A 54961-nucleotide genomic window follows, 5' to 3' on the forward strand; every position below is an offset into this window, starting at 1 on the left:
TTGCATGCTCTCTCTTCCCTCTTCCGAAAAAGTTCCGTCCCGTCGGGGACGGTCAAGGTGGCTACCCCAGGGCCCGCTCGAGGAAATCCAGCACCACGCTCGCGTAGCCTTCAGGATCGGTCTCCAGCCCGAGCAGATGCTCGGCTCCCGGCAGGACGTGCGTCTCGGCTTGGGCATAGCGTTCGGCCAGCGCGTCCACCGAGGAGGGCGGCACGATCGCATCGTGCTCGCCCGACATGAACAACAGGGGGATCTTGGCGAACTTGCCCGTCGCGGGCGGTGGCCACTGGGCCCGGAGCATGGCCGGTCCCACCGCGCACAGCGTCCGCGCCACCACCGAACGGGCGGGTTCGCCCTTCAGCACGGCGGGCAGCGGCAGCGCCTCCGCCTCCAGGAACTTGCGCAGCAGCGGCGGTACGTCGTGCCCCGGCCCGCTGTCGCACACCAGCGCGTCAAGTTCGAATCCGTCGTGCGTCAGCGCCCACATGGACGAGAAGCACGAGAACGAGAAGCCGTAGAAGGCTATCCGTGCCGTGCCGTACCCACGCCGGCCGCGCAGATGGGACACCACGGCGGTGACATCGCTCGCGAACCGGTCGCCGAGCCCGAACAGCGCCCGGTCGTCGCTGCTGGCCCCGTGGTTGCGGTGGTCGAACAGACAGACGGTGTACCCGGCGTCGTGCAGGAACTTGGCGTGGCGGAGGCTGTGGTCCTTCGCCGTCGCCATGCTGTGCCCGAGCACCACCACCTTCTCGGGGGACCCCGGGCACAGCCAGGCGTCGAGGTGCTTCCGCGCCCCGAAGGGGACCTTCAGCTCGGTGCAGGGCAGCCCGTGGTCCCGGGGGTGCTCCCGCTGTTCCCGGCGCCGCGGATGGAAGGCCAGATACGCCAGCGAGACCCCGAACAGCGGGGCGATCGGCAGGGCCGCGGCCGAGAGGGCGCGGGCTCCCAGGGAAGGAGGCCGCGCCGACGTCTGGCGTGGCTCGGGCATCTGCGTCCTCCAGGAGGGGGAGTGTCCGTCGGCGGTCAGGGCGTTCTCGTCTCGGTCGGGACGGGCGGCTGGGCGGGCGGGCGACAACGTGTGAACGAGCGGGCGGGCGAAGAGTCAGCCACAGCCTCCGGCATGGCCCGGATCGGCCGACCGGGCGGCGGCGAAGTCCGCGTCCGACAGCTCGGCGACGTCCGGGTCCGCCGCCCCGGCGAGGGGCGTGTCCCGGGACCTGGAGCCGGACCGCGAGCCGGCCCCGGAACCCGAACCGGCCCCAGGACCGGAATCGGACCCGGAGCGGACCGACGCGACGAAGGCCGCCAGCCGGTCCACGCCCCAGAACTTGTCATAGCCGTGAGTGAAGAACGGCACCCCGAACGCCCCGGCGTCGCCGAGCGCGAGCAGGGCCTGGAGCCCCCGGCCACCGCGCAGCTCCTCGTCATCGGCGGCCGCTGCCGCCCGATCGGCCGGCAGCCCCAGCTCCCCGGCGATCTCCGCGACGGTCGTACGGTCGCAGATGTCGCGGCCCTCCTGCCAGCGCGCCCGGTAGACGCGCTCGATCCAGGCGGGGCCGAGCCCCGCGTCGAGCGCGAGGAAGTACGGCAGATGGGGCACCTCCCAGACCGGGTCGTGATCCACCGGCCAGCTGACCGCGAGCCCGCGGTCGGTCGTCAGTCGGCGCACATCCTGGAGGATATAGAGATGCTTCTCCCGGGACATCGCCGAATAGGGGAAGTGATGGCCGTGTTCGGCCATACGGCGCTCCCCGTCCGCGTCCGGCTCCCACCACAGGCGCCATTCCACCGCCTGTGCGACATCCGGATAGCGGTCCATCAGATCACGGTAGGCGATCCAGCTGTACGGGCTGCGGAAATTGAAATAGAACCGCGGTACTTTGCTGCGCTTGGCTGCCACGTCCGTACCCCCTCGCTCGTCCGTCTCCTGCGTAACGCTCGTTCAGCGAGCGATCACATCGTGCGCACCGCCCGCACAGCGGTGCGGCGCTGCCCGTCAGAGGACGATGCCGCCGTCCACCTGGAACACCGCGCCGGTCACATACTCCGCTCCGACCAGGTACGCGACCATGTCGGCGACCTCCTCCGGACGGCCGAAGCGGCGCAGCGGGATGCTCCGCTCCGCCTCCTCGCGCATCCGGTCGGAGAGCCCGGCCGTCATATCGGTCTCGATGAAGCCGGGTGCCACCACATTGGCTCGAACGCCGTACCGGCCGACCTCCTTGGCGAGCGACTTGGTGAAGCCGATGATCCCCGCTTTGGAGGCCGCGTAATTGCTCTGGGTCGCATTGCCGTGGACACCGGCCACGGACGAGATGTTGATGACGCATCCGGACTTGCGTTTCATCATTCCGAACACCACCGAACGACAAAGGTGATAGGTGCCGTCCAGGTTGACCTCCAGGACGCCGCGCCACTCCTCGTCCGTCATCAGCAGCAGCGGATTGTCCCGGGTGACCCCGGCGGAGGTGACCGCGACCTCGACCGGGCCGAGCGACTCCTCGGTGAAGGCGACCAGCTCGCGCACCGCGCCCGCGTCGCGGACGTCCGTCTGTCGGCCGAGCACCCGCCCGCCACCGAGCCGGGCCGCCTCCTCCTCCAGCTCACGGGCGGCGTCGGGGCTGGAGCGATGGCAGAACGCCACATCGAAACCGTCCCGGGCCAGCCGGAGCACGGTGGCCCGGCCTATGCCGCGGGAGCCGCCGGAGACCAGCGCGACGCGCGGCGTCGGCTCCTCGTCGGGCGTCGGCGGCTCGTCAGACGTCCGCGGCTCGTCAGGCGTCGGCTCCTCGTCACCGGATGCGCGGCCCGTGTCGTCGGATATTCGGTCGGACATACGGTGAGGTCCTTCTCCCGGGGGTGGTCTGCGATCAGAGCGGGTCGGGCACGGGCGGGTCGGTCGCGGGCTGAGCGGTCGCGGGCTGAGCGGTCGCGGGCGGGGTGGCCAGGTCGGAGGCCGGGCGCATGGTCATCGTCAGCCGCCCTATGGTGAGGGCGGTCTCCTTGCCGACCAGGCTCTCCCCCTCGAAGACATAGGTCTCGCCGACCTGGCGGGCCAGCCGCACATGATGCTCCACCACATCTCCGGGCACCACCGGCCGGTGGAACTCGGCATCGGCGATGCCGCCGAGCAGCATCGCCTTGCCCGAGCGCACATCGGGGTTGGGCCGGTCCCAGGTGACCAGCACCCCGGCCACATGGCACCAGGACTCGATGAGCACCGTCCACGGATAGTGGTAGTCCTCCTCGGTCGCGGTGTCCGGCATCCCCTCGTACCAGGGCTCATTGCAGGTGACCGCCTTCAGCCCGCTCGCCCGCTCGCCCGGCACCAGCTCGGTGACCCGGTCGACCAGCAGCATGGGGTAGCGGTGCGGCAGCCTCCGCTTGATCTCGTCGACGGTGATCATCCGGCGTCCGCTCCTCGGGCGCGTACGTCTTGGTCGCTCCGCTCCCCCGCCCCGGCCGCCGCGCCGTCCGCGTCCCGGTTCTCGAAGCGCAGCCTTATCTGCGCGGCGGGCCCGCGCCCGGTGGCCGCCGAGGCCCGGCAGCGCCAGCCGCCGTCCTTGCGCGACCAGACGTATTCGCTGGTCAGTTCGTCACCGGGGTAGACCGGGCTGAGGAAGCGGGAGGACTCGACGGCCGCCAGGACCCAGCGCCCGCCCGGTTCGCGCTCCGGCATGGTGGCGAGGGCACCGCGCTGGACGTACTCCACGACACACACTCCGGGGAAGATGGCGAACCCCGGGAAGTGCCCGGCGAACACCTTCTCCGACGCGCCGACCACGGCCACGCACCGGGCGGGCCGCTCACCGGGGACGCCCGGGTCCACGACCTCCACGGTGCCGTCCACCGGCCCGCACGCGGCCGTCGTCATCTCACTTCCCCATCTTCGAGGCGAGCAGGTCGTGCACCTTCCGGAGCGTGGTGATGTCCTTCATCTCCCGCTCCTCCAGCTTCACCGAGTACTTCTTCTCCAGGACGACCATGACCTCGAGGGCCATCAGGGAGTCCACGCCGAGGGTCTTGACGAAGTCGGCGTCGTCGGTGACGTCCTCCTCGTCCACGTCGAGCACATCCGCGACGAAGGTGCGCAGCTCGTCCATGTCCAGGGCGGCGGTGGCGTCGGCCATGCGGGGTCTCCTTCCGCTCTCAGAGCGTGGCTCAGGGTTCGGGGGTGGTGAGCTTGGCGAGGGCGGCGGCCGACTCGACCGGGACGGTGAGCGCGCCGTCCGCGATCCGGCGGATCATGCCGGTCAGCTGGCGCCCGGGGCCCAGCTCCACGAACCGGACGCAGCCCAGCTCGCCGGCGAGCGTGCGGACGCTCTCCTCCCAGCGCACCGGGCTGGTGAGCTGGTTCAGTTCCAGGTCCCGCCAGTGCTCGCCGCTCGCGTACGGGCGGGCGTCCACATTGGCGACGACCGGGGTGTGCCCGGGGGCGAAGTCCACGGCGGCCAGGGCCGCGCGCAGCTCGTCGGCGGCCGCGGCCATCAGCGGGCTGTGGAAGGCGCCGCCGACGGCGAGCCGGATCACCTTGCCCTCGCTCTCCACGGCCAGTTCGGCGAGCCGGTCCACGGCCTCGGCGGTGCCCGAGAGCACGATGGCGCCGGGCGCGTTCACATTGGCGATCCAGACCCGGCCGCCCTCCCCCCGGCCGCCCTCCTCCTGGACCCGGGCCACCAGCGTCTCCACGGTCTCCGGGCCGAGCCGCACCACGGCGGCCATGGTGCCGGGCGACCGCTCGGCGCAGGCGCGCATGGCCCGGCCGCGGGCGGCGACGAGACGGGCGGTGTCGGCGAGCGGTACGGCCCCGGCGGCGTGCAGCGCGGTGTACTCGCCCAGGCTGTGCCCGGCGCAGGCCACCACCCCGCCCAGCAGCCCGGCGGCCGCCGCCTCGCGGTGGGCGAGCACCTCGACGGTGAAGACGGCGATCTGGGCGAGGTCGGTGCGGCGCAGCGTCTCGTCGTCGGCCTTCAGCAGGAGTTCCTCGACGTCGATACCGGTGTACTCGGAGATCTCCGCCACCACCGCCCACGACGCGGCGTCCCGCCACGCCTCGCCCATGCCCGCCTTCTGGGCGCCCTGCCCGGGGAAGACCAGCGCCGTACGGGGCGCCGCGTCGCCGGGGGCCGCGGGGGGCGTGGCCGTCGTCTCTCGGTCCGTCATCTCATCCAGCTCCTTCAGTTCAGGGGGCGGCGGCCCGTCACCGGATCCGCAGCAGGGCCGCGCCGACCACGCCGTCCCGGTCCACGGTGGTGACCAGGGCGGTTCCGCCGGAGGGGATCTCCTTGCGCTCGGCCATCGCGAGCACGGCGGCGATCTGGAAGGCCGCCGCGGCGGCGCAGGTGTCCCCGATGGTGTCGGCGGCCGTGATCCGCGGCGGCTCCTGGCCGCCGAGGGCGTCGGCGAGGGCGTCGCGCTCGGCCTCGCCCTCGGCGCCGGGGGCACCGGAGTCGGCGACGGCGCTCAGTTCGCCGGGGGTAACCCCGGTGCGGTCCAGCAGCCGGACGATCGTCTCGGCGAGCACCGTACGGGCGGCCTTCGCGTCCGCGGCGCAGCCGAACTCCAGGCCCACCACCTCGGCGAGCCCCTCGCGGCCGTGTTCGCGCGCCGAGGCGTCGGGCTCCAGCAGCCATACGGCCGCGCCCTCGCCGAGCACGGCGGCGCTGTTCTCGTCCGCGCGGGCGTGCCACTCCAGCCAGGCGCGGGCGGAGGAGAACTCCTCGACCGCCCCGCACAGCACGGCGCCGGCCCGTCCGGCCCGCTGGAGCCGCACCGCGTACCGCAGGGCGAGCAGTCCGGTGGCGCGGCCGCCCGCGATGGTGGTGTTGGGGCCCCTGAGCCCGTGCCAGATGGCGGACTGGCCGGCCGCGCAGTTCATCACGGTGTTGGGGAACCGGGCCGGGTCCACGTAGAAGGGCTTCTCGCCCACCAGCGAGTCCCGGGTGAAGTCCATGATGCTCTGGGCGGAGCCGGTGCTGGTGCCGAGCGCGAGACCGGTCTCCTCGCCCACCCCAGGCAGCCGCTCGCCCTCGCCGTACTCCCGCTCCCCGGTCAGCAGTTGGCGTATCGCGGTGACGGCGAGGCCGGTGGCCCGGTCCATGGAGCGGGTGCCCTTGCGGCCGAGGATCTGCCGGATGTGGAAGTCGGGCACGAGGCTCGCCTCGCGGAACGGCGCCGACCACTCCTCGGGGTCCAGCGGCCGGGCGGCCGAGCGGCCGGACCGCAGGGCCGCGGTGAAGTCGGAACCGCGCAGCCCCAGGGGCGATACGGCGGTCCAGGCCGAGATGACCGGGGCTGCCCCGGAGGGGGCGTTGACCATGGGTTCGGGTACTCCTTCGGTAGAGGCCAAGGGGCCGTGGGAGGGGCGGGTCACAGGAACCACACCTGTTCGTACGAGGGCCAGCGGGCCGCGAGGTCGTCGCCCCCGATGACGCGTACGCCGGGCAGCAGCCGCTCGGCGGCGGTGCGGCCGAGCGCGGCCAGGCCGTCCTCCTCGACCAGCACGGTCACCCCGGTGGCCAGCAGCTTCGCCACGGAGGTGGGCGGATGGGGCAGGGTGTCCAGGGTGCGGCCGCCGAGCCGCAGCGAGGGCCGGGAGCCGGTGTCGAGGGCGTAGCCGGCGGCGGGGCCGCGCAGCGCCAGATCGCAGCCGCCGCTCTGCCGGTGCAGATCGGGCACGCAGTACAGCACGTCGGCGTACTGGGTCTCGATCGAGCCCCGGTACGCCTTCTCCACGATCAGCAGCCAGCGCGCCTGGTCGCCCATGGCTCAGCACACCCCCATGAGCAGGCTCTTGTCCGCCGCGTTCACATGCTCGGCGAAGACGAACGGCGCCCGCGTGCGCACCTGCGGGATCTGCTCTGCGGCGCCCCGCTCCTCGGCGCAGAAGCGGCACACGTACCAGTACAGCCGGTCGGGGTGGTCCTCGATCAGCTCGCGGACAACCCGGGCGGTGGAGGGGTGCTCGCGCCCGAGGTCGGTGTAGTCGCGCGGTTTGGTGTCGCCGAGGGCGGCGCCGGTCAGCCGGGTGGCGTCGCCGCAGGTCCAGATCTGCACCCGGGCACCCCGGCCGAGCAGCGCGGCCGCCAGCCGCAGCGCCGAGGTGACCAGGTCGGTCTGGTGGGGCGCGCCGAAGAGGTTGAGCAGCACATCGGTACGGGGGACGGGCCTGGGCATCAGTGCCACACCGCCCTGATCCGCGGCTCCAGCAGCTTGGCGGCCACGTCGTCCATCTCCACCAGCCGCGCCCGGGGCGTCAGATCGGCGGCGTGCACGGCGCGCTGGGCGGCGGAGAAGGTGTCCACCCACAGCTCGCCGCCGTCGCTCAGGAACGTCTCGATGCCCGGGGCGGTGCCGGGGACGGCGGCGGTCACACCGTTCTCCACGAGGAACAGCACCACCTGGTGACCGTCCCTGGCCAGCCGCGCGGCATCGCCGAGGAACCGCGCACAGGCGGGCCCGGTCTGCGGCCCGCCGCTCTCGATCAGCAGATGGGCCGTCATGTCAGCAGCTCACCGCCGTCCACGCCGATCACATTGCCGGTGATCCAGGAGGAGTCGGTGCGCGAGAGCAGCGAGACCGCCTCGGCGACGTCCTCGGGCCGGGTCAGCCGCCGGTGCGGATTGAGGTCCCGGGCGTGCGCGGCGAGCCGGTCGCTGCCGGGGATGCGCTCCATGGACGGGGTCGGGGTGACCCCGGCGCGCAGCGCGTTGACGGCGATACCGGAGGGTGCGAGCTCCAGGGCGAGCTGGCGCACATGGGACTCCAGGGCGGCCTTGGCGGCGGAGACGGCGCCGTAGTGGGGCATCACCCTGGTGCCCCCGGCGCTGGTCATCGCGTACACCTTGGCGCCCTGGCGCAGCAGCCCGGCGGTGAACAGGTCCTGGGTCCAGTAGACGAGCGAGTGCGCCATCACGTCGAGCGTCATGTTCATCTGGCGGGCGGTCAGACTGTCCTCGCCCTCGGCGCCGACGTACGGCAGCAGCGTGCCGAAGGCGAGGGAGTGCACCACGATCCGGATGCCCGTGCCGCCGGTCAGCTCCTCGAAGCGGGGCAGCAGCTCCTCGCGGGTGCGGGCGGAGGCGGCGTTGGCGTTGAAGAAGTGGGCCTCGACGCCGTGGCCGCGCATCTCCTCCCGGGCGACGGCGGCCTTCTCCTGGCCGTCGGTGGTGTCGAAGTGGACGCCGAGGATGTGGACGCCCTCGCGGGCCAGTTCATGGGCGATGGCCAGGCCCATACCGCTGGAGGCGCCCAGGACCAGGCACCAGGAACCTTCGAGTCGGGTGATCATCGGTCGCTCCCCCTTCGTCGTCCGCTCATCGGCTGCTCGCTTCCGGCGCTCGCGTCGGCACCGGCGGGCGCTTCCGGTATGGCGGGCGCTTCCGCTACGGCGCTCGCGTCGGCACCGGCGGGCGCGTCCAGCCGGGCGCCCGGGGTGATCAGGCAGACGGCGGCGTTCCCCTCGGCCGCCGCGGTGACCACGGCGTGGGGGTGGCCCTCCGGTGCGCCGAGGGCGGCGGCCACACGCGCCACCGGCTCCAGGGCGCCCGCGCCCGCCGGGACCCGCTCGGGCTGCCCCACCAGGGCCCGTCCGCCCAGGGCCCGTCCGCCCAGCGCCTTCTCGTCCAGCGCCGCCGCCATGGCCGCGCCGACCGGGGAGCCGTCCAGGACGGCGGTGACGGCCAGCGGCCGGTCCGGCCGGTGGCCGAGGGCGTCCAGCGCGTCCCGCAGCAGGGCAGCGGCGTGCTCGGCCCCCTCGGCGGAGGCGGCCGCCTTCGGCGGCAGGAAGAACGAGCGGACGCCCACCCGGCCCAGCGCCGCCGCCCCCCGGCTCCGGGCCGCCGGTTCGGGCTCCAGCACCAGCGCGACGGCCCCGGCCTCCGAGAGGCCCGCCCCCGGCTCGCCCTCGGGCAGCGCCTCCTCGGTGGCCCCGGCCAGCAGCCGCCTGGCCCGGCCGGAGGCGAGGGCGCGCTGGCCGGTCTGGAGCGCCTCCAGGCCCGCGACCCGGGGGCTGGTGAGGGTGAGGTTGAAGCCCTTGAGGTCGTGTTCGGTGGCCAGCCGGCTGCCGAAGAGGTTGATGGAGAAGTAGGGCGCGGTGACCGGCGACAGATCGCCCGCCCCGGTTTCGGTGACCGTACGGTCCATCCGGTGGTGCAGGGCGACGGCCGCGCTGTTGGTGCCCACCGCCGCGCCCCGCTGCTCGGGCCCGACCGCCTCCAGGGCGTCCGGGCCCGCCTGGGCCAGCGCGCGTTTGGCCGCGGCGAGGAAGTACTGGGAGGCGGCGGGCAGGTACTTGTAGCCGTGGCGGCCGAGCGCCGTGCGGAAGTCGAAGCCGTCCGCGTCCACGGTGCCGATGCCCGTCACCACCAGGCCGACGACCGGTTCGCTGTTCACGCGGCGGCCTCCCCGAATCCGTTGCTCACGCGGCGGCCTCCCCGAAGACGAGCGAGATGTTGTTGCCGCCGAAGGCGTAGGCGTTGACCAGCCCGTACGCCCCGGTCATGGGCGCGGAGCCGGACGGCAGCGGCACCGCGCACTCCGGGTCCGGCTCGCCGACCGGCACGTTCGGCGGCAGCGTCCTGTGGTGCAGCACCAGACCGGCGGCCAGCGCGGCGAACGCGCCCGCAGCGCCGCCGGTGTGCCCGATGAGCGCCTTGACGCTGTAGAGGGGCGTACCGGGGGTCAACGCGTCCAGCACCCGGCTCTCCACCACGTCGTTGAGCGCGGTGCCGGTGCCGTGCGGGATCACGAACCCCAGCCCGCCGGAGCCGGATTCGCCCCCCGATTCGGCCTCCGCCCCCGCCTCCCGGAGCGCCTCGCGCATCGCCCGCTCGATCTGCTCGCCGGAGGGCTCGGGGGCGGTCGCGTGGTAGGCGTCGCAGCTCCAGCCGGTGCCCGCCAGACGGCCGTAGACGGTGCGCACGCCGCGTGCGCGGGCGTGCGCGGCGGACTCCAGGACGAGCACGGCGGCACCCTCGCCGAAGACGGTGCCCCGCCGCTCGACGGCGAACGGGCGGCAGCGCTCGGGGTCGATGGCCCCCAGCCGGTTGAAGCAGGCGAGGGCGACCCGGGAGTACGCCTCGGCGCCGCCCGCGATGACCACGTCGGCCTCGCCGGAGCGGATCAGGTCGGCGCCCACCGAGAGCGCGTAGCCGCTGGCGGCGCACGCGTTGCTGACACAGGTGTTGACGCCCTGGGCGCCGAACCACCCGCCGACCACCGAGGCCAGCGGGAAGGGGGGCGCCCAGCGGCCGGACGCGGGCGCCTCGCCGGTCCACCAGCCCTCGTGCAGATCCGTGTCGCCCATACCGGAGCTGAGGGCGACGGCCACCCGGCGCGGATCGGGGCCCCCGGCCTCCGGCCGCTCGCCCGGCCCCGGCACCACGGTCAGCCCCGCGTCGGCGACCGCCTCGCGGGCCGCCGCGAGCGCGAACCGCGAGCCACGCCCCAGCGGCAGCCCGTCCTGCTCCTCGGGGCCGTCCGGAACGTCGGCCTCCGGCACCAGGTACATCAGCGGATGGTCCATCCGGGCGAGCGGATCGGGGACCCGCGTCGGCGCGGTGTCCGCCTTGTGCATCCCGCGCCAGAAGGCGTCGACGCCCGCGCCCAGCGGGGACAGCGCGCCGAGGCCGGTGACCAGTACGTCGTCCATCAAGTACCGCTCTGCTCTCCGCCGAGCGCGTCCAGCACCCGCCGGTCGAAGGGGACCAGCCGCCAGTCGCTGCGGCTGTCGATCACCGCGTAGCCGTGGGTGATCCGGCCGGTGGCGGTGAGGGTGAGCGCTCCGTCGCGGACCACGAAGCAGTCCATCCGGGCGGTGTAGGTGAGGTCCTTGAAGATCTCCTCGACCGTGTAGACGGAGTAGAGGTCCTCCTCCATCACCGCCTCGTCGATGACGCGCACCGAGGACTGGGGGACGACCGGTATCCATTTGCGGTCGTCCAGCAGGGTCTTGATGGAGATGCCGCGGTCGAGGACGAAGCGGTCCTTGGCCTCCTCCATCAGCCGCAGATAGCCGGACATCTGGAGCCGCTCGGTGAAGTGACAGTAGGGGTACGGAATGTTCCACTTCCAGGCGTAGGCGTTGCGGCCCACGGTCAGCGACGCCAGGGCGGCGGCCTCGTCCCCGTCCGGCAGCGGCATCCTTACCGGCGCCGGCTCGCCCGTGCGCGCCTCGGCCCCCAGCCGGTCCACCACGAAAGGCGCGAACTCGGCCGGGGGTTCGCCCGCCTCCGGCAGATAGGTGTCGGCGCGCAGCGAGACCCGCACCTTGGCGGCCACGGCCTTGAGGACCGAGCCGTCGCGCTCCACCCGGAGGGTCACCCGGAAGCCGAGGGTGCGGTCGTCGTCCTCGGTGTCCGGCGCCACCTCGGCCTCGGCCACGTCGTCCATGTGGAAGGCGTGCAGGATGCGGGTCTCCAGGGCAACGATGTCCAACCCGAGACCGTGCTCCTCGTACAGCCGCCGGGCGGGCGCGCCGGAGTCCGCGAAGTGCACCAGCACGGCTTCCTCGACGAGGTAGTTGACGTGTTTGAAGCCGATCCAGGTGCAGATGTTCGACCCCTCGTAGCGCGGGCGCAGCCGGACGGTGGTGACGTCCGTCAGCAGGGCTTTGGTCGACATCGGCGGGGCGGCGGCGGTCATCGGGAACACTCCATGGAGATAAGGGCGGCACGTGCGGGGGGCGGGGGGCACCGGTCGGGCGTGGGCAGCAACAGCAGTCCGGCCACGGCGTCCGCGGTGTCGTCCCCGCTGGTGATCAGCGCCTGACGGGACGCGGGCACCGGGTCCGGCACGGCCCCGGGACCGGCCTCGAAGGCGGCGCTCCCGACTCCCGCCTCCGGATCGGCTCCGGCTCCGGCTCCGGCCCCGGCGCGGGCCAGCCAGCCGACGGCCGCCGCGCACTGGAGCACCCCGAGGGCCCCGGACGCCCGGCCCACCGCACCGGTGACGTCGTAGCGCGGCACGGTCCCCGGCACCGGTACGGCCCCGGCGGGCCCCTCGGCGTAACGCTCGGGGGTGAACCAGACGCCGGGGGCGGCACCGTCGGGCAGCAGGGCCTCGACACAGCCGCCGAGCCCGGCCCGCCGCTCGTACGGCCCGAGGGCGGCGACGGCTCGCGCCCCCCGGGCCTCGGCCCAGCGGGCACCCTCGACGACGAGGGCGGCGGCGCCGTCCAGCAGCTCACCGCCGGACCGGCCGAGCAGATCCTCCACGACGGCGTTGTGCGTCTCCACGCCGATCACCACCGCGCGCCGGACCCGGCCCGCGGCGACCAGCGCGGCGCCCCAGTGCACGGCGTCCAGCCCGGAGGTCGCCCCGTTGCACAGCATCAGATTGGGGCCGCGCAGCCCGTGGCGGATGGCCACCCAGGAGGCGATCACATTGCTGGAGGCGTTCGGCAGGCTCATGGGGCTGAGGTCCACGGCCGACCGCTCGGCGATGGCGGCGGCGGTGAGGCAGGCGGTGTCGAGGTTGCCCAGGTTGGAGCTGGCGACCACGCCCACGGTGTCGCCGGGCACCGTCACCTCCTCGCCCTCGGGGGGGATCAGACCGGCGTTCCGCAGCGCCTCCAGCGCGGCGCACAGCGCCAGCCGGGTCGCCCGGTCCTTGTAGCGGTGGCCCCGGCGGCCGATCCGGGCGGCGGTGTCGAACGGTTCCGGGGCCGGCCCGGTGACGGGGCAGGCGGTGCGGCGCAGCAGCGCCTCGGGGGTGCCGGCACCGGGGACGGCCAGGCCCACGCCGGTGACGACGACTTCGCCGGGGCCATGCGTCATCGGGCGGCCCTCTCGACGATGGCGACCGCGTTGACCCCGCCGAAGCCGAACGCGTCGATCTGCGCGACCCGCAGATCCCCGCCCTCCCGCGCCTCCTCCCGGACGAAGCGGAACGCCTCGGCCTCGGGCAGCGGTTCGGCCAGGCCCAGGGTGGGCGGCACCCGGCCGGAGGCCAGGGACTCCAGCGCGACGATGAGGCTGAGCAGCCCGGAGCCGCCCGAGGTGTGGCCGGTCATGCACTTGATGGCGGTCATCAGGGGCCCGCTGACCTCGCGGCCGAAGACCTCGGCTATGGCGGCCGCCTCGGCGGCGTCGTTCAGCTGGGTGCCGGTCCCGTGCAGCAGCACCAGGTCGATGTCGCCGGGTTTGACGCCCGCCCGCCACTGGGCCTCGTGCACCGCCCGCGCGATGCCCTGCGGGTCGGGGGCGGTCACATGGTTGGCGTCGCAGTTCATGCTGACGGCGCGCACCCGGCCGAGCGCGCGGCTCTCCGCGCCGGGGTCCTCCCGGCGCAGCACCACGGCGGCCGCGCCGTCGCCCATCAGCACCCCGCGGCGGTCCCGGTCGAACGGCCGGACGCGGTCGGGGGGTTCGCTGTTGACGCGGTCGAGCAGCCCGTACATCGACTCGGTGAGGGTGTCGACTCCGGCCACCACGACGGTGTCCTCGGCCCCCGTGGTCAGCAGGTCGGCGGCGAGTGCGAGCGCGTAGAGGGAGGCCGAGCAGGCCCCGGAGAAGGTGTGGGTGCGGACCGCGCCGAAACGTGTCCGCAGCGCGGTGCCGAAGTGCAGCCGGCCGATGTCGAAGGGGGTGCCGTCGCGCCAGGCGAGCTCGGCCGAGCGCAGCTCCCGCAGTCCGGTGCCGATGAGGACGGGCACCTCGCTCAGGTCCTCGCCGAGCCCCGCCTGGGCCGCGGCCTCGCCGACCGCGCGCAGCAGCCAGTCGGTGGCGCGGCCCGGGAGGTCGGTGCCGGGCGCGGGGCGGTCGTCGATCTCGTAGGCGTGGCGGGTCCGGTACCGCTCCCGGTCGAAACCGCGCAGTTCGCCGAGTCCGCTGGTGCCCGCGCACAGGGCCCGGAAGACCTCGTCGACGCCCTCGCCCACGCTCGCCACCGCGCCCGCGCCCGTCACCAGCTGACTCATGACCAGTCCGCTCGGGCCTTGCCGAAGATGACGACGGCGTTGTTGCCGCCGAAGGCCAGCCCGTTGTTCTGGACCACCTTCAGGTCCGCTGCCACGGCCTGGTTGGGCACACAGTCCAGCCCGCACTCGGGGTCGGTGTGCTCATGGTTGATGGTCGGCGGGATGAAGCCCTCGGTGAGCGCGAGGGAGCAGGCGATCGAGGCCAGGGCCCCGGCGGCGCCCATGGAGTGGCCGATCATCGACTTGATGGAGACCGTGCGCGGCGGGGCGGTGTCCCCGAAGACCTGGCGGATGGCGCGGGCCTCGGTGATGTCGTTGGCCTTGGTGCCGGTGCCGTGCGCGGAGATGAAGTCGACCTCGTCCGGCTTGACCCGGGCGTTCTCCAGGGCGAGCCGCATACAGCGGACCACGCTGTCCTGGTTGGGGGCCACGGGGTGGTCCGCGTCGCAGTTGAGGCCGTAGCCGAGCACCTCGGCGTAGATACGGGCGCCCCGGGCCAGCGCCGACTCCAGGCTCTCCAGGACCAGGATGCCCGCGCCCTCGCCGGTCAGGATGCCCTTGCGGTCCTTGTCGAAGGGCTGACAGCGCTCGGGGGCGATGGTGCCCAGGCGGTAGAAGCCGGTGAAGGTCTTGCGGCACAGCGCGTCGGCCCCGCCGCACAGCGCCACGTCCACGTCCCCGCCACGGATGGCGTCGTAGCCGTAGCCGACCGCGTAGTTCCCGGCGGCGCACGCGGTGGGAAGGGTGACCGCCTCGGCGCGGGTGAGGCCGAACTCCTGGGCGATCGCGCTGGACAGCCGTCCGGCGGGCACCCGCCGGGCGACCGTGGGATCCATCCGCTCGGGCCCCAGGTCCACTTCCTCCTCGACCAGATGGTCCAGGTCCCTGGACTCGCCGTCGGTCGTGCCGACGGAGATCAGACAGGGGATGTCGCGCAACGCGCTCTCCGGCTCGGGGAATCCGGCGTCGGCCACCGCCATACGGGATGCCGCGACCGAGAACCGGCTCGCCCGGCCCAGCGTCCGCACATCGAGATTTCGAATCCACCGGTCCGGCTCGAAATCCTTGACCTCACACGCCGTAGAGCGGTCGAAGCCCTCCGTGTCGAACGCGGTGATGGGCCCCGCCGCGCTCTTCCCGGCGCGCAGTCCGGCGAGGAATTCCGCCGCGCCGATGCCGATGCCGGACACCGCCCCGAGGCCGGTGACAACGACCCTACGACCCGGCTCACCACGCATTTCGCCCTGCCTTCCGAGGAGTCCGCCAGGATCCGGCGGTCACCAGCCCGCCGCGTCGGAGACAACCTCATAGACGCCCCGGAGGTTCACCATCCGGCTGAGTTCGGACTGGTCTATGACAATATTGAAGGTCTTCTCCAATGCCGCGAGTATTTCAATGGCACGCAGTGAATCCGCGTCATGCTCTTCTTTGAAGAGACTGGTCTCGGTGACCTCGTCGGGGTCGATCTCAAGAATATCGGTGACGATTTCCTTGATGGTTTCACGACGCTCTTCGACGATGGCGGTCATTACCGCGCACCTCCATTTTCGGGCATGGGCAAAGCGACGAAGCTTCCGCTGACGCTAGGCGCCGGTCCGGGAGGGGACAACCCCAGAGTCCACTAGCTGTCACGCACCCGATGAACACCAGCGTTCGACTAGTCGGCATGTCATAAAGCTGCAGATGACAGCCGGTTACCCCACGGTCAGAAGATGGAATCTGCAGGAAGCTGCCAGGTCGCCGGCGGACAGAAGCGTGCCAATAACGTTCAAACCGCCAATAACCCGACGGCCGCCCCCGGTGCGACGGTCCGGCCGCCGTCCTGGTGCGCCGACCCACCCCTACTCGGGGTCGGACTCCATCAGCCCGGCGCGCACGGCGCGCACTCCGGCCTGGAACCGCGATTCGACCCGCAGGTCCCGCATGATGTCGGCCACATAGCGACGGTAGGTACGCACCGAAAGGCCGAGCTTGCGCGCCGCGGCGTCGTCCTTGTAGCCCTCCGCCATCAGCGTCAGCACCTCGCGCAGCACCCGGCCGCGCGCACCGCCCTCGAACGACAGCGGCCGCATCGGGCGCTGGGCCGTGTCCCACATGCCGCACAGCAGTTGGTGCAGCATATCGGCCACGGTCGAGTTCTGGATCATCGAGGCGCGGGAGCCACCGGGCTCGCCGGGCGAGGCGTCGGGCACGATGACGGCAGCGCCGTCGACCACCACCAGCTCCTGCCGCACCCCTTCGAAGACGCGCACCTCGAGGCGCGCCACGGTGCCCACCGAGCGCTGCCACGCCGCGCCCCGGATGACCGCGGGCGGGCACAGCATCCGGGTCCTGACCCCCTTGCCCGCCAGCTGGGCGAGCGTCTGCCCGACGAGCCGGGCGTGGTCCTCGCCCGTGACCTCCGGCAGACCCCAGATCACATCCCGCTCGGCGCGCAGCACCAGCCGCGCCACCCACCCGGCCACGGCCTCCCCGTCCACCGGCAGTTCGGCGGACGCCGAGGCCAGCGTGGACCGGCGGTGGTGGTGCACGGCGGACTCCAGGAGGCGTAACGCCTGGCCCAGAGTCTCCTCCAGGTTGTCAGAACCCATGTCCGGCTCCGTTCGAACCGCGCCCCCCGCACCCACCTCCCCGTCAAATCCGTCAATAGGCACTCGCCCATTTGGTTGAATTCCGAAATGGCTCAAAGGACACCCCCGTTCCCTTTCCGGGAACAGTAACGAGCCCCCTGGCACACGGCAAGGAAGATCGTTCCTTATGGGACACTTCCCGCCGGGAAATACCCTCGCGTTCCGGCCACGACACCTCCCCGTGCCGGCAAGGGGCTGCGCCTCCGCTCGGCGGATTGGTAACTTCCTCTAGAGCCAGCACGCCATCCCTTGCCATACGACGCGGACCCCCCACCATGCCTTGGGTCCCGAAAGGCGCCGCCCCCATGGCTGCACAGAACACCGCGACCACCGATGCCACCCAGGCCGGTCCTTCCCACTCCCCCACCGGTCGCCAATGGCTCGCACTTTCGGTGCTCGTCCTGTCCCAACTCGCGGTGTGGCTGGACAACACCGTGCTGAACGTCGCCCTCAAGACCCTGGCCGACCCCACCGAGGGGCTCGGCGCCAGCCCCAATCAGCTCCAGTGGAGCATCAGCTCCTACACCCTGGTCTTCGCGGTGCTGCTGTTCACCGGCGGAGTGCTCGCCGACCGCTACGGCCACCGCCGCTTACTGCTGACCGGCATGGTGCTCTTCGGCGCCGCCTCCGCCTGGGCCGCCTACTCCGGCTCGGCCACCGAACTCATCGTGGCCCGCGGCGCGATGGGCATCGGCAGCGCCCTGATCATGCCGGCGACCCTCGCCCTGATCGCCCAGGTCTTCGACGAGCGGCACCGGGCCACCGCGATCGCCATCTGGTCGGGTTCCAGTGGAATCGCGATCGCCACCGGGCCGATGCTCAGTGGAGTGCTGCTCGACCACTTCTGGTGGGGTTCGGTCTTCCTGGTGAACGTGCCGATCGTGGTGGCGTGCGTGGCGGGATCGTTCGTATTCCTGCCCGGTGTGGTCACCCGGGTGCGGCAGAAGTTCGACCCGCTGGGCGTGGTGCTCTCCACCGCCGGGCTCTTCGCCATCGTCTGGGGCGTCATCGAGGGCGGCCACCGCAACGACTGGACCGACCCGGCCATCGTCGCCTCGCTGGCCGGGGGTGTGCTGCTGGTCGCGGTCTTCGTCCTCGTCGAACTGCGCGTCGCCAACCCCAGCTTCGACGTCCGGCTCTTCCGCGACATCCGCTTCACCGGCGCCAGCGTCGCCGTCATGCTCACGTTCTTCGGGCTCAACGGCTCGATGTACTACACCAGCTTCTATCTCCAGGGCGTCCACGGCCAGACCCCGCTGGAGTGCGGTCTTTCCATCGCCCCGGTCGCCCTCGGCGTACTGCTGGGCGCCCCGCTCTCGGCCAAGCTGGTACGGGCCTACGGGGTGCGCCCGGTCGTCACCGCGGCCATGCTGATCGCCACCACCGGCTTCGTCGCGTACGTCCTCCTCGACGAGCACAGCGGACTGCCGCTGTTCTGGGTCTTCCTCATCCTCCAGGGCCTGGGCATGGGCGCCGCCGTCGCCCCCACCACCGAGGCCATCATGGCGATCCTCCCCGCCGACCGGACCGGCGCGGGCTCCGCCGTCAACAACTCGCTGCGGCAGATCGGCGGCGTCCTCGGAGTGGCGGTCCTCGGCTCGGTCCTGGTCAGCGTCTACCGCGACCGGGTCACCCCGCGCCTGAGCGGGCTGCCGTCCGGCGCCGCCGACAGCGCCGCGGAGTCGCCCGAGGCCACCCGGCTGCTCGGCGCGAAGATGCGGCTGCCCCGGCTGTCGGACATCGCCGACGAGGGGTTCGTCCACGCCATGCACGTGGCCTCCATCGTCGGCGCGGCCGCCGCCGCGGCCGGAGCCCTGATCATCTGGTGGGGCTTCCGCAGGACATCTTCCGGAGCGCGATCCAGCATGTGATCGTTCTTCCTTGCCACCCCGGTCGCTCCGGCATAGCCTCCCGGCACAACATCCATAGCGGGGAAGGCAGTTCACATGCGGACAGCTGTCATCACGGCGGCAGGCCAGGTGGAGACCCGGGAGATACCTGTCCCCGACATCGGTGACTCCGAGGTGCTGGTACGCATCGCGGCCTGCGGCATCTGCACCATGGAGGCCAATCTCTACGCGGGGCGGATGACGGTCTACCCCGCCGCCGCGGGACATGAGATATCCGGCTGGGTCGAGCGGATCGGCGCCAAGGCCGCCGCGCTGGAGGACATGCCCGCCGTCGGCTCCCTCGTCACCCTCGACGGGCTGCCGCGCTGCGGCGCCTGCCGCAGCTGCCGGCGCGGCCAGACCGCCATCTGCGTCGCGCTCCAGGGGCACAAGCGGGAGGACGGCGCGATCACCATGGGCGCCGGGCTCGCCGAGTACATCGCCCTGCCCGCCTCCCGGGTGTGGCCGGCCGGCGACGCCGACCCCGCCGTGGCCGCCATGGGCGAACCGCTGGCCTGTGTGGTCCACTCGCTGCGCCGCGGCGGCTTCCGCGCCGGGGACCGGGTCACCGTCATCGGCGCCGGCTACATGGGCCATCTCCACCTCGCCGTCGCCGCGCGTCTCCAGGCCCGCGGCGTCGCGGCGGTCGAACGGGACGAGCAGCGGCTGGCCGCCATCGCGGCGGCGGGCGCCGATGCGGCCGTCACCCCCGAGGACGTCGGCCAACTGCCGCCCGCGGACGTGGTCATCGTGACCATCGCGTCCAAGGAGGCCATCGCCTCGGCGCTCGCCGCGGTCGCCGACGGCGGCACCATCGTCCTCTACGGCGGCGGCCCCGGCGGCCCGCCCGCCGAGCTCCCCGGCTATGAGGTGCACCGCCGCCAGCTGACCGTCACCGGCTCGTTCAGCCATGAGCCGGACGACTGGCGCGCCGCCGCCGAACTGCTGCGCGGCGGGGAGCTGTCCGGGCGGCTGGAGACGCTGGTCACGGCGCGCTACTCGCTGGACGAGGTCGAGAAGGCGCTCAAGCAGGCCGCGGAGACGCCCGTCTACCGCGTGGTCGTCACGCCGTAGCCGCCCGCGGCGCCCGCCCGCCGCGGGTGCACCGGCATAAAGACCCGAACCGCCAAGAGAAAGGATTCCCCTCCGTGTCCCTGCGCGTAGGCGTCCAACTCCACCCCCAGCACACCGGAATCGCCGAGCTGCGCACCGCGTGGCGGGAGGCCGACGCCATCGGGGTCGACTCGCTGTGGACCTGGGACCACTTCCTGCCGCACACCGGCGACCCCGCCGGGCGCCACTACGAGTGCTGGTCGCTGCTGTCCGCGATGGCGGTCGAGACCCGGCAGGCCACCATCGGGCCCCTGGTGAGCTGCACCGCGTTCCGCAATCCGCATCTGCTGGCGGACATGGCCCGCACCGTCGACCAGCTCAGCGGCGGGCGGCTGGTGCTGGGTCTTGGCGCAGGCTGGTTCGAGGCCGAGCACACCGAGTACGGACTGCCCTTCCCCGGACCGGCCGGGCGCATGGACGCCTTCGCCGCGTCCGTCACCGCCGTCAAGGAGCGGCTGGCCAAGCTCAACCCCGGCCCGGCGGGCCCGCTTCCGCTGCTGATCGGCGGCGCCGGACGGCGGCGCACCCTGGAGCTGGTGGCCCGCGAGGCCGACTGGTGGAACTGGTACGGCTGGGCCTCCGAGGACCCGGTCGCCGAGTTCCGCGAGCTGAGCGGCGTGCTGGACGAGTGGTGCGAACGGGTCGGCCGGGACCCGGGCGCGGTGGCCCGTACGGTGATGGTCAACCCGGACCAGCTACCGCTGGTCGAGGGGTTCGCCGAGGCCGGGGCGGTCCATGTGGTGCTCTCCCTCCCGGCCCCGTACGAGTTCCGCGGGGTCGAGGAGCTGCTCAAGGTGCGGGCCGCGCTCACCTCGTGACGGCCAACCGCGCCACGGCGCCCCGTACGCCCCTGGGGCGCCGCTTCGGCCTGCTCATGGGCGCGCTGCTGCTCTCCAGCCTGGGCAACGGGCTGTGCTTCCCGTTCACCTCGATCTACATCAGCCAGTTGCTGGGGCTCGGTGGCCGGGCGGCGGGCGGCTACTTCATCGCGATGGCCGCGGCCAGCTTCGCCGCCGCCCTGGCCGGCGGACCGCTGGCCGACCGGGGCAGCCCGCACCGGGTGGGCGCGCTGGGCGGCGCGGCGCTCGCGGTCGGTTACGCCCTGCTGGCACCGGCCGGTTCGGTGGCGCTGGTGCTCGCCTCGGGGGTGTGCGTCGGGGCGGGCTTCGGGCTCTTCTACGCCTCCATCGTGGGCATCGTGGACACCGCCGTCCCCGGGAACGGCCGCCGCTCGGCCTTCGCCATCCGGCACATCGTCAACAACGCCGGGATCGGGCTGGGCTCGGTCGTGGCCGGGCTGGCGCTGCACGGCGCGGCCACCCCGGTCGGGGCGCTGCGCTGGCTGTACCTGGCCAATGGGCTGGCGGCGCTGCCGCTGATCGCGGTGATCCTGGGCGTACGGCCCCGGCGGCGGGAGCGGCACGAGTCGGCGGAGCCATCCGAGGGAGCAGAGCCGTCCGGGGCCGGGCCGACCTATCGCACCCTGCTGCGAACCCGCCCGATGGCGCTGCTGATCCTGGCCCAGGCGCTCTTCGCGATCGTCGGCTTCACCCAGATCGAGGCGACCGTACCGCTGCTGATGCACGACCGCATGGCGGTCACGCTGGGCTGGGTCAGCGCCGTGGTGGCGGCCAACTCCTTCGCCCTGATCGTCCTGCAGCCGCTGCTCCGCCGCCGGCTGGAACGGCTGCCGGAGACCGTGAGCCTGGCCGCCGGTCCGGTGCTGTGGACCGGGGCGTTCGGCTGCGGTCTGGGCGCGGCGCTGGCCGGGGAGGCGGCCCCGGCCGCCGTGCGGTACGGACTGCTGCTGGCGTTCGCGGTGATCTTCGCGGCGGGCGAGCTGATGTACTCCTCCGCCTTCTACCCGCTGCTGCTGCGCTGGTCGGGCGAGGCGGTGGGCCGGGCGAGCGCCCTGGCGTCACTGGCCTGGAACCTGGGCACCGCCTCCGGCCCACCCATCGGGCTGTTCGTCGTGGCCAACGCCTCGGCCACGGGCGGCTGGCTGGCCCTCGCACTGGGCGCGGCGGCCGCGTTCACCGTGGCCGCCGCGCTGCACCCCTTTTCAGGGCTCACTCACCGGACGACGGGCAGCACCTGACCACCCGCCGAACCGGGCTATGACTTGGGCAGATACGACGTGTCGTAGGCGTCCTCGGGTGTGACGCTCTTCTCCAGAAGCCCCTGGTCGTACATGAAGTCGGCCATCCGGGTCCAGGTCTGCGGGTCGATCGCGCCCAGCTCGCCCGAGTCGTTCTTCATCAGCGGCGCCGTGGCCTTGAGCACCGCGCGGGCGTTGTTCCGCTGCTTCTCGCCGCGCAGTCCCGGGACGTACTTCTCGCTGAGCTTGATGGCCTCGTCCTGGTGGTCGATCGCATAGCGCAATCCGCGCAAAGACGCGTCGACGAACTTCTTGATGTCGCCGCCGCGCTTGTCGAGCGTCTTCTTCTTGGCGCCGAGACCCACACCGACCAGCTGATCCCCCGCCGAACCCGAGTTGAGGGTTATCGACCGGACCTCCTTGCCCGCCTCCTTGAACGAGACGGCGTCATTGTTCAGATAGCCCATCACCCCCTCGACCTTGTTTCCGGTGAGGGCCGCCTGCTGGGTGAAGCCGATATTCTGTACCTTGGCGTCCTTGGTGGAAAGGCCGCCCTCCTTCAGAAGCGCCAGCAAACCGAAATAGGTCTCGCCGAAGGCACCGGGGGTGCCGATCTTCCGGCCCTTGAGGTCGGCGGGGGTCCGGATCTCGGATTCCTTGGGCACGATCAGCCCCACCGGGTATTTCTGGTAAAAGGTGGCGATGTCCACGACGGGCACATTCTTGGCACGCGCCTGAAGCATCTCGTCGCCGCCCGCGTAGATCACATCTTCCTTGCCCGATGTGAGAGCCCCGAAGAGATCTTCGGCCGCGCCGTGGTGGCGCAGCGTCACATTGAGTCCGGCGTCCTTGTAGTAGCCCTTTTCGGCGGCCACATAGAACGGCGAGAACTGGATGTTGGGGGTGTAGGTCAGCCCCACCGTAATGCTTGCGCCGCCCTTGGCCCCCGTGTTCTTCGGCTCCTCGGCGCATGAGGTCAAAGTGGCCAGCGCCAGCACCGAGGCGAGGGCGGCCGCGCCCGTGACCCGATGTCTGTGGGCACGCCTCATGGACGTCTGCACGAAACGCACGTACTTCTCCTCTTGGGTGAAAGTTGTCAGTCGCGCTGAACGAGCCGCTCGACCAGGCGGACCACTCCGTACGAGACGGCGGCGAGAAGGCCGAGCATGACGAGCGTCGAGAACAGTCCGATGGTGTCGGCCTCCTGGCGCTGCACCGACAGCAGCTGTCCCAGTCCGTCGCCGCCCATCACGAACTCACCGACGACCGCGCCGGTGATGGAGAGCGTGAGGCCGTTGCGCACCCCCGCGAGGACGCTGGGCAGGGCGAGCGGAAACTCGATGTACCAGAGCATCCCCCACCACCCCACCCCGTCCACCCGCGCGGCCCCCATCACATCGGGGTCCAGCGAACGCAGCCCCAGCACGGTGTTGACGAGGATGGGGAAGAAGACCAGCAGCGCGCAGAGGACCGCGATGGGCAGCAGTCCGTACCCGATCCACAGGGCCAGCAGCGGGGCGAGCGCCACCGCGGGCATGGCCTGCGAGGCGGCCACATACGGCTGGAGGGCCGCCGCGGCGATCTCGCTGCGGGCGATCAGATAGCCCAGCGGCAGCGCCACTCCGATGCCGATACCGCTGCCCGCCAGCGCTTCCCACACCGTCTCCTCGGTGTAGTCGACGAGATCACCGTGGAACACGTCGTCGAGGAATTGCCGTGCGAGGTCCAGCGGAGCCGGAAGATAGAACTCCGCAACGGCGCCGGTCCGGGTCACGATGTCCCAGACGACAAGCAGCAACAGCCCGAATACCAGCGGCGGCAGCACACTCCGGGCCAGCGTTCCGCGCCGGTCGGCGAGAGTCGCGCCGGATGCCGCTCCGGTCATTTTCCGGCCGGTCCCAGGCCGTGACTTCTCACCATTTCCGCCGCCGTCGCCGGTCTTTCGCCCATGTCCCGGTCGGGGTGAATGCGGCCCGTCCGCGGTCGACTCGCCGTCCGCGCCCGCCGTGGCGGTCGCGCCCCTTCCGTGCCCTTCGGTCATCCCCAAATCCCCTTGCATTACCGGCTGTTGCCAGATCTCGGCACGCCCGCAGGCAACCTATCGCCAGCACGCTCCGGATCACAATGTCGATGGGGAAAACGAAATAATCATGCGGAACTATTTCCAAGGATGCCGAGCTCGGTGGCGCGCACCCCGGCCTGGAAACGGGAGTTGGCCTCCAGCAGCTCCAGGATCCCGGTGACATAGCGGCGGTACGTGCGCACCGAGATCGCCAGATCGCGGGCGGCCGCCTCGTCGGTGACCCCGTCGCGCAGCCGGGCCAGCACCCGGCGGACCATTTCGGTGCGGGCGCGGTTGCCGAAGTCGAGCGGGCGGGCGGCGGGCACGGCGCCGCCCCAGATGGAGCGGAACATGCCGTACAGGGTGGCCACCACCACCGGGTCCTCGATGACCGAGGTCTGCCGCCCCTCCTCGGCCTCGGTGCACACCAGGGCGGTACGGCCGTCGGCGATCACCGCCGTGGGCAGCGGCACCGACGCGATCCGCACCTGCGCGGGGTGGGCGGCCGGGGCGGCGCCGGGCGCCTCGGCGGGCGGCACGGGCCCGGGGATGGGCCGCGGTACGGGCCCCGAGGGCGCCGTTCCCGCGGCGGCGGCCCCGGAAGCAGACCCGGCCGAACCGGAGCCAGGGGCGGCTCTGCCGCGCAGCACCCGCACCCCGACCGGCTCGCCGAGGTCCGTGAGCAGCGCGCCGAGCGCGGCCTGCACCGGCGCCATCCGGGACGAGCACTCGGGGAAGACGGCGTCCACGCTCCGCCCCGCCTGGCCGATCACCTCCTCGGCGGCGGCGAGGAACGCGGCGTCCTCGACCCCCACCTCGGTGAACCGCGCGTCCCGGGCCCGCCGGGCGCGGTGCTGGACCACCGTGGACTCAATGAGGTCCCGTACCTCCCGCAGCGCCCCCTCCAGGGTGTCCCCCGCGAGCGCGGCCTCCGGTCCAGGATCGCGTCCGCGCTCCATCATGTCGATATTCCCGCACTTTCCGCCTCGTGACGTGGTCAAGGTCTCGAGCGCCGTTCAGTGACGGCTGGGCAGCAGCCCCATCTCCACCGCCCGCACCCCCGCCTGGAAGCGGGAGTTGGCCCCCAGTTCGCGCATGATCTCCGCCACGTACCGGCGGTAGGTGCGCAAGGAGACCTGCATCTGGCGCGCCGCCACCTCATCGGTGTGGCCGGTGCGCAGACACTCCAGGATCCGCCGTACGGAGTCCGGGCACAACCGCCCGCCCAGCCGCGGATAGTCCGCGAGCGCCACGGCGTTCCCCCAGGTCCCGGCGAACATCATCTCCAGGGCCCGCACCGTGGCGGGGTCCTCGACGAGCGACGCCTGCCCCGGGCCCCGCCCCGGCTCCGACGGCCCCCTTCTGAGGTAGACCACCTCGCCATCGATGAGCAGCGCCTCGGGCAGCGCGGGCAGCCCGCCGTCGCAGATCCGGATCTCGCACCGCGGATCGGTGCGCGCCAGCGCCCGTACCGCCCCCGAGGCCAGCACCGGCTCCTCGCACAACATCCGTACGACGACGGCGCGCCGGGCTCCCCTGACCGGGCGGGCGAGGGCGGCGCAGACGGCCCGCGTCTGCTCCTCGTCCCCCGACAGCACCACGCCGACGGTCCGCTCGGCACAGTCGACCAATGTGTCGACGACCTCGGCGAGCGGCACCTTCCCCAGAGCCGTCCCCGCCCAGGAGTCCTGGGCCAGCTCCCTTCGGTGCCGGGTGACCGTCGACTCGATCAGGTCACGGGCGGCCAGCAGCGCGTGCTCGACATAGTCGATGGCGCCTGACGAGGGAGTCTCCGTGCTCATGGGAGAAGGCTCGGACACCCTCACAAGACCAACCATGACTTCCCCTGCCGGGTGACAGTGACCTGGTTATGCGAATACCGGCCTGATTCTCGTCAATTTCCCTGCCCCGAAATGCGCGGGCAGCATTGTGCGAAATCCATGACGACACTAATTCGCACACAGCGACCGCGTCAACGCGGGGCGTGAGGTAAAGAGTTGACAAAACGGCGCACGGCGCCGCGCGTCATGGTGTCGCACCACCGATGCGCCGGGGCGCGTGTCCACAAGTTACCGGCGAGTGCACCTTCCGGACCCGCGGAGACTACGGACCGCAGCGATACGACGCCGTTCGGCGACGCGGAGTGGGGGCTGATGTCCGGTTACTGCCAACTCGGCACCGCCGATCGGCATCAACCGAAGCTGATCGGCCCCTGGAAGTCCCGCCCCTGGATGACCGGGCCGGTGATACGGGCGTTGCCCCCGATGGAGTTGTGCACGGTACCCGGCTCCCGGGCCGCCTCGCCGTGCTCGCGCATCCAGGCCGTCAGGTCACGGCCGAACTCCGGGTCCCGCCGGGCCCGTTCGACCAGCAGATCGGCCAACTGGCGCAGCCGCGCGGCATCGTCGTACGGAATCGCCACCGGATCCGGACCACCCGGCTCCGGACCACCCGGCTCCGGACCACCCGGATCCGGACCACCCGGCTCCGGCTCCCCGGCCGGTTCGGCATCGCCCCGCCGCAGCACCCTGCGGACCAGCGTGCCGAAGGACTCCAGGGCCCGCCGCCCGGCCTCGCCTCCGGCGCCCGAGACCGCCGCGTTCACCGCCGCGACCAGCGCACCCGTCGTCACCGGATCCATGACCCGCCCCCTGCCGCATGTCGGGGCTCCACGCTACCGGCGCCGCCGGTCACGGTTCCACCGACTCCGCGTGGAGGGTGAACCAGACCGTCTTGCCGGTCGGGGTGAGATCCGTGCCCCAGTCATGGGCGGTCTTGCTCAGCAGGAACATCCCCCGGCCGCTCTCGGAGAGGAAGTCCGGCTCCTTGACCACCGGCAGCGCGGACTCGGTGTCGCTGACCGCCGCGTGGATCCCGTGCGGAAGGTTCTCCAGGGTGAGGACGCATTCGGGAGAGGCCGCGTGCTTGTGGACATTGGACAGCAACTCGGTGACGCACATACCCGCCGCGCTGATCAGTTCCTCACGCCCCCACAGCCGCAGTCGCGCCCCGACGGCACGCCGTATGTCGGCGAGTATCCGGGGATGGGCACGGAGGCGCAGTTCGTATCGCTGCGAGATGTTCTCAGCCATATGCTCCGGGGCCCCTCCAAAGCACGACGCGCTGCCGTGTCCCCTAGCGATCCTGGCCTATGGAACGTCCCACTCGCAATGTTTCGACCCACTCGCACAAGACTGGCATATGCCTGGCTGGTAGGCGTAGTTGGCAATACGACAGACTGGCGACATGTCCTACCAGCCAGTGCCCACCGTTCGGCGCAGGCGCCTGGGCTCCACGCTACGGAAACTACGCACCGAAGCGGGGATGACACTGGACGCGGCGGCCGACGCACTCAATGCGGCTGCGAACGGATCGTCCGACGCCCGCCGCTGGACGGCGCCGAAGCTCTCCCGGATCGAGAACGCCAACGCCACCATTCGCACCAGCGAGGTCGAGACCCTGCTGCGGGCCTACGCCGTCACCGACCCCAACACCCGTATCGCCCTGGAGGGACTGGCCAAGGACGCGGGCAAACGCGGCTGGTGGCAGACCTACCGCGGCGTCGTGGGCCCCGCCTACGCCGACTACATCTCGCTGGAGAGCGACGCGGAGAGCGTCCGCGACTACGCCTCACTGGTGGTCCCCGGTCTGCTCCAGACGGCCGACTACGCCCGCGAGACCATCGCGGCGAACGCCGTGGCCCGAACCGCCTCCGAGGTCGACGCCCTCGCCGAGGTGCGCCTGGCCCGCCAGGCCGTTCTCACCCGCTCCTGCCATCCGCTGCGGCTGTGGGCCGTCATCCATGAGGCCGCGCTGCGCCGCAGGTTCACCGGTCGGCCCGGCATCATGGCCGCTCAGCTGAAGCGGCTGCTGGACGTGGCGGACTGGCCCACGGTCACGCTGCAGGTGATGCCGATCGACGCGGCGCCCAACCCCGGGGACGCGGGAGCGTTCACACTCGTGGCCTTCCCCGGCCCGATGCCGGATGTGGTCACCCAGGAGAACCTGCGCGGCCCCACATACGTCGAAGGAGTCGACGACGTCAACGTCTTCGCCGACGCCTTCGGCCATATCGTGGACCGCGCGCTGTCCACGGATGCGACGAAGGCCCTCATCGCTGGTCTGGTATGAGAAAGAGGGCCCCACATATGAACACCTCTGCAATGACCGCGCATCGCCACCTCCACTGGCGCAAGTCCTCCTACTCCGTGGGCGAGGGACAGTGCGTCGAGGTCGCCGCCGCCGGCGGCCGCGTCCGGCTGCGGGAGAGCGACGACCCCGGCACCGTCCTGACCACCGTGCCGGCGGTGCTCGCCGCCTTCGTCCGGAGCGCCAAGGCGGGCGTGTTCGACGCCTGATCGCATGACGACGGTGTGGTGCCGCCCCGGGGCGGCACCACACCAGCGACGTCAGAACTGGACGTCCGAGCAGGCGTAGAAGGCGTTCGAGGTGTCCGCGATGGTCCACACGGCGAGGATCACGTGTCTGCCGGTCTTACCGCTCGGGATGGTCCCCGAGTGGGAGAGCGTGGACGGCGGACGCTGGCCGTTGTACGGAACGGTCAGGAAGGGCTGGGAATCCAGGCTCGCACGGGTCAGCTTCTGGCTGGGGTTCCAGCCGTTCTTGGTGATGTAGTACTTGAAGTCCGTGGTCGCGTGGGAGGCCGTGAACCGCCAGTTGAAGGTGTAGCTCCGGCCGGCGGTCAGCTTGGTCGTGGGCCAGTTGCCGCCCCGCGGGTCGTCGAGCTGCGAGAACCGGCTGTTGCCACCCGCGCAGATGGTGCCGTCCGCGGGACCGCCCGACGGGAAGCCCTTCGGGCCCTCGACGCTCTGGGGCTCGTACTGGATGTCGCCGCAGCCCGTCACCGTGCCGTTGGCGCACAACTTCTGGCGGCTGATGGGCGAGTCGGTGTAGCCGTGACTGGAGGCGCTGCCGCCGGTCGCGAGGACGGAAATCGCCGCGAGACCGATGCCGATGAAGGCGGCGCTGATCTTCTTGCGCATGCTTCGCTCCTGAAGACGTGGGGAGTGCTTCGACGAGCCGTGCACGGCGGTCTAGACCAAGTGTGAGAGTATCCAGGGCCAATGGTCATGTCCATACCAATGGCGCAAGGTGGACGCCGGGTGGACGGACCCTGACGGCGCCCTGAGCACCCTCCCGGGTCGGGTAGAATGTCCGTGTCAGCATGCGCCGCTAGCTCAGTTGGTTAGAGCAGCTGACTCTTAATCAGCGGGTCCGGGGTTCGAGTCCCTGGCGGCGCACCTTGGCTTACGCCACTGACCTGGGGCTTCTCGGTTCTCCGAGAAGCCCCAGTCGCTTTTCGGGGGTGCGCGGCGGCCTTCCCGGCCGCCCTGACGCCCGTTCCCCGAGTCCGGAGATAGTGACCAGGGACACATCTCAACCCTCTGTATACCGAGCTCATTGCACATGAGTCGCTTTATCCACCCATTGGGGACGCACCCGATACCTCCTCCGTGACGACCCGCCACCGGAGGGCCAGGCTCCGCTCCCCCGACTTGTCTAGACCCCTTGTCCAGGGTCATGACCAGCCCATACATTCCGTGCGACCACAGCGCAGAAAGCGCTTGTCATCGCGTTCGGGCCCTGGGGAGGGGCCCCGCGTTCTTCGCTCTCATCAGCCTTCACGGGAGGGGTACGTCCATGTCCACGATCCTCAGATCCACCCTCGGTGCCGCCCTCGCCTCCGCCGCGGCCGCCGTCCTCACCCTGACCGCGCCCCAGGCCTCCGCCGCCGAGCGCCCCGCGGCGGCCGACGTCAAGGTGTCCCCGCTGGCATCGGCCGAGACCAAGGCGTTCGCCAAGGCCAACCCCGGGCCCACCGCGGCCGCCGCGACCGTGTGCGGCACCGGCTACACGCTGAACAAGGTCATTCCGCTGCCCGAGGGCACCGACCCGAACATGCGCCTGGCCACGCTGTTCAGCTACACCAACAGCGGCAAGGGCTGCGCGATCATGGACAACAACTACGGCGCCTCGCAGTACATGTACCTCAAGGTCTGCAAGGTGGACGGCACCGGCTGCGACACCGACTCGGGCAACTTCAGCGAGTACGCCGGCCCGGTCTACGTCTCCAGCCTCGCCTGCGCCCCGGTGACCGCCAAGATGGGCAAGACCTCCAGCAGCCTCTACATCAACTACAAGTCCGACTACGTCTTCGCGTGCAACTGACCCCCGTCACTCGGCACTGAAGGAGACGTCATGGCCGACGCCATGGTCATGCGGGCGCAGCAGTTCATCAACGACACGTACGGCGGAAAGCTGGGCATTCCGGCGCTCGAGGTCGACGGGAAGACGAGCTGGACCGTGATGTACGCGCTCACCCGGGCGCTCCAGTACGAGCTGGGCATCACCAGCCTCTCGGACAGCTTCGGCCCCACCACGCTGAGCACGCTCCAGTCGAAGTACCCGAAGCTCACCGCCAGCACGACGCCCTCGGCCAAGTTCACGAAGATCATTCAGTCGGGGCTGTACTGCAAGGGGTACAACGGCGGCGGGATCGACGGGGCGTTCAGCTCCACGGTGGCGAACTCGCTCACCGAGTTGATGACCGACATGGGCGTGGCGGGCGTCTTCGAGGCGGGCAGCCTCTCCCCCAAGGTCTTCAAGGGGCTGCTCACCATGGACGCGTACATCGTCACCGGTGACGGCGGCACCGGCATCCGCACCGTGCAGCAGCATCTGAACGCCAACTACGTCAAGCGCCAGGACTACTTCATCATCCCGTGCGACGGACACCACTCGCGGACCGTCGCCAAGTCCATGCTGCTGGCGGTGCAGTACGAACTCGGCATGGCCGACGGCGTGGCCAACGGGAACTTCGGCCCCGGCACCCAGTCCGGGCTGAAGCAGCACACCGTCGCCTCGGGCGAGACCAGCACCTGGGTGCGGCTGTTCTCCGCGGCGATGATCCTGAACCAGCGGCCCAACGTACCGTTCAGCACCTCGTTCGGATCGGCGCTGCAGTCGGCGGTGAACAGCTTCCAGGACTTCGCCAAGCTCCCGGTCACCGGAAAGGGCGACTACTCCACCTGGGCGTCGCTCCTGGTCTCCTACGGCGACCAGGACCGCCAGGGCCAGGCGTGCGACGGCGTCACCAAGATCACCCAGGCTCGCGCCAACACCCTGAAGGCCGCCGGGTACAAGTACATCGGCCGCTATCTCACCAACCCCAGCACCACCGATCTCCCCGAGAAGGCCATCCAGATCGGCGAGCTCCAGACCCTCGCCGACAACGGGCTCCGGTGTTTCCCGATCTATCAGACCTTCGGCCGCGACGCCTCGGGCTTCAACTACACCGCGGGCAACGCGGCGGCCATCGCGGCGGCGAACGCGGCCGATGACCACGGCTTCAAGGACGGCACCCGGATCTTCTTCGCCGTGGACTTCGACGCGTACGACTACGAGGTCACCGACAATGTGCTGCCGCACTTCAAGGGCATCGTGGACGGCATGGCCATCGCCGGGAACCGGTACAAGATCGGGGTCTACGGGCCGCGGAATGTGTGCATCCGGGTCTCCGAGGCGGGCCATGCCACGGCGAGTTTCGTCTCCGACATGTCCAGCGGCTTCTCCGGGAACTACGGCTATCCGCTGCCGCCCAACTGGGCCTTCGACCAGATCGTCACCAAGACGATCGGTTCCGGCGACGGCTCGATCAACATCGACAACAACATCGCCTCCGGCCTGGACACCGGACAGGGGTCGTTCAATCCCCCGGTGGCGACGATGCCGGACAGCCTCTTCAACCAGGCCTATTTCCCGGGGCTGCTCTACGACGTCCAGACCTACATGCAGTCCATCGGCTTCCCCGAGGACGACGGGCGGATCTACACCACCACCCAGTGCCTGGAAACGATCATCGCCGGGGATGTCGCCGTGACGAACACGGCACGCGCCTACGGTATGCGGAAGGCGCTCATCCAGACCACGGCGTTCTGGGAGTTCCGGCACTACGGCAATGAGGACCTGGTCAAGGACGCCGGGGTGTGGCTCTATCACAACGGCTATGTGCCGGACTGGGCCAAGGACCTGCCTGGAGTGGTGTCGCTGCGCGACAGCAGCACCGGTGTGGCCCAGATGTTCGGGCTGGTGGGCGTGTACTGCTGGAACAACTCCATCAGGACCGGCCTGGTGACCGGCACCCCGAAGGACCCGAACAAGGACTCCGACGTCTTCTCGGTGTGGGACAAGCTGCGTACGGACAACGACTTCGCCCTCACCTCCGTCGGCCACGCCCATATCTGGGGAGCCGACGGCAAGCCCGGCAGCGTCGACGCGGAGACGGGGATCCGCCGGCCCTCGCTGGACTACAAGGAGTCGGAGATCTACGAGGTGCTGCGGCGCTACCAGGGCCCGAAGGAGCCCGCCTTCACCGACGCCAAGAAGCGCATGCCGCTCTACTACATCTTCGAGAAGTACAACAGGATGATGCGGTGAGCAAATCACCTTCATCGCTGGCGTCCGATTCGCCGGATGGACTCAACTCGATCCTGCTGCTGTTCATCTGCCTGATCGGGGTCATCACCTTCTGTACCCTGCTCGCCCTCCTCGGCTCCGGCATGGCCAAGCGCACCGGCCGCCGGAAGAGCCGGGCCGAATGGTTCCGCGGAATCGCCCTGCTGTCCGTCTGCGCGACCATCGCCCTGTACATCTGGGGCGCGCTCCATGTGATGTTCATGGAGAGCGACACCATGCGCGAGGCGTGCGCCAAGGCGGGCGGGCCGGAGAAGGCGGCTCAGGTCGACCGCTACTCCGCGAGCTACCTTCCCCTTCGCTTCACCTGCCAGATCGACAAGGGCGGAAGTTACGCCGCCGCGGTCCCCGGATACGTCAACCCGGCCATGGGCATCGCCTTCGTCCTGGCCATCGCCACCGGCGCCGTATCCGTGGTGGCCCGCGACCAGAACCGGTCCACCAGCCCTACCGTCACGAGGGGACGATGAATGAGCGTGTTCGACCCATCCCGTAGGCAGTTGCTCGCCCGCTCCGGTGCGCTGTTCGGCGCGGCCGCGCTGGCCTCCCTCCCCGGTTCCGCGCTGCTGGCGACGCCCGCGTACGCCGCGTCCTCGCACTCCAAGACGCCCACCGGCGAGGAGATCCGGAAGGCATACCGCCGCTTCCGGGCGAACCAGGCCCGGGTGCTGACGGGCAGACCGAGCCCCAACGGCTGGGAGATGGAGAAGGTCGCCGACGGCGGCGGAGCCATCTGGTCCCGTCCGGTGCCCGGCACCCCGCTGGAGGGCGTCACCGTCCGCATCGGCGCACCGGAGGCGGTGCTGGTCCATGTGATCCGCCGCTTCCACTACGAGATCGACGAGCTCCGCAAGGGCGATGTGATCGGCTGGCGCAGCCCCGGCACGGTCCGCAAGGGGCTGCCGGAGGGCAACCAGGCGTCGGGGACGGCGGTCCGGATCCGGCCCGGCCACTACCCGCCGGGTGCCAAGGGCGGCTTCTTCCCCCAGCAGGAGGTCGTGATCCGCGACATCCTCGCCGAACTCGACGGCGTGGTCCGCTGGGGCGGGGACGACCGCAAGCCGGACGAGTCGCTCTTCTACGTGGCCGTCCGTCCCGGCGATCGGCGGCTGGCCGAGGTCGTGGTCCGGCTGAATCGCTGGCGCGAGACGCCGGGCAGCGGCGCGGGCGCCCCGGTCGATGTGCTCGCGCCGAAGCGCCGCAAGGCCGCGACGTCCCTGGCCCGCAGCCAGCGCGCGGCGGCCTGAACGGCGGCCTGAACGGTGCCTTGAACGAAATTGCGGGGAACCGGGGAGCCCCGGCGCGTGCGGCGCCGGGGCTCCCTTTCGCGATCAGTCGCAGGAGGGGCAGGGCGTGCAGGCGCTGACCCTGACGTCGTCGATGACCGGCCCGTAGGCGCCGGTGCCGGTGCTGGTGCTGGCGAACGCCAGCGTCGTGGAGGTGCCACGGGCCACGAAGGTCACCTCCCGGGTGACATAGCCCATGTTCGTCACGGTCTTGCCCGTGACATCGAAGCTGAAGTCCTGGAAGTTCTGCCCGTCGATCAGCACCTTCCCGGTCCTCACGGGCGGGCCTCCCGCCGGGTTGCCGGCCAGGGAGTACGTCACCGAGTACTTCTTCCCGGGGACCGTGGTGAAGGTCTGCTCCACCGTGCCGGGGCCGCCACCGTTGAGGTCCACGGACTGGCCCCCCTCGGCCGCCTGCCAGAAGCCGTCCCCGATGTGGTCCACGTTTCCGGACGTGACCTTCCACGGCCCGATGGTCCCACCCGTCCCCACGTTCACGAACGTGTTGGCCGCCACGCTGGGCGTCTCGAAGCTGCCGTCGTCGAAGCGGCTGACGGCGGCGGCCGTCGCGACGCCGGCCCCCGAGCCGACGAGCACCCCGGCGACGGCGACCGCTGCGACAAAGATGCGAATAGGCGACATGTTCCCCTCCAGTGCGACTCATTCGGTAATGCACCGAATTGATGGCGCAGCAGAATCTTCCGCACCGCAGACACACACGCCAGGGCTCGGTCCCCGGCGCACCGTGGTGCGGACCGGGTCGAGCGCGGCTGGTGCGCCGGTCGATCACGCCGGGCCGCCCCTTGGGGAGGGAGTGTTGGGTTGCGCGGTTCGGTCGAGCGCGGCGCCGTCTCGCGCCTTCGGCGCATTTGAGCAGCGGGGCAGGGGGTGGGGGGCGCGGCCGCGTCGCCGGGCGCCGGGCGGCCGGATGTGGCCGCCGGTGGCGGCTACGGTCCGCCGGGGCGGGGGCCATTGCCGGACCGCCTTGCCAGGGGTGGGGTACCCCTCTCGAAACTGTTTGACAAATTAGTTGCTTCAGATCAAGCGTTTTTTAGGGGGGTACCCGGAGGGCCGCCCTGGCCCCGTCGACCCGCACCCCGGATCGGCCCCGACCCTCGGGCACGGAAGCCGCCACGGCGCCCGCCCCCACCGGCCCGGCGGCCGGCGACGAGGCCCCGGCCCCCACCCCCCGCCCGCATGCTCAAAGTCACCTCGACTCGGTGATCCGCGCCCATACGGTCTTGCTGCCCGGCCGCCTTCATCCCGCACATCTGACCTGCTCGCGCAGCCGCCGCTAAGCTGTTCGGATCGGAGGTGGCGGTGGCGGTGGCGGCACACTCGAGTTCGCATTCCCGTTCCCATTCGCGTTCCCATTCGCGGGGGATGACGAACGACATCCAGGAACGCATCAAGCGGCTGATCATCGACCAGCGGCTGCCCTCGGGCGCCCCGCTGCCCACCGAGACCGAGCTGATGGAGTTGCTCGGCGTCAGCCGCAACTCCGTGCGGGAGGCGCTCAAGGCGCTGCAGGCGATGGGGATCGTGGAGATCCGGCACGGCTTCGGGACGTACGTCGGGCCGATGTCGATGGTGCCGATGATCGAGGGGCTGATCTTCCGTACCGTCGCCGGGCACTACCGGGGCGAGGACAGCCTCCTCGAACTCCTCGAGCTGCGCGAGGCCGTGGAGACGGGGCTGATCGCACGGCTGGCCGGGCGGATCCCGGAGGCGGATCTCGCCGAGCTGGACGCGGTCGTGCGGCGGATGGAGGCGGAGGCGGCGGAGGGCTCGGTGCGGGCCGAGACGGACCGGGCGTTTCACGCCGCGCTCTACGGGAGTCTGGACAACTCGCTGCTGAGCGAGGTGCTGGAGGCGTTCTGGGACGCCTTCCACCGGGTGCGCACCGACCTCGTGGACGTGCCGACCGATCCGCGGGTCACCTGCAAGCAGCACCGGGAGATCCTGGAGTCGGTGCGCTCGGGAGATGCCCTACGAGCCGAAGAGGCGATCCGCGACCACTTCGGGAACATCCGCATCCGGCTGCGGTCGGCGCATCGCGACTGAGCGGCTCACGCCTGGGCGAGCAGAGGGTCGTAGGCCGCCGATCGCCGGCGGCCGGACATGAAGGCCAGGAAATCCCCGATGAAGGCGCCGCGCGTGTAGGTACGGTCGGTGCCGACGGTGTCACGGTGGAACGCGGTCCGGAACAGCGTCCGGTATTCGTCCGCGTCGATGTGCTGGTCACCGTTCTTGTCCGTGGCGTCGAAGAGGACCTCGGCGACCTTGATCAGTGCGGGACCGGCCAGGGAGGGAACGGCGGCGGCGTACTCGTGGGCGCTGACGCGGCCGTCACCGTCGGCGTCCAGTGCCGTCTGGAGCTCACGCCACCAGTCGGCGTAGGCGTTGTAGAGCCTCGTTTCCTCGGGCTCCGCCAGATCGAGGCGGGTGGACAGTTCGCGGGCCATGGCGGCGAGGTCCGGCCAGTCCAGGTACCCGTCGCCGGTCTGGTCGAGAACCTCGCGGAAGAACTCCTCCGCACTGCGTTCGGCGTCGGTGCGGAAGCCGGGTTCCGGTTGCGGCGGGAGCGGCGTGATGAGCCGGATCAGGGCACCGGCCCGCCGCATTTTGTCGTGCAGGGCGGTGACCGCCCGGGCTCGCGGGTCGTCACTGTGCGGCGAGAGAGCCAGCAGGTCGGCGATGGCGTCGGCCCGGACCCAGCCGTCCGGCAGGAACCGGGCCAGACCGACGGCCAGATAGGCCCCCTGCATCAGGGTCTGCGCACCGGGCATCTCGGGCAGCCCGGCACGCCGCCGGAAGGGCTCCGGGAGCGAGGCAACGGTGATCGCCCCGATGAGCGGGCCGACGACGGCCCGGCCGGTGGCCCACAGCGTGGGCAACCCGCCCAGCAGGGCCGGAGCGGGCAGATGGTCGAACAGCTTGTAGAGGATGATCCGCATCGCCTCGGTGTTCTCCAGTTCCTGCGCCACCACGTGGTCGTAGTAGGGCCAGAACTCGGAGAGGGTGGGCGGCAGATGACCGGCCTCGTCGCCCATGGCGGCCAGGTATGCCCGGAACTCGGTGTACAGCCGCTCCATGGCGTGCTGCTCAAGGGGCTGGCCGCTCAGTCGGCACATGGTCACGGTGGACTCGAAGATGGTCGCCACCACCCAGGCCCGTACAGCGGGGTCCATCGCGCTGTAGGGCCGGCCCCGCGGGTCGGTTCCGTTGAGCCGTGCGTGGAGACGGTTCAGCCGTGCCGCCTCGCGGAGCCGTACCTGCTCGTCGTCGCCGAACATGCGCTGCAAGCTGCGTAAGGTGTTGCGCAGCCGTCGCCACGGGTGGGCGACGAAGGTGGAGTTCTCGATCAGCGCGGCGCCGACCTGCGGGTGCGCGGCCTCCAGGACAGTCGCCCGGACCATGGCCAGCGCCCACCGCGGATCGTTGACGAATTCCTGGAACTGCGAGCCCGCGCCGAACAACGGCCCGGGTCCGTCCGCCGCGCCCGGCCGTGACGTACCGCCGTCGAACTCGGTCGCACCGTCCTGGGCGCTGTCGGGGGTTCCGCCGTCTGCGATGGTCATGATCGGGAATCTCCGTTCCGCTCGGGCAGCACGCCGCCGAAGCGGCGATCGCGTTGCCGGTAGGTGTGCAGGCATTCGAGGAAGTGCGGCGCGCGGAAGTCGGGCCACAACACGGCCGGGAAGACCCATTCCGCGTAGGCGACCTGCCAGAGCATGAAGTTGGAGATGCGCTGTTCCCCCGAGGTCCGGATGACCAGGTCCACGTCGGGTGTGTCGGGGAAGGGCAGATGGGCGGCGAAACTCCGCTCGTCCACCGACTCGGCCGCCACCCCCGCGCGGATCAGCGACCGTGCGGCCGCGACGATGTCCCCGCGGCCGCCGTGATCGAACGCGACGGTCAAGGTCATACCTCGGTTGTCGCCGGTCAGTGTCATCAGGTCGGCGAAGTCGCGTGCCAGCCCCCGAGGGATCCTCGGGTCGCTCACCCCGAGGAAGCGGCAGCGGATCCCCCGCACGTGCAGCAGCGGCGCGTGCTTGCGCACCACCGCGCGCACCAGCCGCATCAAATAGTCGACCTCGGCACCCGGCCGGCTCCAGTTCTCGGTGGAGAAGGCGTACAGGCTCAGCCACTCCACGCCCGCGGCCCGAGCCGCCTCGATGACGTCGATGACGGTCGTCTCCGCCGCCCGGTGACCTGACGTACGCGGCAGCGACCGCTGGGCCGCCCACCGTCCGTTCCCGTCCATCACACACGCCACGTGACGCGGCACCCCGAGCGACCGGTCACCATCGGCGAACCGCGACGCGGAAGTGGGATCGGCGAACGCGTCGCCCGCGGTGTGCCCAGCTATCACGGCAGCCCTCCCCTTGGCCCGCCACCACAGATCGACACGGCGATCGCGCCTGAAGCAGGGTGCCATCCCCCGAGCCCGAATGGCGCACCAGAGCCACATATTCACCCTTGGAACTGTTGTCCGAATTCACTGGCACCGAGGCCGATTTCCAGCCGGACGCGGACACCCACCCCTTGCCCACGTTTCTCCCCATGAGCCCGAGGGGTCCGGCGGGGTAGCCGGAATGGTCATGACGGCGCTGGCCGCGCCCATTTACGCCCGCTCGCTGCTCGATACCGTGCTGCGCCGCAAGAGCCGCTTCGTGGTGACGCCGAAGGGCGACTCGGCGAGCCCCGACACCCTCTTCGGCACCTTCCGGATCCATCTTTTCTTCCTGGTGGTCTTCGGCGGGTCGCTCGCCTCTTCCTTCCACTTCGGCCACAGTCATCCCGCGATGACCGTTTGGGCATCACTTGCCCTGGCTGTCACAGCCGCGCCGATCATCGCCTGGCGGTGGACCGTCCGCCAGGAGAAACGGAACACGCAGCCCGCCCTTGGGGGACGATAAGAAGTGAAGTACCGACCGAGTCGCCGCACCCGCCGCTTCGGGATCGGTGCGGCGGCCATCTTCGTGCTGGCCGGGATGAACGGCCCGGCCCTCTACCGTTTCAGCTCGGACAAGTACCACGCGTACAAAATCAACCAACCGGAGTACAAGGCGGAGAACGGCCACTGGGATGTGGTCGATGTCCCCGAGGAATACCGGATCAACACGATCCACGCCGCCCTGCTGCACACCGGAAAGGTGCTGCTGGTGGCCGGCTCCGGGAACAACGCCAAGAACTTCGCCGCCAAATCCTTCCGCAGCGTCCTGTGGGCCCCGGAGAAGAACACCTTCACCAACATTCCCACCCCCAAGGACCTCTTCTGCTCCGGGCACAGCCAGCTCCCGGACGGAAAGCTGCTGGTGGCGGGCGGCACCCAGCGCTATGAGAAGCTCAAGGGCAATGTCGAGAAGGCGGGCGGACTGATGTTCGTCCACAACGAGAGCCCCGACAAGCCGAAGACCCTCCCCGCCGGGACCCGCTTCACCGGGAAGGAGAACGGCAAGACCTTCGAGTCCAAGGACCCGATTCTCGTGCCACGCGCGACGAAGAGCAAGAACCGCAAGGGGAAGGTCACCGTCACCGCGAGCACGGTGCGGGTCTATGTGGAGGCGTTGCGCAAGGGGAAGAAATACCAGACCGGAACCGAGGACAATTACCGGATCTCCGGGCTGAAGGGAAAGGACAAGCGGAACTTCTACGGGATCGCCCAGAAGCTGTCGTTCGACAAGAAGGACTTCCAGGGCATCAAGCAGGCGTATGAGTTCGACCCGAAAGCCGAGCGGTATATCCCGGTCGATCCGATGAACGAGGCCCGCTGGTACCCGACTCTGACCCCCCTCCAGGACGGCAAGGTGCTCGCGGTCTCCGGGCTGGACGAGATCGGCCAGGTGGTGCCGGGGAAGAACGAGATCTACGACCCCAAGACAAACAAGTGGAAGTACCTGCCCAAGAAGCGCTTCTTCCCGACGTACCCCGCGCTGTTCCTGACCGACAAGGGCCGGATCTTCTACACCGGCTCGAACGCCGGATACGGCCCTGAGAACAAGGGCCGCACGCCCGGTATCTGGGATCTGAAGACCAACCGGTTCGACGTGGTCCCGGGCATCAGCGACTCGGACGCCCTGGAGACGTCGATGTCGGTGCTGCTGCCGCCCGCACAGGACCAGCGGTACATGGTGCAGGGCGGGGGCGGGGTCGGCGAGGACCCCAAGTCCACGGCGAAGACCCGGATCGTCGATCTGCATGCCGATAAGCCGCGGTTCCGCGATGGCCCGGATCTGTATGCGAAGGCGCGCTATCCGAGCAGTGTGATCCTCCCCGATGACACCGTTCTGACCACGAACGGCTCGGGCGACTACCGGGGCCGCGGCGCCACCAATGTGCTGAAGGCCGAGCTCTACACCCCGAAGAGCAACACCTCGCGCGCGGTGGCCGATCCACTGGTGGGCCGCAACTACCACTCGGGGGCGCTGCTCCTGCCGGACGGCCGGGTCATGACCTTCGGCTCGGACTCGCTCTTCGCCGACAAGGCCAACACCAAGCCGGGTGAGTTCCAGCAGCAGATCGACCTCTACACCCCGCCGTATCTCTTCCGCGACTCCCGTCCGAAGCTCACCGACACCGCGCCCAGGACGGTCAAGCTCGGCGGGAAGACCACCTACCGGACCGCGCAGGCGTCGGCGATCACCAAGATGCGGCTGATCCGGCCCGGCTCCTTCACCCATGTGACCAATGTCGAGCAGCGGTCGATCGCCCTCGACTTCACGCGGTCGAAGGACGGGGTGACGGTGACCCTGCCGAAGGACTCGTCCATGGTGCCGCCGGGGTGGTACATGCTCAACGCGGTGGACGGCCAGGGGACGCCGTCGAAGGCGGTGTGGGTGAAGGTGCCCGCCCCCACGAAGAAGTGACGGCCGTCCAGCCGTGCTTCTAGCTGTCCTTCCTGCTGTCCTTACGGTCGGCGTTACGGGCGAGATCGAGCGCGTACCGGGGCCACCACCGACCCGCGGTGGGACCGCCCTTGCAGGTACCGTCCGACTCGCCCGGACGCTTGATCCACAGATAGGCGTCGATCCGCTTGTCCCCGGTGTCGACGGTCGGCCGCTCGCCCAGCGCCCGGCCCTTCGGGTTGCACCACGCCTGCGGGTCGTTCTTCCCCGGGGCCGGGCCATTGCCGTTACGGCTGGTGTCGATCACGAAGGGCTTGCCGCCGAGCAGCGCGGACAGCCGCTTGCCGTACGCCCGGTTCTCCTGGGTCGTCTGGTAGTTCGAGGTATTCAGCGCGAAGCCGTCGGCCTTACGGATACCGGCACGCTTCAGCGGCTCGACCATCCGGCGCGGGTCCTTGATCCAGTGCGGGTTCCCGGCGTCCAGATAGACCTTGGTGCGGGGCAGCCCCTTGAGCTTGTCCACGGCACCGGTCAGTAAGTCGTACCGCTCCTCGTGGAACTTCTTGGGCGTACAGCCGTCCACCGCGTGCGGCAGCGCGTCGGGCTCCAGGATGACCGTCGCCCGGCGGTCGCCGATCCCCCGGACCGTCCTGTCCAGCCAGGCGCGATAGGCGTCGCCGTCGGCCGCGCCGCCCTTGGAGTACTGCCCGCAGTCGCGGTGCGGGATGTTGTAGAAGACCAGCAGCGCATCCCGGTTCACCTCGTCCGCGGCCGCGGTGAACCCCCGCGCCTGCCCCTCCGGGTCGTCCACCCCCAGCCACTCCGCGATGGGCTGCTCCGCGATCTTCTCCATCAGCCTGGCCTCGTCGTCCTCGCCCCTCTTCCGATACGCCGCGACCTGGCGCGCCGCGCTGCCGTCCGGATTCACCCAATAGGGGATCGTGGCCTTGGGCCGCTGCTTCGGCTGCCTTGCGACCGAGGCATGATCGCTGCCCCCCTCCGAGGCCCCGAAGCACCCGGAGACCACAACGCACGAGAGGAGCGCCCCGGCGACGGAAACCACGCGAGCACGGGCGACGTGACGCGAACGGCCGGCGCGACTGCCGTACATCCACTCCCCCTTGGGTGCACACCCCGGGGAACGAACGGCGCTCCCCCGGCGGGACAAGACCGGTCGAATCAATCCTTACATACCCCCCCGAACCACCATGCCCTCATCCACAACCCACCCCTCTTTTCGCCCGTACGCCTGCGATGACTCCGCCCCGGCGAACCCCCGGGTGAGATTCGGGGGCTCCGCCCCGCGTGGGGGTGCGGGGGCTCCGCCCCGGGTGGGCGTGCGGGGGCTCCGCCTCGGTGGGCGTGCGGGGGTCGCCCCAGGTGGAGGTGGGGGCTCCGCCCCGGTGAGGGTGCGGGGGCTTCCCCCGGGCGGGGGAGCCGGGGCTCCGCCCCAGGTGGAGCTGCAGGGGCGAAGCCCCATGCGGGGCGCGGGGCGCAGTCCCGAACGGGCCCGGAGCGCGGCCGAAAGCGGGGCTTGGGGGGACAGCCCCGAACGGAGTCTGGGGCGCAGCCCCCAGCGGGGGCTGGGGCACAGCCCCGGGTTGAGGTGCAGGGGGCGGACCCCAAGCGGGGTCTGGGACGGAGTTCGGGGTGAGGCCTGGGGACGCAGCCCCGGCGAGGCCTGGGACGCAGCCCCGAGCGAGGCCTGGGGACGCAGCCCCGAGTGAGGCCTGGGGACGCAGCCCCGGCGGGGCCTGGGACGCAGCCCCGAGTGAGGCCTGGGGCGGGGCCCCGGGCGGGGGCTGGGACGCAGCCCCGAGCGAGGCCTGGGGACGCAGCCCCGGCGGGGCCTGGGACGGAGCCCCGGGTGGGGGCTGGGGCGGAGCCCCGGGTGGGGGCTGGGGCGGGGCCCCGGGTGGGGGTGCAGGGGGGAGTCCCATGGTTTCGGGAAGGGGCGGGGTGGGGAATTGCTCGCCGCAGGCGCCGCCCGTCACATCGGCTAGTGCGGTGCATTGCGGCTGCCCGCCGACACGTTGTCGGGGGACCGCATCGTGCCCGTCAGGTAGGCCGAGACGACGATGTTCGCCGAATACGTCCGGGTCGAGCGGTTGTACTTGCCCCCGCACGTGATCAGCCGCAGCTCCGCGCGGTCATGGGACCGCGACCCGTACACCCGTCGCGCGTCGAAGTGCTTCTCCGGCACCACCTCGACGTCCTCGACCGTGAACTCCGCCGTCGTCCCGTCCGACCGCGCGACCCGCACCCGCTCCCCCCGCTTGAGGTCGCTCAGCTCGTGGAAGACCGCCGGTTTGTTCTTCGTGTCCAGGTGGCCGACCAGCAGCGCGGCGCCCGGGGAGCCGGGTTCGGGGCCGGCGCGGTACCAGCCGACCGTGCCGGGGCGGCTGAAGGGCGGGGGCTTCACCGCTCCGTCGCGGTCGAGGCCGCTGGCGACGATCGGGGCGCGGACCCCCGCCGCCTCGATCACCACTCGCCGCGGCTGGGCGGAGGCCAGCGGCGCGTGCGCCGGGGGCAGCGGATGGGCGGACGGCCGCCCGACCGCGGCCACGTCCCCGGTCATCGGCGCCGGACCCCCCGTCCCCTCCGTCGTGTCCCGGCCCCACATCCACAGGCCCAGCAGCAGCGCCGCCCAGGCGAGTCCGATGGCCGGCCGCCCGAGGCCGGAGAAGCGATTCCCGATGCCGTCCATGTGTCCGTCCATCTCGGTATCCAGATCGGTGGCGATCAGCTCGCGGTACGGGAGGGATGGCGGCGGCGGTGGACCGCGAGGCCGCCGACGGCCACGGCCGTACCGCCGGAGAGCACCAGGCCGTACGCCTCCGCGGCGCCGATGTCGTCGCGTGGCCGCGCCTCGTCCGGCGCGGTGCCGCCCCCGCCGGCGCGGACGGGGGCGACGGGCGAGGGCGGGCGCTCCACGGCGAGGGCGACGCCGCCCGCGCCGTCCTGCCCGGCCCCGCCCGTACCCTCCGCGTCCGTTCCGTCCCCGCGTACGAGGCCGCCGCCCGCGCAGTCCAGGGTGACCCGGTGCGCCCCCTTGGCCGCCGTCGAGCGGATCGTCGCCTCGCTGAAGAGCGCGTCGCCTTCGGGCGTCAGCTCCGCGTCATCCACGAACACCGGCGACGAGGCGGTGGCCATCCGGTCCGGGCAGCCGAAGGCCCAGACCTCGACCTCGGCGCCGGGGGCGAGGGCCCGCGGACTGATCCGGATCGTGGTGGTGGCGGAGTGGCGCTGGTCGGCCAGGGCCGGAACGGCGGCCGTCACCGCCGCGACGGCGGCGCATGCTGCGGTACAGAGAGTGAGTGCGACAACGCGCATGGTGAAACCTCCCGATACCAAGAGGCTCACGCGCCCGGCAGGGCCCCGCATCCGCTGCGGGCGCCTACTGCGCCATCCGGGGCACGGGGCTCACCGGGGGGTCACGCCAACGCTCACCGACGGGTTGCGCCACGCTCACCGACGGGTCAGGCGATGCGTTCCACGAGGTCCTCGATGGACTCGACGACCGTGGACGGGCGGTACGGGTACCGGTCCACCTCTGCCGCCTTGGTCACCCCGGTGAGCACCAGGAAGGTCTCCATACCGGCCTCGAGCCCGGCCCGCACATCCGTGTCCATCCGGTCGCCGATCATCGCGCTGGACTCGGAGTGGGCACCGATCGCGTTCAGCCCGGACCGCATCATCAGCGGGTTGGGCTTGCCGACGAAGTAGGGCTCCTGGCCGGTGGCCTTGGTGATCAGTGCGGCCACGGAGCCGGTGGCGGGCAGCGCGCCCTCCGCCGAGGGGCCGATCTCATCGGGGTTGGTGGCGATGAACCGCGCGCCGTCGTTGATCAGCCGGATGGCCTTGGTGAGCGCCTCGAAGCTGTACGTACGGGTCTCGCCGAGCACCACATAGTCCGGCTCGACATCCGTAAGGACGTAGCCGATGTCGTGCAGCGCGGTGGTCAGCCCCGCCTCCCCGATGACATACGCGGTGCCGCCGGGGCGCTGCTCGTCCAGGAACTGGGCGCTGGCCAGCGCCGACGTCCAGATGTTGGCCACCGGAACGTCCAAGCCGATGCGGGACAGCCGGGCATGGAGGTCGCGCGGGGTGTAGATGGAGTTGTTGGTGAGCACCAGAAAGGGCGTGTCCGAGTCACGCAGCCGTTTGATGAAGGCATCGGCACCGGGCACCGGTATGCCCTCGTGCATCAGCACACCGTCCATGTCGGTGAGCCATGACTTGATCGGCTTGCGCTCTGCCACTGGTTGCTCTCCGCTCGGAATCGACTCAGGCGACGACCTCAGCCTAACCGGGCAAAGTGCTGGGGCGACCGCCCTGTGTTCCGGAGCACGCTCCGTTCGCCGTCCGTTCGCGCTCCGTCCCAGCGCGACAGATCCGCACAGGTGTCTGATCCTGGGGAAGGGGCGGAATCCGCCCCTCCGTGGAACGAGTCGGGCCGTGAGGCCGGACCGTAAGGAGGCCGCGATGGGCATGATGGACAAGCTCAAGGGCGCGATCAGCAAGAACCCTGACAAGGCTCGGAAGGGCGCCCGTAAGGGGGCCGAGACCGCGGACAAGAAGACCGGCGGCAAGTACTCGGAGCAGATCCAGTCCGGCTCGGACAAGGTCGACGAAGAACTGCGCCGCCGGGGCGAGGGGCCCCGGGGCCAGTAGTTCGTACCCGCGCCGGATATGAGGGCGCCGGGGCGCGGGAGGCTCAGACCCCCGAGCGCCGGGACCTCACCACGAGGACGGTTCCGCAGGTCACGAGCGCGGCGCTGATGACGCCGAGCCCCGCGAGCAGGGCGGTGTGACGGCCCGTCGCGGCGAGTTCGGGCATCCGCTCGTGCTCGCGCTCATGGCCGCCGTCCTCCTCGTGGCGGCCGTCACCGCCGGTACCGGTGCCGGGCTCGGCCTGGGGCTCGCGCCCGGTGTCGGTGCCGGGGTCGGTCTCGGTGCCCAGGCCGGTTCCGGCGCCGGGGTCGTAGGTCTCCGTGCCCAGCCCGGTGTCGGTGCCGAGGTCGGTACCCGCGTCGGTGCCGGGGTCGGTCTCGGTACCGAGGTCGGTGTCCGTTTCCAGGCCCTCGTCGAGGCCGGTACCGGCATCGGTGCCGGTGTCGGTACCGGTCTCGGCGCCGGTGCCGGTGCCGGTGCCCGTATCGGCGTCGGTACCCGTATCGGTCTCCGCGCTTGAATCCGAGCCCGGGTCCGTGCCCGGGTTCGAGCCCGGGTCCGAGCCCGGGTCCGCCCCGAGGTCGGTGTCCATGTCGGTATCGGCGTCCGCACCCAACTCGGTATCCGTATCGGCGTCGGTATCCGCTCCGGTCCCCGCGTCCTCCTCGGCGCTGGGATCGGTGCCGGTGTCGGCCTCCGCGCCGACGTCGGCGCCCGCCTCCGTGTCGGCATCAACGTCGCTGTCGGCGCGGGGCGGCACCGCGGCCGGGCTGCTCTCCTTATGGATCGCACCGGGGCTTCTGGTGGCGCTCGGCTTCCGGCTCGGAACGGCCGAGGGGGTCTCCGTCTCCTCGGCCGTTCGGCTCGGCGTGGCCGTGGGGCGCTTGGAGCGGGTGCTCGGCTCCGGAGCGGGCTTCGTCTCGTCGTCCCCGTCGGTGGCGGTTCCGGTGCCTGCGTCGGTATCCGTCCCGGTCTCCGTAACCGTAAGCCCGCCGGGGCGCGTGGCCGCCCTCGTACGCGTTCCGGCGTCCGGGCCCGTGGTTCCGGTACCGGTGGCGGTATCTGGCGGAGTACCGGCCCCGGCATCCGCACCCGTCCCCGAACCGGCACCCGTCCCCGAACCCGTACTCGTACCCGAACCCGTACTCGTACCCGTACTCGTACCCGTACTCGTACCCGAACCCGTACTCGTACCCGTACTCGTACCCGTACCCGTAGCCGTCGCCGCCCCGCCGACGCGGAAGACATAGTCGTTCGACTGCCCGACCCAGTCGCCGTCGTCCGCACGCCGCTGTACGGCGATCGCGTTGGCCGTCACCGGCCCCTCGGGCGCGTCCGCGGTGAAGCGCGTGCGCACCTGGACGTCGACGGTCTTGTGCGCGGGCACGGTGAAGCCCTTGAAGTGGTCTTCGAAGACCCCGATGTTCTCGTCCTCGTCCGTGGTCTGGAAGGAGACGGTCCGCCAGGTGGCGCCGCCGTCCGCGGAAGGGTCCAGGAACTCGAAGCCGATATGGCGGGGCCGCAGTTGACGAGCCTCGTCGACCAGGACGGCGATGGGGTGGATGGCGCGACAGCCGGTGTCCGTGGCGTTGCGCAGTTCGAGATGCCAGCCGCGCCAGCCGCCGCCCTGGGCGTACTGGTCCGGCCCGCCGCGCAGATGGGCTTCGATCGGAAAGTCGGAGGCGTTCCGGTCCCCGCAGGCGGCGGGCTCGGCCTCGGCGGCGTACGCCGGGACCCCATAGAGGGCCGGGGCGAACGCGAGCGCGGCCGCCGGTAGGACAGCTCGTAGGGACAGTGCGGTGGGCAAGCGCATGAGTGACCTCTGCTGTGCTGCGGTTTTCCCCGAGCACTCCGCTACATTCCGCGTCCGCACGCCGACACACCGCACCAGGCCCGGATTGCCCCCGACTGGCGGTCAGGATCCCCCTCGATCAGCCCAGTGCGAACAGCGGTGCGAGCACCAGCCGGGCGGCGCCCTCGACGACGGCCCGCTCGCCCCGCTCCACGACGTCCACGGAGACCGGGGGCCGACTGGCGCGGGCGGAGTCCTCGGCGATCATCGTGGCCACACCACGAACGTACGGCTCCGGGTCGGCCAGCACCATCCGGCCGCCCAGGAGCACCCGGTCGATGTCGAGGAGCCGTACGAGGTTGGTCGCGCCGATGCCGAGCAGCCGCGCGGCGTCCGTACGGTCGCCACGCGCGACGGCGGCGAGGCACAGCGCCTCCAGACAGCCGTTGTTGCCGCAGTCGCAGGGCGGCCCGTCGAGCTGTATCACCTGGTGCCCGAACTCCCCCGCGTCGGTCCGCGCGCCCCGGTACACATCCCCGCCGAGCACCAGACCGGCACCCAGGCCGGTGCCCAGGTGGAGATAGGCGGCCGACTCGGCGGTCCCGGAGGTCACCAGTCCGAGCGCCGCGGCGTTGGTGTCCTTGTCGAGGACGACGGGGAGGGCGAGCCGCTCGGCGAGCGCGTCGCGCAGCGGGAAGCCGTCCCACTGGGGGAAGCCGGTGACGCGGTGCAGCACGCCGGAGCCGTGGTCGAGCGGTCCGGGCGCGGCGACGCCGACACCGAGCAGCCCGCCACCCGCGGCCAAGCCACTACCGGCGCCCGCCGCGACGTCGGTACCGCCGCCCGCGGCGATGCCGCCACCCGCAGCGACGTCCGTCCCGCCGCCCGCCGCGATGCCGCTACCGGCGCCCGCCGCGATACCGCCACCCGCCGTTCCGCCCACCACGCCGCCGGCCGCCGCGTCCGCCAGAAGCGCCCTGACCTCGGCCGTGGCCGCCGCGAGCGCCTCCTCCGCGGGCGCGCCGAAGTCGAAGGGGGCCGAGCGGGCGGCGACCGAGGTGCCCGCGAGGTCGACCAGGACCGCCGTCACCTCGTCACGGTCGAGCTGGAGCCCGATCGCATGGCGGGCGTCCGGGACCAGCCGGAGCGCGGTGGGCGGTTTACCGCCGGTCGAGGCGCGCTGACCGGCCTCCGCCAGCAGCCCCTCCGCCCTCAGCCGGGCCGTGATCTTGCTGACGGCCTGGGGGGTGAGGCCGGTGCGCCCGGCCAGCTCCGGCCGGCTGATGCCGTCCTCGCCCGCGTCCCGCAGCAGTCGCAGGACGAGTGCGGCGTTATGGCCGCGCAGGGCGGTCAGATTGGCTCCGGGCCCGGAAGCTCCGGACATCGTGCTGTTCACCCCTCCATTGTGGCCACCGCTTGCACTTTGGCAACACTGTTGCCAAAGTGGCCCCCATGGATGCCACCGATGACAGCAGCACCATCCGAGTGGGACTGATCGGCTACGGCCTGGCCGGATCCGTCTTCCACGCCCCTCTGATCGCGGCCACCGAGGGGCTGGCCCTCGACACCATCGTCACCTCCAGCCCGGAGCGGCAGCGGCAGGCGCGTGCCGAGTTCCCCGACGTCCGGCTCGTGGACTCCGCCGATCAGCTGTGGGACCGGGCGGATGAGCTGGACCTGATCGTCATCGCCTCCCCGAACCGCACCCATGTCCCGCTCGCCCGCGCCGCCCTCGAGGCGGGGCTGCCGACCGTCGTGGACAAGCCGCTGGCCGCGACCGCCGCCGAGGCCGAGGAGCTGGCGGCGCTCGCCGAGGCCCGCGGACTGCTGCTGACCGTCTTCCAGAACCGCCGCTGGGACAACGACTTCCGCACCCTCCGCAAGCTGCTCGCCGAGGGCGCGCTGGGCGAGGTGCAGCGCTTCGAGTCCCGCTTCGAGCGGTGGCGGCCGCGGCTCAAGGGCGGCTGGCGGGAGTCCGGCGACCCGGCCGAGGTCGGCGGGCTGCTGTACGACCTGGGCAGCCATCTGGTCGACCAGGCGCTCACGCTCTTCGGCCCGGTCGAGTCCGTCTACGCGGAGGTCGATATGCGCCGCCCCGGGGCGCAGACCGACGACGACACCTTCATCGCCCTCACCCACACCACTGGGGTCCGCTCCCATCTGTGGATGAGCGCGACCACCGCCCAGCTCGGTCCGCGCTTCCGGGTGCTGGGCAGCGAGTCCGGCTATGTGAAGTACGGACTCGACCCGCAGGAGGCCGCCCTGCGCGAGGGGCTCCGCCCCGGCGACCCGTCCGCCGAATGGGGCGCCGAGCCGGAGGGCGACTGGGGCCGGCTGGGCGCGGGAGAGTCCCCGACGACCGGCGGCGGCGCCCCGGTGGAGACCCTCCCGGGCGACTACCCCGCGTACTACGCCGCCGTCGCCGCCGCCCTCCGCGACGGCACCCCGCCGCCGGTCACCGCCGCCGAGGCCGCGGCCACCCTGCATGTGCTGGAGGCGGCCCGGGTGGCGGCCGCGGAGCGCCGTACCGTCCGGATCGAGGTCCCCGCATGAGCGAGCACACCGACGCGATATCCCACGTGGCGGAGCTGGAGGAGCAGGAGCGCCGGCTGCGGCTGCCCCACTTCGACAACGACGACGCCTGGCGGCTGGGCTGCCTCATCGCCGACCTGGCCCAGGAGCGCGGCGCCGCCGTGACGATCGGCGTCCAGCGGGCCGGTCAGCGCCTCTTCCACCGCGCCCTGCCGGGCACCTCCCCGGACAATGACGCCTGGCTGGAGCGCAAGTGCCGGGTCGTGGAGCGCTACGGGGCGAGTTCGTTCCTGGTCGGCACCCGCTTCCGCGCCAAGGGCAGCAGTTTCGAGGAGTCCTCGCGCCTCGACCCCGACCGGTACGCGGCGCACGGGGGCGCCTTTCCGATCCATGTGACGGGCACGGGCGTCATCGGCGCCGTCGCGGTCTCGGGGTTGCCACAGGCCGAGGACCACGCACTGGTAGTGGCGGCGCTGGAGCGCTATCTGTCGACGGTCCGGGGCTGAACGGCCCAGGGCCGAGTCGGGGGAGGGGCGGCCCGGCGGGTCCGCCCCTCCCCCGTTCAAATGATCCGGTCCCGCGTCAGGCGTCCTTGAACTCCTGGCGCTGGCGGCCCAGCCCGTCGATCTCGAGCTCGACGACATCACCGGCGCGCAGATACGGCTTGGGCTCGGGGCGGCCCATGGCCACGCCCGCCGGGGTGCCGGTGTTGATGACATCGCCGGGGTAGAGGGTCATGAACTGGCTGAGGTAACGGACCACATGGGCCACACCGAAGATCTGGTCCGCCGTGCTGCCGCTCTGCTTGAGCTCGCCGTTGACCCAGAGGCGCAGGCCCAGGGCCTGCGGGTCGGGGACCTCGTCGGCGGTCACCAGCCAGGGGCCCAGGGGGTTGAACGTCTCGCAGTTCTTGCCCTTGTCCCACTGACCGCCGCGCTCGATCTGGAAGGCGCGCTCGGAGACGTCGTGGGCCACCGCGTAGCCCGCGACCGAGGCGAGGGCGGCCTCGTCGGAGCCGAGGTAGCGGGCGGTGCGGCCGATGACGATGGCGAGCTCCACCTCCCAGTCGGTCTTCACGCTGCCGCGCGGGACGAGGACCGTGTCCTGGGGGCCGACGACCGTGTCCGGGGCCTTCATGAAGACGATGGGCTCTTCGGGGATGCTCGCGCCGGTCTCGGCGGCGTGGTCGTGGTAGTTCAGCCCGATGCACACGATCTTGCCGATACGGCCGAGCGGCGGGCCGATCCGCACCCCGCCGTCCTCGATCGCGGGCAGCGCGTCGTCCCCCTCGGCGGCCGCCGCCGCGCGCACCCGCGCGAGGGCGGCCTCGTCGGCGAGGAGGGCGCCGTCGATGTCCGGGACCAGGGCGGACAGATCGCGCAGGGTGCCGTTCTGATCGAGCAGCGCGGGGCGTTCCGCGCCCGCCGGTCCGACTCGCAGCAGTTTCATCCCAAGACTCCCGAGGTCACAGGCCGGTGCGAGGCGCCTACCGGCCGATTGATCCTCCCTTCAGGGGCGTCCAGCCCGCAAGACCTCGTTCACGGACTGGGACATCGGTCCCAAGGGTGACCGGGGCGGGGGTCGGCGTCAGCGCTGCAACAGGGCCCGCTCCACCGCCGTCCAGGTCGCGCTGGTCGCCAGGTAGAGCGCCGCCGCCAGCGGGACCACGGCGGCGGTGACGAGGGTGCCGAACGACAGCAGCGGCAGCGCCCGGGCCATTCCGGACGCCCCGGGGACGGTCACCTTACGGGCGCGGAGATACGTCCAGGTGGCCACGGCCGCGATCAGCGCGAAGAGCCCGAGGTAGACCAGCCCCGGCCCACCGCTGAGCACCCCGCCCCAGTGGGCGCCGAGCGGGGCCCCGGCGAGCGTGTGGTCGAGCAGGTCTCCGGCGCCGCTGCCGGTGGAGAACACGTGGTACATGACGAAGAAGACCGGAAGCTGGGCGAGGGTCGGCAGACAGCCCGCCAGCGGTGACGCGCCCTCCTCCGCCTGGAGTTCCGCCATGGCGCGCCGCATCCGCTCCGGGTCGTCCCGGTGCTTGCGGCCCAGCTCCGTGATCTTCGGCGCGAGCGCGGCCCGCGCCTTCTCGCCGCGCGCCGCCGCCCGGACCAGGGGGTGCAGCGCGGCGCGGACGCACAGCGTGAACAGGACGATGGCGGCCGCCGCCGCGGACGCGCCGAAGAGCGGATCGAGGCCGTCCGCCATGGTGGTCAACAGGGAGCCGAGGGATGAGAAAAGGGACATGGGAGCCCTCCGCGGGTCTCGTCGTGCCGGAGTGAGGAAGACATCGGCGTGACGAGCCGCGTGGCGCGGCGGTACGGATCCTGGGATTCCGGGGCTCCGCCCCGGACCCCGCTCCTCGATCTCCCCCAGCTACCGCTGGGAGGTGCCCCCTGGAGAGGCTGAAAGAAGCGGTGCGCCTACGCGGCCGTCGGCAGGCGACGGCCCGGCGCTCGGGGCCTCGGGCGTCCAGCGGCATCGGGATCCCGCTGCGGCAGGAACGCCGTACGGCGCTCCCGGTCCCGTATCGCGGTGCGAATCCGCCCGGCGGGAACGGGTGTTCGGCCACCGGAGGCCAGGATCGCGCATATGGCCGGCGCGGCGGCGACGGCGGTCGTGGTCGCGACGGTGGCGGCGAGGGCGACGGCGCTGACCACACCGCTCTGCGCCAGCAGAACCCCGGTCAGCAGGAACAGACAGACGCCCAACTGCGCCCGCAGCGCGTCAAGTCGTCGCGGCACCGTCCCGTCCCCCCTCTCCCGGACCGGTCTCCCCTCCTGGCTCCGCCAGTCTAAGCAGATCGGCGGAAGTCGGCTGCGGTTCGGATGCGGTTCGGCTGCGGTTCGGCTGCGGTTCGGATGCGCCCCGCGGGGGCGCGGGGCTGTGTCGATATGCGGCTCCGCCGCGCGGGCGCGACCAGCCACGACGGCGCCGCAGACGATCGACGGCAGGTCAGGGCACTCGTGGGGCCGCGGCCCGCAGCCGGGCCCAGACCACCAAGCGGTAGCGAGACGTGAATTCGGGGGTGCAGGTCGTCAGCGTGAGGTAGTAGCCCGGCTCGGTGTAGCGGTAGCGAGGGTGGGCGGAGCTGTACGGCACCCGCGCGATCACCGTCCCGTCGGCGGGCGAGGTGCGCGGCAGAGTGCGCTCGATCACGTACGTATAGCGGGCGTCGGCGGTGTCGACGCGCACCGTGTCGCCCCGGCGCACCTCGTCCAGCCGGCGGAAGGGCTCGCCGTGGGTGTTGCGGTGGCCCGCGAGGGCGACGTTGCCCGCCTGGCCCGGCTGTGCGGTGCGCGGATAGTGGCCCACATAGCCCTTGTTGAGCACCGCCGCGCGGCCGATGCCCTCGGCGATGGGCACCGTAAGGCCGATACGCGGGATCCTCAGCACCGCGTACGCCTGGTCCCGGCGCGGCCCTCGGCCCCCGGCGCCGCTCCCGGCCGACCGGTCACGGTCATGGCCACGGCCGCGGTCGTCCCCCTGAGCGGAGTCGGCGGATCCCGTCGCCCCCGGCGTCGGCGTCGCGGGGTCCGCCGCCCCGTCCTGCCACCGCCGCTCCAGCACCGACACCTCGTGCCGTGCGCCCGCCCTGGCCTGCCGGTTGGTCCACCACAGCTGGTGGACGACGAAGAGCAGCACCACGACCCCGAGGGTGACGGCTAGTTCACCGGCCGTCCACAGTCCCCGGGCGAGCACGGCACGCCCACCACGACGTCGCACGCGCGCACCATAGGCCAGGCCGCGCGCACCTTCCAGAGACGGGACGCGGCAATCCATCCGGGGCCGCGAGCCAACCGCCCGGCGCCACGAGCCAACCGCCCGCCAACCACCGCCCGCGCGCTATCCGCCCAGCGCCCGCGAGACCGTATAGATCACCAGCCCGGCCAGGGCACCCACCACCGTGCCGTTGATCCGGATGAACTGCAGATCCCGGCCGATATGCGCCTCGATCTTCCGCGAGGTGTGGTCCGCGTCCCAGCCCGCCACCGTCTCGCTGATCAGCGAGGTGATCTCGTCCCGATACGTCGTCACCACATAGACGGCGGCGTCCTCCAGCCAGCCGTCGATCTTGTCCCGCAGCCGTTGGTCCGTCACCATCCGCCCGCCCAGCGACAGAATCGCCGCCCGGGCCCGCTGCCGCAGCTGGCTGCGCTCGTCCTCGGCCGCCGCGACGATCATCGCCCGCACCGAGGCCCAGGCCGAGGCGATGATGTCCTGGACGTCGCCGCGCCCCAGCACCTCGCTCTTCACCCGCTCCACCCGCAGCCGGGTGTCGGTGTCGGACTGCAGATCCCCGGCGAAGTCGGTGAGGAAGCGGTCCAGGGCGCCGCGCGCCGGATGGTCGGGCATGTCGCGCATCTCGGTCACGAAGCGCAGCAGTTCCTTGTAGACGCGCTCGCCGACCTTGCGGTCCACGAACCGCGGCGTCCAGCCGGGGGCGCCACCGGTCACGGCCAGCATCACCGAGTCGTTGTGCTCCACCAGCCAGTCGTGGGCGCGCAGACACACCAGGTCCACGGCGCGGCGGTGGCCGCCGTCCGCGACCACCCGCTCCAGCAGCTTGCCCAGGCCCGGTGCGATCTCCTGGCTGTCGGCCCGGCGGGTGATCGCCTCGCCCACCACGGCCTGCACATCGGAGTCGCGCAGCACCGTGAGCGCGCCGCGCAGCGCGGTGGCCAGCTCGGCCGTGACCCGGTCGGCGTGCTCGGGCTCGGCGAGCCAGGTGCCGAGCCGGCTGCCGATGCCGACCGCGCGCAGCCGCATCCGTACGACGTCGCCGGAGAGGAAGTTCTCCCCGACGAACTCCCCGAGGCTGGCCCCGAGCTGGTCCTTCTTGGTGGGGATGATCGCCGTATGGGGAATGGGCAGCCCCATGGGCCGCCGGAAGAGCGCGGTGACCGCGAACCAGTCGGCCAGGGCGCCCACCATGCCCGCCTCCGCGGCCGCGGCCACGTAGCCGGGCCAGCCGCCGATGCCGGAGGACCGCGCCCAGGTGGCGAGCACGTACACCAGTGCGACGCCGAGCAGCAGCCCGGTGGCGAACGCCTTCATCCGGCGCACCCCGCGCCGCCGCTCCGCGTCGAGGGGGCTGTCCGTGACGAAGGGCACAGCCGCGCCCCGAGACCGCGGAACTGCCGTCTCACCAGTCGTTCTTCGCTCCATACGCTCCACCTGGTCGACCCGTCTCCCCATGCATTGTCTCTTTCCGGTCTCGGTCGCCCATGGGTGGAACGAACGGTGAGTTCCCGTCGTCTGTCTGGGGGAGCGACCCAGCACATTGGGGGCAGGCCGACAGGCGGAGCCGGGTCCCACCATGGGATCATGGGAGACCGACCGGACCGCATCGGCAATGCCGGATTCCACCCGCCGTTCCCGTCCACTTCCGGAGCCTCGGGCTCCGTCTGCCCGAGGAGACAGCCCGCCCATGAGCATGCCCCCAATGCCCAGACGCACGGGGTATGCCGTGCTCGCTGCGCTGGCGGCTGTGGTGATCCTCGTCTCCACCGCGATATTCATCGGGCTCGGTGGTGACAAGGGCGGTTCGGACCCCCGTGCGCAGGGGGCCCGCGGCTCGGCCGCCCCGGCCTCGGCCGGTGCCTGGGTGGGCACCTGG

General features: G+C 71.5%; 57 protein-coding genes, 1 tRNA gene and 1 pseudogene (1 of these 59 cut by a window edge). 18 read left to right on the forward strand and 41 right to left on the reverse strand.

Translation table 11 applies throughout. The features are described 5' to 3' along the window. Nucleotides 1–61: 61 nt before the first annotated feature. From NP777_RS38940 to NP777_RS39035, 20 genes are all read right to left on the reverse strand, one after another. Nucleotides 62–991 (reverse strand): alpha/beta hydrolase, encoded by a 930-nt coding sequence (locus NP777_RS38940; protein WP_256654903.1) that lies wholly within the window; start codon nt 989–991, stop codon nt 62–64. Nucleotides 992–1105: 114 nt separating this feature from the next. After that, nucleotides 1106–1903, reverse strand: coding sequence for a DsbA family protein (locus tag NP777_RS38945; RefSeq protein ID WP_256654904.1), 798 nt, complete (start codon nt 1901–1903; stop codon nt 1106–1108). A gap of 96 nt (nt 1904–1999) precedes the next feature. Next, the gene (fabG, locus tag NP777_RS38950) at nt 2000–2839 is read right to left on the reverse strand and encodes a 3-oxoacyl-ACP reductase FabG (RefSeq protein WP_256654905.1); all 840 of its coding nucleotides are present in this window, start codon (nt 2837–2839) and stop codon (nt 2000–2002) included. 34 nt (nt 2840–2873) lie between these two features. Beyond that, complete coding sequence (locus NP777_RS38955; RefSeq protein WP_256654906.1) at nt 2874–3410, reverse strand: 3-hydroxyacyl-ACP dehydratase FabZ family protein; 537 nt, start codon at nt 3408–3410, stop codon at nt 2874–2876. Further along, nucleotides 3407–3877, reverse strand: a complete 471-nt coding sequence (locus NP777_RS38960) for a 3-hydroxyacyl-ACP dehydratase FabZ family protein (RefSeq protein WP_256654907.1) — start codon at nt 3875–3877, stop codon at nt 3407–3409. Before NP777_RS38960 ends, NP777_RS38955 begins: the two co-directional genes overlap by 4 nt. Nucleotide 3878: 1 nt before the next feature. Further along, nucleotides 3879–4133: an acyl carrier protein gene (locus NP777_RS38965; protein ID WP_020871038.1), complete on the reverse strand. Its 255-nt coding sequence runs from the start codon at nt 4131–4133 to the stop codon at nt 3879–3881. A gap of 31 nt (nt 4134–4164) precedes the next feature. Continuing rightward, nucleotides 4165–5166 carry an ACP S-malonyltransferase gene (locus NP777_RS38970; protein ID WP_256654908.1) on the reverse strand — a complete coding sequence of 334 codons (1002 nt, stop codon included), beginning with the start codon at nt 5164–5166 and terminating at the stop codon, nt 4165–4167. Nucleotides 5167–5203: 37 nt separating this feature from the next. Beyond that, nucleotides 5204–6322: a beta-ketoacyl synthase N-terminal-like domain-containing protein gene (locus NP777_RS38975; RefSeq protein WP_256654909.1), complete on the reverse strand. Its 1119-nt coding sequence runs from the start codon at nt 6320–6322 to the stop codon at nt 5204–5206. Between the two features lie 50 nt (nt 6323–6372). Further along, the gene (locus NP777_RS38980; protein WP_256654910.1) at nt 6373–6768 is read right to left on the reverse strand and encodes a hypothetical protein; all 396 of its coding nucleotides are present in this window, start codon (nt 6766–6768) and stop codon (nt 6373–6375) included. 3 nt (nt 6769–6771) lie between these two features. Beyond that, complete coding sequence (locus NP777_RS38985; protein ID WP_256654911.1) at nt 6772–7179, reverse strand: hypothetical protein; 408 nt, start codon at nt 7177–7179, stop codon at nt 6772–6774. Next, nucleotides 7179–7505 (reverse strand): DsrE family protein, encoded by a 327-nt coding sequence (locus tag NP777_RS38990; RefSeq protein ID WP_256654912.1) that lies wholly within the window; start codon nt 7503–7505, stop codon nt 7179–7181. Before NP777_RS38990 ends, NP777_RS38985 begins: the two co-directional genes overlap by 1 nt. Beyond that, nucleotides 7502–8293, reverse strand: a complete 792-nt coding sequence (locus NP777_RS38995) for an SDR family oxidoreductase (RefSeq protein WP_256654913.1) — start codon at nt 8291–8293, stop codon at nt 7502–7504. The genes NP777_RS38990 and NP777_RS38995 overlap by 4 nt, the downstream gene beginning before the upstream one ends. Beyond that, nucleotides 8290–9396 (reverse strand): beta-ketoacyl synthase N-terminal-like domain-containing protein, encoded by a 1107-nt coding sequence (locus NP777_RS39000; protein WP_256654914.1) that lies wholly within the window; start codon nt 9394–9396, stop codon nt 8290–8292. The genes NP777_RS38995 and NP777_RS39000 overlap by 4 nt, the downstream gene beginning before the upstream one ends. Nucleotides 9397–9421: 25 nt before the next feature. Further along, nucleotides 9422–10654: a beta-ketoacyl synthase N-terminal-like domain-containing protein gene (locus NP777_RS39005; protein WP_256654915.1), complete on the reverse strand. Its 1233-nt coding sequence runs from the start codon at nt 10652–10654 to the stop codon at nt 9422–9424. Further along, nucleotides 10654–11646, reverse strand: a complete 993-nt coding sequence (locus NP777_RS39010) for a hypothetical protein (protein WP_256654916.1) — start codon at nt 11644–11646, stop codon at nt 10654–10656. The genes NP777_RS39005 and NP777_RS39010 overlap by 1 nt, the downstream gene beginning before the upstream one ends. Further along, the gene (locus NP777_RS39015) at nt 11643–12779 is read right to left on the reverse strand and encodes a beta-ketoacyl synthase N-terminal-like domain-containing protein (protein ID WP_256654917.1); all 1137 of its coding nucleotides are present in this window, start codon (nt 12777–12779) and stop codon (nt 11643–11645) included. Before NP777_RS39015 ends, NP777_RS39010 begins: the two co-directional genes overlap by 4 nt. Continuing rightward, nucleotides 12776–13921: a beta-ketoacyl synthase N-terminal-like domain-containing protein gene (locus NP777_RS39020; protein ID WP_256654918.1), complete on the reverse strand. Its 1146-nt coding sequence runs from the start codon at nt 13919–13921 to the stop codon at nt 12776–12778. The genes NP777_RS39015 and NP777_RS39020 overlap by 4 nt, the downstream gene beginning before the upstream one ends. Further along, entirely contained in the window at nt 13918–15159 is a 1242-nt protein-coding gene (locus tag NP777_RS39025; RefSeq protein WP_256654919.1) for a beta-ketoacyl-[acyl-carrier-protein] synthase family protein, read from the reverse strand. Before NP777_RS39025 ends, NP777_RS39020 begins: the two co-directional genes overlap by 4 nt. A 39-nt stretch (nt 15160–15198) precedes the next feature. Further along, on the reverse strand, nt 15199–15450 hold the full coding sequence (locus tag NP777_RS39030; RefSeq protein ID WP_020871025.1) for an acyl carrier protein: 252 nt from the start codon (nt 15448–15450) through the stop codon (nt 15199–15201). A gap of 312 nt (nt 15451–15762) precedes the next feature. Continuing rightward, nucleotides 15763–16512 carry a helix-turn-helix transcriptional regulator gene (locus tag NP777_RS39035; RefSeq protein ID WP_256654920.1) on the reverse strand — a complete coding sequence of 250 codons (750 nt, stop codon included), beginning with the start codon at nt 16510–16512 and terminating at the stop codon, nt 15763–15765. Nucleotides 16513–16856: 344 nt separating this feature from the next. Between NP777_RS39035 and NP777_RS39040 the strand changes: the two genes are divergently transcribed. The 4 genes from NP777_RS39040 to NP777_RS39055 all read left to right on the forward strand — a co-directional run bounded on the left by NP777_RS39040 (nt 16857) and on the right by NP777_RS39055 (nt 21651). Beyond that, nucleotides 16857–18422: an MFS transporter gene (locus NP777_RS39040; RefSeq protein ID WP_256654921.1), complete on the forward strand. Its 1566-nt coding sequence runs from the start codon at nt 16857–16859 to the stop codon at nt 18420–18422. Nucleotides 18423–18497: 75 nt separating this feature from the next. Further along, nucleotides 18498–19514, forward strand: a complete 1017-nt coding sequence (locus NP777_RS39045) for a zinc-dependent alcohol dehydrogenase (RefSeq protein WP_256654922.1) — start codon at nt 18498–18500, stop codon at nt 19512–19514. 74 nt (nt 19515–19588) lie between these two features. Further along, nucleotides 19589–20371, forward strand: coding sequence for an LLM class F420-dependent oxidoreductase (locus tag NP777_RS39050; protein WP_256654923.1), 783 nt, complete (start codon nt 19589–19591; stop codon nt 20369–20371). Continuing rightward, complete coding sequence (locus NP777_RS39055; protein ID WP_256654924.1) at nt 20368–21651, forward strand: MFS transporter; 1284 nt, start codon at nt 20368–20370, stop codon at nt 21649–21651. Before NP777_RS39050 ends, NP777_RS39055 begins: the two co-directional genes overlap by 4 nt. Before the next feature lie 17 nt (nt 21652–21668). Here the strand turns inward: NP777_RS39055 and NP777_RS39060 are convergent, their stop codons facing one another. The 6 genes from NP777_RS39060 to NP777_RS39085 all read right to left on the reverse strand — a co-directional run bounded on the left by NP777_RS39060 (nt 21669) and on the right by NP777_RS39085 (nt 26805). Next, the gene (locus tag NP777_RS39060) at nt 21669–22721 is read right to left on the reverse strand and encodes an ABC transporter substrate-binding protein (RefSeq protein WP_256654925.1); all 1053 of its coding nucleotides are present in this window, start codon (nt 22719–22721) and stop codon (nt 21669–21671) included. A 26-nt stretch (nt 22722–22747) separates the two neighbouring features. After that, nucleotides 22748–23311: an ABC transporter permease gene (locus NP777_RS39065; RefSeq protein ID WP_256654975.1), complete on the reverse strand. Its 564-nt coding sequence runs from the start codon at nt 23309–23311 to the stop codon at nt 22748–22750. Nucleotides 23312–23799: 488 nt separating this feature from the next. After that, nucleotides 23800–24675, reverse strand: coding sequence for a helix-turn-helix transcriptional regulator (locus tag NP777_RS39070; protein ID WP_256654926.1), 876 nt, complete (start codon nt 24673–24675; stop codon nt 23800–23802). A gap of 54 nt (nt 24676–24729) precedes the next feature. After that, nucleotides 24730–25515 carry a helix-turn-helix transcriptional regulator gene (locus tag NP777_RS39075; protein WP_256654927.1) on the reverse strand — a complete coding sequence of 262 codons (786 nt, stop codon included), beginning with the start codon at nt 25513–25515 and terminating at the stop codon, nt 24730–24732. Nucleotides 25516–25904: 389 nt separating this feature from the next. Further along, a complete protein-coding gene (locus NP777_RS39080; protein ID WP_256654928.1) occupies nt 25905–26354 on the reverse strand; it encodes a hypothetical protein in 450 nt (149 codons plus the stop codon). Nucleotides 26355–26403: 49 nt separating this feature from the next. Beyond that, entirely contained in the window at nt 26404–26805 is a 402-nt protein-coding gene (locus tag NP777_RS39085) for an ATP-binding protein (RefSeq protein ID WP_256654929.1), read from the reverse strand. Between the two features lie 154 nt (nt 26806–26959). Here NP777_RS39085 and NP777_RS39090 point away from each other — a divergent pair, with 154 nt between their 5' ends. Both NP777_RS39090 and NP777_RS39095 read left to right on the forward strand, forming a co-directional pair. After that, nucleotides 26960–27844, forward strand: a complete 885-nt coding sequence (locus NP777_RS39090) for a DUF5753 domain-containing protein (RefSeq protein ID WP_256654930.1) — start codon at nt 26960–26962, stop codon at nt 27842–27844. 17 nt (nt 27845–27861) lie between these two features. Next, nucleotides 27862–28071 carry a DUF397 domain-containing protein gene (locus NP777_RS39095; RefSeq protein ID WP_256654931.1) on the forward strand — a complete coding sequence of 70 codons (210 nt, stop codon included), beginning with the start codon at nt 27862–27864 and terminating at the stop codon, nt 28069–28071. Nucleotides 28072–28122: 51 nt separating this feature from the next. Here NP777_RS39095 and NP777_RS39100 read toward each other — a convergent pair whose 3' ends face one another. Then, entirely contained in the window at nt 28123–28716 is a 594-nt protein-coding gene (locus NP777_RS39100) for a lytic polysaccharide monooxygenase auxiliary activity family 9 protein (protein ID WP_256654932.1), read from the reverse strand. Nucleotides 28717–28900: 184 nt separating this feature from the next. Here NP777_RS39100 and NP777_RS39105 point away from each other — a divergent pair. The 5 genes from NP777_RS39105 (at nt 28901) to NP777_RS39125 (ending at nt 33453) form a co-directional block, all read left to right on the forward strand. Continuing rightward, nucleotides 28901–28974: transfer RNA gene (locus NP777_RS39105), tRNA-Lys, on the forward strand. Between the two features lie 400 nt (nt 28975–29374). Continuing rightward, complete coding sequence (locus NP777_RS39110) at nt 29375–29902, forward strand: hypothetical protein (protein ID WP_256654933.1); 528 nt, start codon at nt 29375–29377, stop codon at nt 29900–29902. Nucleotides 29903–29932: 30 nt separating this feature from the next. Next, nucleotides 29933–32170: a glycoside hydrolase domain-containing protein gene (locus tag NP777_RS39115; RefSeq protein ID WP_256654934.1), complete on the forward strand. Its 2238-nt coding sequence runs from the start codon at nt 29933–29935 to the stop codon at nt 32168–32170. After that, on the forward strand, nt 32167–32676 hold the full coding sequence (locus NP777_RS39120) for a hypothetical protein (protein WP_256654935.1): 510 nt from the start codon (nt 32167–32169) through the stop codon (nt 32674–32676). The genes NP777_RS39115 and NP777_RS39120 overlap by 4 nt, the downstream gene beginning before the upstream one ends. Then, entirely contained in the window at nt 32677–33453 is a 777-nt protein-coding gene (locus NP777_RS39125) for a hypothetical protein (protein ID WP_256654936.1), read from the forward strand. Nucleotides 33454–33537: 84 nt separating this feature from the next. Here NP777_RS39125 and NP777_RS39130 read toward each other — a convergent pair whose 3' ends face one another. Further along, a complete protein-coding gene (locus tag NP777_RS39130) occupies nt 33538–34134 on the reverse strand; it encodes a choice-of-anchor C family protein (protein WP_256654937.1) in 597 nt (198 codons plus the stop codon). Nucleotides 34135–34875: 741 nt separating this feature from the next. Between NP777_RS39130 and NP777_RS39135 the strand changes: the two genes are divergently transcribed. Beyond that, nucleotides 34876–35556 carry a FadR/GntR family transcriptional regulator gene (locus tag NP777_RS39135; RefSeq protein ID WP_256654938.1) on the forward strand — a complete coding sequence of 227 codons (681 nt, stop codon included), beginning with the start codon at nt 34876–34878 and terminating at the stop codon, nt 35554–35556. 5 nt (nt 35557–35561) lie between these two features. Here the strand turns inward: NP777_RS39135 and NP777_RS39140 are convergent, their stop codons facing one another. Further along, nucleotides 35562–37073, reverse strand: a complete 1512-nt coding sequence (locus tag NP777_RS39140; RefSeq protein ID WP_256654939.1) for an oxygenase MpaB family protein — start codon at nt 37071–37073, stop codon at nt 35562–35564. Beyond that, nucleotides 37070–37783: a polyprenyl diphosphate synthase gene (gene uppS, locus NP777_RS39145; RefSeq protein WP_256654976.1), complete on the reverse strand. Its 714-nt coding sequence runs from the start codon at nt 37781–37783 to the stop codon at nt 37070–37072. The genes NP777_RS39140 and uppS overlap by 4 nt, the downstream gene beginning before the upstream one ends. A 262-nt stretch (nt 37784–38045) precedes the next feature. On the opposite strand from uppS, the pseudogene NP777_RS39150 reads away from it, so the two are divergent. Together NP777_RS39150 and NP777_RS39155 are read left to right on the forward strand one after the other, a co-directional pair. After that, nucleotides 38046–38414, forward strand: a pseudogene (locus NP777_RS39150) (glycosyl transferase); the annotation flags it as partial. Nucleotides 38415–38417: 3 nt separating this feature from the next. Beyond that, nucleotides 38418–40364 (forward strand): galactose oxidase-like domain-containing protein, encoded by a 1947-nt coding sequence (locus NP777_RS39155; protein WP_256654940.1) that lies wholly within the window; start codon nt 38418–38420, stop codon nt 40362–40364. A 19-nt stretch (nt 40365–40383) separates the two neighbouring features. On the opposite strand, the gene NP777_RS39160 is transcribed toward NP777_RS39155, so the two are convergent. The 4 genes from NP777_RS39160 to NP777_RS39180 all read right to left on the reverse strand — a co-directional run bounded on the left by NP777_RS39160 (nt 40384) and on the right by NP777_RS39180 (nt 44605). Continuing rightward, nucleotides 40384–41454, reverse strand: a complete 1071-nt coding sequence (locus tag NP777_RS39160; RefSeq protein WP_256654941.1) for a glycoside hydrolase family 6 protein — start codon at nt 41452–41454, stop codon at nt 40384–40386. An 888-nt stretch (nt 41455–42342) separates the two neighbouring features. Next, a complete protein-coding gene (locus NP777_RS39170) occupies nt 42343–43062 on the reverse strand; it encodes a class F sortase (protein ID WP_256654942.1) in 720 nt (239 codons plus the stop codon). Between the two features lie 23 nt (nt 43063–43085). Next, nucleotides 43086–43676: a hypothetical protein gene (locus tag NP777_RS39175; RefSeq protein WP_256654943.1), complete on the reverse strand. Its 591-nt coding sequence runs from the start codon at nt 43674–43676 to the stop codon at nt 43086–43088. Between the two features lie 146 nt (nt 43677–43822). Further along, entirely contained in the window at nt 43823–44605 is a 783-nt protein-coding gene (locus tag NP777_RS39180) for an HAD-IIA family hydrolase (protein WP_256654944.1), read from the reverse strand. Nucleotides 44606–44828: 223 nt separating this feature from the next. On the opposite strand from NP777_RS39180, the gene NP777_RS39185 reads away from it, so the two are divergent. Continuing rightward, nucleotides 44829–45017, forward strand: coding sequence for an antitoxin (locus tag NP777_RS39185; RefSeq protein ID WP_256654945.1), 189 nt, complete (start codon nt 44829–44831; stop codon nt 45015–45017). Between the two features lie 43 nt (nt 45018–45060). Here the strand turns inward: NP777_RS39185 and NP777_RS39190 are convergent, their stop codons facing one another. After that, the gene (locus NP777_RS39190) at nt 45061–46830 is read right to left on the reverse strand and encodes a hypothetical protein (protein ID WP_256654946.1); all 1770 of its coding nucleotides are present in this window, start codon (nt 46828–46830) and stop codon (nt 45061–45063) included. Nucleotides 46831–46948: 118 nt separating this feature from the next. Next, a complete protein-coding gene (locus tag NP777_RS39195) occupies nt 46949–48193 on the reverse strand; it encodes an ROK family transcriptional regulator (protein WP_256654977.1) in 1245 nt (414 codons plus the stop codon). A gap of 68 nt (nt 48194–48261) precedes the next feature. Between NP777_RS39195 and NP777_RS39200 the strand changes: the two genes are divergently transcribed. Beyond that, entirely contained in the window at nt 48262–49362 is a 1101-nt protein-coding gene (locus NP777_RS39200; RefSeq protein ID WP_256654947.1) for a Gfo/Idh/MocA family protein, read from the forward strand. Continuing rightward, nucleotides 49359–49847, forward strand: coding sequence for a heme-degrading domain-containing protein (locus tag NP777_RS39205; RefSeq protein ID WP_256654948.1), 489 nt, complete (start codon nt 49359–49361; stop codon nt 49845–49847). Before NP777_RS39200 ends, NP777_RS39205 begins: the two co-directional genes overlap by 4 nt. A 76-nt stretch (nt 49848–49923) precedes the next feature. On the opposite strand, the gene NP777_RS39210 is transcribed toward NP777_RS39205, so the two are convergent. The 5 genes from NP777_RS39210 to NP777_RS39230 all read right to left on the reverse strand — a co-directional run bounded on the left by NP777_RS39210 (nt 49924) and on the right by NP777_RS39230 (nt 54540). Further along, entirely contained in the window at nt 49924–50790 is an 867-nt protein-coding gene (locus tag NP777_RS39210; RefSeq protein ID WP_256654949.1) for a fumarylacetoacetate hydrolase family protein, read from the reverse strand. Nucleotides 50791–50928: 138 nt separating this feature from the next. After that, entirely contained in the window at nt 50929–51588 is a 660-nt protein-coding gene (locus NP777_RS39215; RefSeq protein ID WP_256654950.1) for a YidC/Oxa1 family membrane protein insertase, read from the reverse strand. A gap of 176 nt (nt 51589–51764) precedes the next feature. After that, complete coding sequence (locus NP777_RS39220) at nt 51765–52085, reverse strand: DUF6412 domain-containing protein (RefSeq protein ID WP_256654951.1); 321 nt, start codon at nt 52083–52085, stop codon at nt 51765–51767. A gap of 211 nt (nt 52086–52296) precedes the next feature. Continuing rightward, nucleotides 52297–53067, reverse strand: a complete 771-nt coding sequence (locus NP777_RS39225; protein WP_256654952.1) for a class E sortase — start codon at nt 53065–53067, stop codon at nt 52297–52299. 120 nt (nt 53068–53187) lie between these two features. Beyond that, a complete protein-coding gene (locus NP777_RS39230; RefSeq protein ID WP_391858664.1) occupies nt 53188–54540 on the reverse strand; it encodes a DUF445 domain-containing protein in 1353 nt (450 codons plus the stop codon). Between the two features lie 247 nt (nt 54541–54787). Between NP777_RS39230 and NP777_RS39235 the strand changes: the two genes are divergently transcribed. After that, on the forward strand, nt 54788–54961 hold the start of the coding sequence (locus NP777_RS39235) for an SGNH/GDSL hydrolase family protein (protein WP_256654953.1). Its footprint extends 1137 nt past the window's final position; the window shows 174 of its 1311 coding nt (coding positions 1–174); it begins with the start codon at nt 54788–54790; its stop codon lies beyond the right edge, outside the window.

The organism is Streptomyces rugosispiralis (assembly GCF_024505145.1).
In the GTDB taxonomy this organism is placed as follows: domain Bacteria; phylum Actinomycetota; class Actinomycetes; order Streptomycetales; family Streptomycetaceae; genus Streptomyces; species Streptomyces rugosispiralis.

What these genes read in the sequence shown, in the direction of transcription:
- NP777_RS38940 (WP_256654903.1), bottom strand. Translation starts at nt 991, where the DNA reads ATGCCCGAGCCACGCCAGACGTCGGCGCGGCCTCCTTCCCTGGGAGCC.
- fabG (WP_256654905.1), bottom strand. Translation starts at nt 2,839, where the DNA reads ATGTCCGACCGAATATCCGACGACACGGGCCGCGCATCCGGTGACGAG.
- NP777_RS38955 (WP_256654906.1), bottom strand. Translation starts at nt 3,410, where the DNA reads ATGATCACCGTCGACGAGATCAAGCGGAGGCTGCCGCACCGCTACCCC.
- NP777_RS38960 (WP_256654907.1), bottom strand. Translation starts at nt 3,877, where the DNA reads ATGACGACGGCCGCGTGCGGGCCGGTGGACGGCACCGTGGAGGTCGTG.
- NP777_RS38965 (WP_020871038.1), bottom strand. Translation starts at nt 4,133, where the DNA reads ATGGCCGACGCCACCGCCGCCCTGGACATGGACGAGCTGCGCACCTTC.
- NP777_RS38970 (WP_256654908.1), bottom strand. Translation starts at nt 5,166, where the DNA reads ATGACGGACCGAGAGACGACGGCCACGCCCCCCGCGGCCCCCGGCGAC.
- NP777_RS38975 (WP_256654909.1), bottom strand. Translation starts at nt 6,322, where the DNA reads ATGGTCAACGCCCCCTCCGGGGCAGCCCCGGTCATCTCGGCCTGGACC.
- NP777_RS38980 (WP_256654910.1), bottom strand. Translation starts at nt 6,768, where the DNA reads ATGGGCGACCAGGCGCGCTGGCTGCTGATCGTGGAGAAGGCGTACCGG.
- NP777_RS38985 (WP_256654911.1), bottom strand. Translation starts at nt 7,179, where the DNA reads ATGCCCAGGCCCGTCCCCCGTACCGATGTGCTGCTCAACCTCTTCGGC.
- NP777_RS38990 (WP_256654912.1), bottom strand. Translation starts at nt 7,505, where the DNA reads ATGACGGCCCATCTGCTGATCGAGAGCGGCGGGCCGCAGACCGGGCCC.
- NP777_RS38995 (WP_256654913.1), bottom strand. Translation starts at nt 8,293, where the DNA reads ATGATCACCCGACTCGAAGGTTCCTGGTGCCTGGTCCTGGGCGCCTCC.
- NP777_RS39005 (WP_256654915.1), bottom strand. Translation starts at nt 10,654, where the DNA reads ATGGACGACGTACTGGTCACCGGCCTCGGCGCGCTGTCCCCGCTGGGC.
- NP777_RS39010 (WP_256654916.1), bottom strand. Translation starts at nt 11,646, where the DNA reads ATGACCGCCGCCGCCCCGCCGATGTCGACCAAAGCCCTGCTGACGGAC.
- NP777_RS39015 (WP_256654917.1), bottom strand. Translation starts at nt 12,779, where the DNA reads ATGACGCATGGCCCCGGCGAAGTCGTCGTCACCGGCGTGGGCCTGGCC.
- NP777_RS39020 (WP_256654918.1), bottom strand. Translation starts at nt 13,921, where the DNA reads ATGAGTCAGCTGGTGACGGGCGCGGGCGCGGTGGCGAGCGTGGGCGAG.
- NP777_RS39025 (WP_256654919.1), bottom strand. Translation starts at nt 15,159, where the DNA reads ATGCGTGGTGAGCCGGGTCGTAGGGTCGTTGTCACCGGCCTCGGGGCG.
- NP777_RS39030 (WP_020871025.1), bottom strand. Translation starts at nt 15,450, where the DNA reads ATGACCGCCATCGTCGAAGAGCGTCGTGAAACCATCAAGGAAATCGTC.
- NP777_RS39035 (WP_256654920.1), bottom strand. Translation starts at nt 16,512, where the DNA reads ATGGGTTCTGACAACCTGGAGGAGACTCTGGGCCAGGCGTTACGCCTC.
- NP777_RS39040 (WP_256654921.1), top strand. Translation starts at nt 16,857, where the DNA reads ATGGCTGCACAGAACACCGCGACCACCGATGCCACCCAGGCCGGTCCT.
- NP777_RS39045 (WP_256654922.1), top strand. Translation starts at nt 18,498, where the DNA reads ATGCGGACAGCTGTCATCACGGCGGCAGGCCAGGTGGAGACCCGGGAG.
- NP777_RS39070 (WP_256654926.1), bottom strand. Translation starts at nt 24,675, where the DNA reads ATGATGGAGCGCGGACGCGATCCTGGACCGGAGGCCGCGCTCGCGGGG.
- NP777_RS39075 (WP_256654927.1), bottom strand. Translation starts at nt 25,515, where the DNA reads ATGAGCACGGAGACTCCCTCGTCAGGCGCCATCGACTATGTCGAGCAC.
- NP777_RS39080 (WP_256654928.1), bottom strand. Translation starts at nt 26,354, where the DNA reads ATGGATCCGGTGACGACGGGTGCGCTGGTCGCGGCGGTGAACGCGGCG.
- NP777_RS39085 (WP_256654929.1), bottom strand. Translation starts at nt 26,805, where the DNA reads ATGGCTGAGAACATCTCGCAGCGATACGAACTGCGCCTCCGTGCCCAT.
- NP777_RS39090 (WP_256654930.1), top strand. Translation starts at nt 26,960, where the DNA reads ATGTCCTACCAGCCAGTGCCCACCGTTCGGCGCAGGCGCCTGGGCTCC.
- NP777_RS39095 (WP_256654931.1), top strand. Translation starts at nt 27,862, where the DNA reads ATGAACACCTCTGCAATGACCGCGCATCGCCACCTCCACTGGCGCAAG.
- NP777_RS39100 (WP_256654932.1), bottom strand. Translation starts at nt 28,716, where the DNA reads ATGCGCAAGAAGATCAGCGCCGCCTTCATCGGCATCGGTCTCGCGGCG.
- NP777_RS39110 (WP_256654933.1), top strand. Translation starts at nt 29,375, where the DNA reads ATGTCCACGATCCTCAGATCCACCCTCGGTGCCGCCCTCGCCTCCGCC.
- NP777_RS39115 (WP_256654934.1), top strand. Translation starts at nt 29,933, where the DNA reads ATGGCCGACGCCATGGTCATGCGGGCGCAGCAGTTCATCAACGACACG.
- NP777_RS39125 (WP_256654936.1), top strand. Translation starts at nt 32,677, where the DNA reads ATGAGCGTGTTCGACCCATCCCGTAGGCAGTTGCTCGCCCGCTCCGGT.
- NP777_RS39130 (WP_256654937.1), bottom strand. Translation starts at nt 34,134, where the DNA reads ATGTCGCCTATTCGCATCTTTGTCGCAGCGGTCGCCGTCGCCGGGGTG.
- NP777_RS39135 (WP_256654938.1), top strand. Translation starts at nt 34,876, where the DNA reads ATGACGAACGACATCCAGGAACGCATCAAGCGGCTGATCATCGACCAG.
- NP777_RS39140 (WP_256654939.1), bottom strand. Translation starts at nt 37,073, where the DNA reads ATGACCATCGCAGACGGCGGAACCCCCGACAGCGCCCAGGACGGTGCG.
- NP777_RS39160 (WP_256654941.1), bottom strand. Translation starts at nt 41,454, where the DNA reads ATGTACGGCAGTCGCGCCGGCCGTTCGCGTCACGTCGCCCGTGCTCGC.
- NP777_RS39170 (WP_256654942.1), bottom strand. Translation starts at nt 43,062, where the DNA reads ATGGACGGACACATGGACGGCATCGGGAATCGCTTCTCCGGCCTCGGG.
- NP777_RS39175 (WP_256654943.1), bottom strand. Translation starts at nt 43,676, where the DNA reads ATGCGCGTTGTCGCACTCACTCTCTGTACCGCAGCATGCGCCGCCGTC.
- NP777_RS39185 (WP_256654945.1), top strand. Translation starts at nt 44,829, where the DNA reads ATGGGCATGATGGACAAGCTCAAGGGCGCGATCAGCAAGAACCCTGAC.
- NP777_RS39190 (WP_256654946.1), bottom strand. Translation starts at nt 46,830, where the DNA reads ATGCGCTTGCCCACCGCACTGTCCCTACGAGCTGTCCTACCGGCGGCC.
- NP777_RS39195 (WP_256654977.1), bottom strand. Translation starts at nt 48,193, where the DNA reads ATGTCCGGAGCTTCCGGGCCCGGAGCCAATCTGACCGCCCTGCGCGGC.
- NP777_RS39200 (WP_256654947.1), top strand. Translation starts at nt 48,262, where the DNA reads ATGGATGCCACCGATGACAGCAGCACCATCCGAGTGGGACTGATCGGC.
- NP777_RS39205 (WP_256654948.1), top strand. Translation starts at nt 49,359, where the DNA reads ATGAGCGAGCACACCGACGCGATATCCCACGTGGCGGAGCTGGAGGAG.
- NP777_RS39210 (WP_256654949.1), bottom strand. Translation starts at nt 50,790, where the DNA reads ATGAAACTGCTGCGAGTCGGACCGGCGGGCGCGGAACGCCCCGCGCTG.
- NP777_RS39215 (WP_256654950.1), bottom strand. Translation starts at nt 51,588, where the DNA reads ATGTCCCTTTTCTCATCCCTCGGCTCCCTGTTGACCACCATGGCGGAC.
- NP777_RS39230 (WP_391858664.1), bottom strand. Translation starts at nt 54,540, where the DNA reads ATGGGGAGACGGGTCGACCAGGTGGAGCGTATGGAGCGAAGAACGACT.